Genomic DNA, 57,671 nt, shown 5'->3' with positions numbered 1-57,671 from the left:
ACCTCACTTCGCCGAGCAACTGGCCGAGCTGTGGGCCGGCAAGCTGCACCAGCAACGCGAGGTGGTGAACTACGCGCTCGACGGCGAGAAGCTGCACGTGGTCCTGCAGCTGTCGGTGCTGCCCGGGCATGAGCAGCGCTGGGACCAGGTGCTGGTGTCGCTCACCGACATCACCGCGCGCAAGAAGGCCGAGGCCTACCTCGAATACCTGGGCAAGCACGACGTGCTGACCGGCCTGCGCAACCGCGCCTTCTTCACCGAGGAGCTGAACCGCCTGGAGCGCAAGGGCCCGTGGCCGCTGAGCATCGTGATGATGGACCTCAACGGCCTGAAGGCGGCCAACGACGATGGCGGCCACCAGGCCGGCGATGCCTTGCTGCGCCGGGTTGGCGAGGTGCTCAACAAGCTGGTGGACCCGGGTGGCCGCGCCACCGCCAGCCGCATCGGCGGCGACGAGTTCGCCCTGCTGCTGCCCGGGCTGGACAGCCGGCAGGCCGAGCAGCAGGTGGAGCAGTTGCACGAGCTGCTGGCGCTGAACAACCAGTTCCACGGCGGCACGCCGGTGAGCCTGTCGATCGGCGTGGCCACGGCGCAGGAAGGCGATCGGCTCGAAAGCGTGGTCCATCGCGCCGATGAACGCATGTACGCCGACAAGCGGGCGTACTACGTGAGACAGGACAAGGACCGGCGCGCCACCAACGCGTAGCTAGCCGAGCCGCTGCGCTGCCGCGATGCGCCGGCCCACCGCGGTGCCGCTGCTGAACGCCTCCTCGAACACCGAGTAGCCGGCCAGGTCGGCATGGGCGAAGTGCAGCCGGCCGATCGGCTCGCGCAGCGCGGCCAGGGCCGGGCTGCCGCGCAGACCCGGCACCGGGATGCTCATCGCGTGGCCGTAGCGCATCAGGTCCGCGTGCCGCAGCTTGCCCGGCAGGTCGGGATGGGCGGTGGCAAGGTCGGCCACTACGCGCTCGGCCCAGAGGCGCCAGTCGCCTGACAGCAGCGCGCCGCGCTCGGCCTGCGGCAGGGCCCAGTAGGCGCTGAGCACGGTGGGGCCAGGGTGCGGCCGGGTGCTCTGGTGCATGGCATCCACATAACCGAGCGAGCGCGGGTCCGCGGCGTAGCAGACGTTGTCCCAGGATGGCGGCGCACCGCCCAGGCGGTCCAGCAGCGGCTCGGCCAGGTGCAGATTGGCCACCAGCCAGGGGGCATGCGGCTGCTGTTGCGCGGACTGCATCAGCGCCGCCGGCGGCGCGTTCAGCACACGAGCGGCGATGAACAGCGGCAGGGCCAGCACCACCTGGTGGGCGGTCCAGGCTTCGATGTGGCCCTGGGCTTCGTCATGGGCCCAGACCTGCACCGCGTGCCGGCCCTCGCTGACGCGCAGCACCGTGCGGCCGGTGTGCAGCCGCCCGGCCAGCGGCGCGGCCAGCCGGCGCGCCAGCCAGGCGTTGCCCTCCGGCCAGGTGAACACCGGGTCCCGTTCGGCGTCCTCGTCGCCCGGCGCATGGAAGCCGTGGCGGCTGGCGAAGTAGTGCAGGCCGGCCCAGGCCGACACGACTGCGCTGCCGGCGCCATAGTCGTCGCGGCAGCAGTAGTCGAGGTACCAGCGCAGGCGCGTATCGCGCAGGCCCTGCCCGTCCAGCCACTGGGCGAAGGTCTGCGCGTCCAGCGCAGCATGCCCAGCGGTCCAACCGGCGCGCTCCGTGGGCATCGCGAAGCCGAGCTCGCGCTGCGCCTGCGCGACCAGCGCGGCGAAGCGCCGGTACTGCGCCAGCGTGCCGGAGCCGGGCTCCGCGGGCGGCAGCAGCCCGTCCACCCAGGCGCCGTCGATGAACAGGCGCTCCTGCGGGCTGTGGCACAGGTGCATCTCGTCGGGCACCACGCGCCCGGCCTCCATGCGCAGCAGGCCGAGCTCGTGCAGCAGCTCGCCCACCTCATGGGCGTGCGGGCCGGGCAAGGGCAGGTAGTGCGCGCCCAGCGGGCAAGCCATGCCGGCCAGCACATGGCCGCGGCTGTTGCCACCGGCCACGTCCTCCAGCTCCAGCAGGTGCACGTCGTCGATGCCGCGTTGCGCCAAGGCCCGCGCCGCCGCCAGCCCCGCGATACCGGCGCCCAGCACCAGCACATGGGCCTTGCGTTGCACCGCGGGTGCAGGCAGGTTCCCACTCTTGGACAGGCTGCGAAGGCGGTGGCCGCGCGCGGCATCTGCGCCCACCCAGCCGCCGGTCCAGCCGGCGGGCTGGGCCTGGCCGCAAGCGCTGAGCGAGGCGGCGGCCAACATCACCGCCCGGCGCGTGAGTTTCACTGCTGCACCCGACCCCACTCGCGCTCGAACTCCTGCACCAGCACCTGGTTGGACAGGCGGTTGGCTTCAGCCGGCACCCGCGCCATGTCGGGCGGGAAGTCCAGCAGCGCGGGCAGGCCCTGCAGCGTGAGGAAACGCAAGCCGGCTGGAAAAGCGGCGGGCACATGCCAGGGCCGCCGGCTGGCGAGGATGAAGCCCCATTCGCCGAAGCTCGGCACATGCGCGTGGTACGGCGTGACGCTGAAACCCACCGCCTCCAGCGTGCTGGCCACGGTCCAGAAACTCTTGCGCGCCATCAGCGGCGAGGTGGTCTGCACCACCGCGTAACCGCCGGCCGCGAGGTGCTGGTCCACCAGCTGGTAGAAGCTGGTGGTGTAGAGCTTGCCCAGCGAGAAGTTGGTCGGGTCGGGGAAGTCGATCACGATGGCATCGAACACCTCGGCGGTCTGCTGCAGCCACTGGAAGGCGTCGGTGTTGATCACCGTCACCTTGGGCGAGCGCAGGGCGTCGGCATTCAAGCTGCGCAGCAAGGGCTGCTCGCTGAACAGGCGGGTGACCTCGGCGTCCAGGTCCACCAGGGTGACCCGCTCCACGCTGGGGTACTTGAGGATCTCGCGCAGCGCCAGGCCGTCGCCGCCGCCCAGCACCAGCACGCGCCGCGGCGCGCCCTGTGCGGCCAGCGCCGGGTGCACCAGGGCCTCGTGGTACCGGTATTCGTCGCGCGAGTGGAATTGCAGGTTGCCGTTGAGGAAGAGGCGCACCCCCGCAGGCCCGGAGGTGACCACCACGCGCTGGTAGGCGCTGGTCTCGCGCAGGATCACGCGGTCGCCATAGAAGCGGTCTTCCGACCAGGTGGTGAGCGGGTCGGCACCCACCATGGCGGCGGCCAGCACACCGATCACCGCCGCGCAGGCCAGCGCATGGCTGCGCCAGCGCCGCAGTTCGCCGCGGAACAGCCACAACGCCCACACCGCCACCACCGCGTTCATCAGGCCGAAGAACACCCCCGTGCGGATCAGCCCCAGGTGCGGCACCAGCAGCAGCGGGAACGCCAGCGCAACCACCAGCGCGCCCAGGTAGTCGAAGGTGAGCACCTGCGACACCAGCTCCTTGAGCGCATAACGCTCGCGGAAGTGGCGCTTGAGGATGCGCATCACCAGCGGGATCTCCAGGCCGACCAGCGCGCCCACCAGCAGCACCAGCGCATACAGCAGCACGCGGAACGGCAGCAGTGCACTGGCCGGCAGCAAGCTGTGCGCCACGAACAGCGCCGCCGGCAGCAGCCCGCCCACCAGCCCCACCAGCAGCTCGATGCGCAGGAACTGCGCGATCAGCTGGCGCTCGACGAATCGCGAGAGCCAGGAGCCCAGCCCCATGGCAAATAGGTAGGTGCCGATGACGGTGGAGAACTGCAGGATCGAATCGCCCAGCAGGTAGCTGGCGAGCGCACCGGCCGCGAGCTCGTAGACGAGGCCGCAGGCGGCGATAACAAACACCGAGGCCAGCAGCGCAAGCTCCGGCAACGAAATGCGAGACGCGGCCGGCAGGCCGCGAAGATCGTCATTCATGCTGGAACCCCCTTTCGGAGGGGGCCAGGGGGAGCCCCATGTCAGCGGCCAGCCGCAACGCGGCGAGGCAGCAATCCACGCCGTTCAGGCGTGGATTGCTGCTGACACGATCATCGCGATGCCCAGGCACATGGAGCCCACCACCACCGCCAGCGCGAGGTTCTTCTTCTCGATGATCTCGCCCCACAGGTCATAGGGCGTCAGCTTGTCGACGATGAGAAAGCAGATCCAGAACACCAGCACGCCGATCAGTGCGTACAGGATCGAGCCGAAGAAGATCGCCGGCTTCAGCCATTCGATGCCCATCATGGTGAGGACTCCTTGCTTGAGGTTGTGGGGATCACTTGTGGCCACCGCCACCGCTGCTGTAGCCGCCGAACGAGCCGCCGGTGGTGCGCCAGAAGCCGCCGCTGCCGTGGCTGCTGCGCCGGCACTGCTGGTATTCGTTGCTCGCCTCTCCGAAGGTGGCGCGCACCTGGTCGCAATCGTCCTGGCTGCAGCGGCTGATCAGCAGTAGCAGGACGAGCACGACCGCCACCACGATCGCCAGCTTCACCAGTGTGCTCATGCCGCCGCCGGCGGGCGTGGCGTCGCGCTGCATGGCCGCGCGCTTGTCCGGGGGCAGGCGGAAGGCCGCGGCCACGGTGGCGGCGTCCAGCGTCTCGCCGGCGGACCAGGTGACTTCGGTGCCCACCATCTCGCGGTTCAGCCGCTTGTGCTTGTTGGCGCCGGCGCCGTCGTAGTCGGTGTTGAAGCTGCGCTGCTCGCGCGCCACGCGCCAGTAGAACTCGCCCAGCACGTAGGTGGTCTTGGCGCTGTAGCTGTAGCGCTTGCGGTAGTCCACGCCCTGGTAGCTGGCCTTGTCGCCACGCACGGTGGGCGCGCCGGTGAGCGGCACCACCCAGCTCCAGCCGTCTTCCGATTCCACCAGGAAGGCGAATCCCGCCGTGCGGTGGTACAGCAGGTATTCGCGCCAGAAAGTCTGCTCCTCGTCGGCGTCTTCCGGAACGTCGCAGCGTTCCATGTAGCCCACCACCTGCCAGGGCAGCGCCCGGTCATCGGCGAGCTTCAGCGTGCCGATGGCGCCCAGCGGCAGCTGCGGCTCCAGGCCGCTGTCACCGACGTTGTTCTGCTTGTAGTGCGCCAGGTCGGCGCCCACGCCCTTGGAGATGTCCACCACCGCCTTGCACTGCGGGCAGACGATGGAATACGTGGTCGCGAGCTTGGCTTCGAGCGCATTGCCGCAGCTGGGGCATTCCACGCCGCGGGCCTTGAGCGTCTTTTCGGTCGCATCGGCCAGCCCGCTCATCGCCAGCTCGCTCAGGGCCACCGAGCGGCCGACGGACCACTGGGGCGCGGCCGGGTCGGCGTAGTCCAGCGTGCCGACCTCCGCCCGTTCGTTGCGCAGGTCGGCGACGGTGAACTCGCCTTGCAGCTGCGGCGGGCGCGGCAGTTCGCCTTCCGCGGCCAGCAGCTTGGCGCGGGTGACGGACGCGACGTTCCAGGCCCGGCCATCGACCAGCCGACGCTCGCCCGCGCTCAGCTCGTCGGCCGCCGGCACCTCGCCCGCGGCCGGCGCGTCGAAGGCAAAGACGTAGCGCCCGTTGTCCTCGCTCAGCCAGCCGGAGCGTCCGTTGTCGAACAGCGCATGCCATTCGTTCCAGGTGCCGCCTTCGTAGCCGTACTGCAGGCGGCCCACCAGCGTGAACGCCGTGCCCTGGTAGCGGCCGCCCGCGCCCAGGCGCAGCGGCGAGTGGTCGTCGAACAGCTCCGCGCTCTGGCCGATGCGGCGCAGCGCGTCGCCGTCGCGCACCAGCGTGCTGCGGCAGAAGCTGCAGACCGCGCTGGCCGATGCGGCCGAGCGGAAGTCAACGGGCGCGCCGCAGTTCGGACACAGCGCGCGATAGGCACGCTGTGACGGTGGATCGGTGGCCAAGGCCGCTTAGACGAGCTTCTTCAGCAGCTCGGCCTTCTTGGCCGCGAACTCCTCGTCGGTGAGGATGCCCTTGGCCTTCAGCTCGCCCAGCTTCTCCAGCGTCGCCATCACGTCCTCGGGCTTCACACCCTGCACGCCGGCCTGCGGCGCGCCGCCCTGCAGGCCCTGGCCCAGCTGCTGCGCCATCACCTGGCCCAGCGCCACACCGGCGCCCAGGCCCACCGCCTCGCCGGCGATGCCGCTGCCGCCGGAGCCCACGCCCGCGGCCAGCGCGGGAATCGCCTGGCCGGTCTGGTACTGCATGAATTTGCCCATGTCGCCACCGACCATGCCCATGCCGATCTTCTGGTCGAGGATCTTCTGCAGCTCCTCGGGCAGGGACACGTTCTGCACCGTCACGCCTTCGAGCTTCAGGCCCAGCGCGTCGAAGGCCGGCCCGTTCGCCTCGCGCAGCTGCTTGGCGAATTCCACCTGGTTGGCCGCCAGGTCGAGGAAGGGAATGCCGCTGCCGGCCACCGCGTCGGAGATGTGCTGCAGCATCAGCCCGCGCAACTGGCCGTCCAGGTCCTCCACCGTGTAGACGTCGCGCGTGCCGGAGATCTCGGTGTGGAACTTCTTCGGGTCGGTGATGCGGTAGGCGTAGTTGCCGAAGGCGCGCAGGCGCACGGCGCCGAAATCCTTGTCGCGGATGGTCACCGGCTGGGTGGTGCCCCAGCGCCGGTCCACCTGCTGGCGCGTGCTGAAGAAGTACACGTCGCTTTTGAAAGGAGACTGGAACAGCTTGTCCCAGTTGCGCAGGTAGGTCAGCACCGGCAAGGTCTGCGTGGTGAGCTTGTGCAGGCCAGGGCCGAACACGTCAGCCACCTGGCCTTCGTTGACGAACACCGCCATCTGCGATTCACGCACGGTGAGCATGCCGCCGTACTGGATCTCGCGGTCGGCGACGGGGAAGCGCCAGGCGAGCACGCCGTCGCGCTCCTCGGTCCACTCGATGATGTCGATGAACTGTTTCTTGACGAAATCCATCAGTCCCATGGCGGCGTGCTCCTCGTGTCCGACGGCTGTCGGGGTGCGGCGAATAATACGCGTGGGGACGCACCGCACGATCCCCAGGAAAGGGTGGCCGCATGAAACTCGCACGTTTGAATCTCGCCGTCGTCGGCGCCGGCCCGGTGGGGCTGGCCCTGGCCCTGCACGCCGCGCGCAGCCTGCCGCAGGCGCAGGTGACCGTGTTCGACGCCCGGCCGGCCGACAAGGACGTGGCCGGCGACCCGCGCACCCTGGCCTTGTCGCTGGGCAGCGTGCAGCTGCTCAAGCGCCTGAATGCCTGGGACGGCCGCCACGCGCAGCCGATCGCCGAGGTGCATGTGTCGCAGGCACCGCCGTCGCTGGCCACGCCGCTGGGCGAGCCGCAGGTGCGCATCCGCGCGATCGACGAGGCGGTACCCATGCTGGGCGCGGTGCTCACCTATGGCGCGGTGGTGGCGCCCCTTCAGAAGGCCTGGGAAGCGGAAGTGCAGCGTTTCCCGCAGCGGCTGCGCTCACGCTTCGGCACCGCGGTGCAAGGGCTGAAGCCGCTGGCTGGCGGCGTGGAGGTGGACGCCGGCATTGCGGAGCCTTTCGACCTGGCGGTGGTGGCCGAAGGCGGTGTGTTCTCCGAGCAGGCGCGCAAGGCGCTCGCCTCACCTTACGGCCAGACCGCCTGGGTGGGCCAGGTCACGCTATCGGGCGCGCAGCCGGGCGTGGCCTTCGAGCGCTTCACCCGCCACGGCCCGGCCGCCCTGCTGCCGCTGAAGCCCACCGACGACGGCCTGCTGCGCGCGGCGCTGGTGTGGTGCGTGCCCAGCGACGACGATCCGGTGCACGATTTGAGCGATACCCAGCGACTGGCGGTGCTGAACACCATCTTCCCCGCTGCTGCAGGCCGGCTGGTGGGCATCACACCGCTGAAGGCCTTTCCTCTGGGGTTGAACGCGGAGCGCACCCTGGTGTCCGGCCGCACGGTGCGCATCGGCAACGCGGCGCAGACGCTGCATCCGGTGGCCGGCCAGGGCCTGAACCTGGGCCTGCGCGATGCGTATGAACTGGTGGATGCGATACAGACCGCCGACACGCTGGAGGCCACGCTGAGGCGCCTGGAATGGCGCCGTGCACCGGACCGCTGGAGCATGATCGCGGCCACCGACTTCCTCGCCCGCAGCTTCACCTGGAAGGCGCCGGGGCTCGCCGCCGCGCGGGGGCTGGGCCTGACCGCCTTGCAACTCGCCGGGCCGGTGAAGTCCCTGCTCGCCCGCCAGATGATGTTCGGCCGGCGTTGAGCCCGCTCAGCAGCGGCGGTGCGACAGCGCCGGCAGCTGCTGCCGCACGGTGGTGATGCGCGCCTTGTTCAGCTCCGCGATCGCCAAACCTTCGCCTTCCTCGCACACCGCGAGCACCTCGCCCCAGGGATCGACCACCATGCTGTGGCCCCAGGTGCGGCGGCCGTTTTCATGCTGCCCACCCTGCGCCGCCGCGATCACGTAGCACTGGTTCTCCACCGCGCGGGCGCGCAGCAGCAGCTCCCAGTGCGCACGGCCGGTGGTGTAGGTGAAGGCGGCCGGCATGCTGATCAGGTCGCAAGGCGGTGTCATCAGCCCGCGGTAGAGCTCGGGGAAACGCAGGTCGTAGCAGATGCTGAGTGCGATGCGCCAGTCGTCGTCCGCGGCCCGCACCGTGGCCGCCACCGGCTTGTCGCCGGCCTGTAGCACACGGCCTTCGTCGTAGTCCTCGCCGGCGTCGTTGCGGTAGCGGAACAGGTGCAGCTTGTCGTAGCGTGCGGCCAGCTGCCCGTCCGGCCCGTAGACGCAGCAGCTGTTGCGCAGCTTGCGCTCATCGCCGCTGCGCAAGGGCACCGTGCCGCCGATCACCCACAGGCCGTGCATGCGGGCCTGCGAGCTGAGGAAGCTCTGGATCGGCCCGCGGCCGGCCTCTTCGGCGATGCCGAGCTTGTCGCGGTCCTGCGCGCCCATGAAGCAGAAGTATTCGGGCAGCACCACCAGCTGCGCACCGGCCACCGCCGCCTGGGTGATGAGCCGGTCGGCGGCCACCAGGTTGCGCTGCACGTCGGGCGTGGACACCATCTGAAGGGCAGCGACTTTCATGGGCGGCTCACGGTGGGTTGAAGGGCCAAGACTACTCCGGTACGGCCGTCGGCTCGTTGCGCGCCTGCGGCGAGGGCACCCTGGCTTCGGGCGCCGGGTCCATGTCCGGCAGCGGATCGGTGAGCTTGCGCTCCACCCGCACCACCTTCGGATCGTCCCACGGCCCGGTGACGTGGAATTCGCGCGTGCCCGCCTGCATCAGCGGCTTGCGCAGGAAGAGCTGGGCCACGAAGGTGCTCAGGCCGACCACCGGGTTGATGGCCGCATAGGCGAGCGATGCGGTGCCGGCGTTGATCTCCGGCACCACGATCACGCGCAGGTCCTGGGTCTCGCGCTGCAGGTCGGCCTCGCCTTCCATCAGCACCACCGCCTGCACGCCGCGCATGCGCAGGTTGTTGCTGCTGGCCACGCCGTCGTGGATGCGCACGTCGCCGCTCACGTTGTCGAAGGCGAAGCCTTCCTCGAAGAGGTCGCGGAAGTCCAGCACCAGGCGGCGCGGCAGCGACTGCAGGCTCAGCACGCCCAGCAGCCGCGCCGCCCCCGCGCCGGCCTTGAGGAACTGGCCCTGGTCCAGCGCCACCTTGAGCTGGCCATTCATGCTGCGGTAGTCCAGCGTGAACGGCGAGCCCTGCCATGACACCTGGCCCTGCAGTTGGCCCTTGCCCCCCTTGAGCGCGCCCGGTGTGCCCAGGCGCTGCAGCAGCGCCCCGCTGTCGGCCACGTCGAGCTTGAAATTGAGCACCATCACGCGGCGCCCGCCCGGCGTGGCGCTGGGGCTCCAGTGGCCGCTGGCCTGCAGCTGCGCCTCCGGCGTGCCGAGGTTGAGCTTGGCCAGGCGCCAGTCGCGCGCCCCGCCCTCGGCCCGGTTCACCGCCTCCACCTCCAGCTTGCCCAGGCGCTTGCCATTGAGCTCGAAGTCGTCCACCACGATGTCCAGCGCGGGCACGCTGGCCGGCGCCTGGTCGAGCAGGCTTTCCACCGATGCCACCTCGGATGGCGGCAGGGTCAGCCGCGTCAGCCGGGCATGCACCCGCCCGGCGCCCGCATTGCCGGAGGGCCGGTAGTCCAGCGTGCCAGCCAGCTGCTCGGCCACCAGCTGCGCGCGCCAGCCGGCGTCCCCTGGCAGCGCCGCCACATGGCCCACCAGCTGGGTGAGGCGGCGCCCACCCAGGCGCAGCTCCTGCGCCCGCACCGCCAGCTGGCGGGGCAGGTAGGCTGCCCAGGGCGCAGGGTCGCCGGCGGGCGCCTCGGTGCCGGTGCGCGGCCGGCTGCCGTCGTCGGTCCAGCGGTCGAGCAGCTGGCGCCATGCATCGGCGTCGAAGCTGCCGAGGTTGACGTTGGCCGCCACGCCGGCCACCGGCGCGGGCGCCGGCTCCATCACGCCGACGGCGCCGCTGGTGACCTGGGGCTGCTCATGCGCCAGGTCGCGCTGGTAGTTCGCCTGCAGCACCTGGCCGAGCTCGATGCGCAGGCTGTCGCGCGGCCGTGTGCTGTCCGCCCCCGGCTGCAGCTGGATGCGCAGCGGCAACGCCGCTTCAGCGCTCTTGCGCAGGGGCGCCGGCAGGTCCAGCGCCAGGCCGGTGAGCGGGCTGCTGAGGCTCAGCTCGGTGCGGCCCGTGTGGCTGCTCACGGTGAGCCGGTAGGCGGTCTGGCCGCTGAACGAGGCCGCCATGCGGGCGAGCACGGGCACCTCCGCCGTGCGGCGCAAGCCGTCGGCGCTGGCCGTGCCGTCCGCCTGGATGCGCAGCGCGCCATCCGCCTGGGTGCCGCCCTCCAGCACCAACTCCCCGCCCAGCGCCCGCGCGCTCACGTTGTGCAGGGTGAAGCCCTTGTGGCCGAACGCGATGCGCCCGCGCGCGCCGGCCAGCAGCGGGAGGTCCGCACGCATGCGCACGTCATTGCCCAGCAGGCTGAGCGTGCCCTTCACGGTGGAACGCGCCATGTCCTCCAGCGGCAGCGCCAGCGCCAGGCGCAGCTCGCTCATGCCGCTGCCCGTGGCGGTGCGCAAGGCCTGGTCGGTCCAGTCGGCGATCGGCGTGGCATTGACGAAACGCAGGGCATCGGCCAGCGCCCCGCGTCCCTGGCCCTCGATCACCAGCACCGGCTTGTGGCCCAGGCTGCGGATGCCGCCTTCCACCCGGCTGAGCTCATACCCGCCGACGCTGGCCTGGGCCTGGTGGATCTGCATCGAGTCGCGGTCGAACACCAGCTCGCCGGCGACCTTGCTGAACGCCGGCCAGGGCGGTGCTGTGCCTGCCGAGCCGGGCACGTAGGCGAAATCCACGTCCGACACATGGCCCGCGATGCGGAACTCGCCTTCGCGCGCATTCGCAAACGGAAACTGCTGGAGCTTGCCCTTGACGCGGAAGCTGGCCGCATCGATGCGGCCCCCGCGCACCGCGCTGGCCACGTACTGCCGGGTGGACGCGGGTATGCCCAGCGGCAGGTAGCGCGCCACGCTGGTGGCCGCGCCGCGGCTCAACTGCCCGCTCAGCTGCAACACGCCCGGGTAGCGGTCGGCCGCGCCCGCGCCGGTGCGCCAGGTGGCGTCGAACTCGCCGGCCGCCTCGGCGTTGGCGAAGCGCACGTTCTTGAGCTCCACGGTCAGCGCCGGCGGCGTGCCGGGCGGCGCCTTGCGGGGGCGGTCGAGTTGCCAGCTCACGCGGGCATCGAAGCGCTCCAGCGGCACCTCCTGCTGCTCGAACACACCCGGAAACACCATGGCGCCGTCGATCAGGCTGATGGTGGCGTCGCCACCCGACTCGGTGGCGCGCAGTTCGACATTGGCGTTGCGCCAGCCCGGCCGGCCGGCCGCATGCGGGTCGGCCGCCGGCAGCGCGGCGATGGACAGGCCCGCCAGGCGCGCCTTCACCTGGTAGTGCGCGGGGGCGTCCAGCGGCCCGTCCCAGCGTGCCGACAGGCCGTGCACCTGGCCGCGCGCGGCCAGCGGGTCGATGAGCTTGTGCACCGCCGTCCCCAGCGGCAGGCGCTCGGCCACCTCCGCCATCAGGTTGAGATCGAGCTGGTCCGCCGTGAACACGCCGCCGGTGACCGGCTGGTCCGGCGCGTCCTGGCGCTGCAGCCAGGCGAGCTTCATGTTGCCGCGCGGCCACGCCTGGCCTGCGGCGGTGACGAAGCTCAGGTTGTCGGCCGCCAGCTGCACGCCGGTCTTGTCGCGGCGCGCGCTGATGCGGCCGTGCACGCGGTCCAGCTCCAGCGGCTGCAGGTCGCGCCGCAGGCGCAGGTTCACCGCATTGAGCGCCAGGTCCACGGTGGCGGCCTGCGCCTGGCCGCGTTCCACGTCGATCCAGGCCCGCAGCGCACCCTCGCCTTCGGTCAACTCGAAGGGCAGCGCCACATGGCGGCGCAGCTGGCGCACGTCGGCCTGCGGCAGCTGCGCATGCAGCGTGCCGCTCCAACGCGACCAGTCGCCATGGCGTGCCAGCAGCGGCTGGGTGAAACGGCCGCGCAGCGAAAACCGGCTGCCCCACTCGGCCGGCGGCGTGGCGTCCAAGCGCATCGCATGGTGCTTCAGCCCGTTGCGTACCACCAGGTCCACGTCGGCCAGCTCCAACGCACCGGCACCCGCCTGCTCGTCCACCCAGCGCAGGCTGCCGTGGCGGATGACGAACTCATGCTGCTCGAAGAACCAGTCCGCCGCCACATCGCCGCCGTCGCCGGCCCCGCCCTTGACCTGCAGGCCCGCGACGAACAGGCGCCCCTGTGCGTCGCGCCGCACTTCCAGGCGGGCGCCTTCGATCAGCAGCTGCTCGAAGCGCAGGCTCAGGGTGAACAGCGAACGGGCCGACACCGCGGCCGCCACACGCGGCAGGCGCAGCGCCTCGCGGCCCTGGGGATCGAGCAGGGTCACGTCCTGCAGGCGCAGGGCCGGCACCCAGCCCTGGGACTGCACCTCGATGCGGCCGATGCGCACCGGCACGCCCAAGGCCGCGCTGGCGCGGGCTTCCACCTGGGGCCGCCATTCGTTGACGTGCGGCAAAATCCCCCAGTGCAGTGTCAGCCACGCGAGCAGCAATAAGCTCCAGGCGGCCAGCACCAGGGCCAGCCCGAAACGCGCCACTGCACGCCAGCCGAGCCAGCGGCGTGACTTATGCCGCGGCTCGAAGCGCTCTGAGGGAAGAGGGGCCGTGTCAGGCAAGGATGGAGGCATCAGGATGTTGGGACACCGGCCGAAACATCGTCAGCAGCCGGCCATCGCGCAGCAGGAGCTGGGCACCGAAGCGGTTTTTCCGCGGTGCGAGCGATGGGCATGACACGGTGAGCGGAATTATCCAGCAAGTGACCCAACCCGAGACCATGGGTTCCATCAGCAACGCACTGCCTTTTTCCACGGCCGACGCCCTGGCCGAGCACAGCCGCTTCGTGCAGCGCATCCGCCGGCGTTTTGCCGCTGAACTGGCGCTGCTGCCGTCCGGCCGGCCCGACGCCGCCGCGATCAACGCCCTCATCGACCGCCTGCAAGCCGATGGCCGCGCCCTGCCCTCGGCGCTGCGGGTGGCGCGCCAGGTGGTGCTCGAGCGCATCGCCGTGCTGGACCTGGAGCAGGCCGCCACCCTGGACGACGTGACGGCCACCATGACCACGCTGGCCGAAGTGACGCTGGAGCGCGCCCTGGCCGCCGCCCGCGCCGAGGAGGACGAACGCCATGGCACCCCGCTGACACCGGCCGGCGAACGCATCGACTTCTGGATCGTCGGCATGGGCAAGCTGGGCGCGCGCGAGCTCAACGTGTCCTCCGACATCGACCTCATCTACGTCTACGAGGAAGACGGGCAGACCACCGGGCCGGAGGTGATCAGTGCCCACGAGTACTTCACCAAGGTGGCGCGCAGGCTGTATGCGCTGATCGGCGACACCACCGACGATGGTTTCGTGTTCCGGGTGGACCTGGCCCTGCGGCCCAACGGCAACTCCGGCCCACCGGTGGTGAGCTTGCCCATGCTGGAGGAGTACTTCCAGGTCCAGGGCCGCGAATGGGAACGTTTTGCCTGGCTCAAGAGCCGGGTGGTGGCGCCGCGCAGCGCGGTCGACAGCGGACGCGCCCTGGCGCTGCGCTCGCTGGTCACGCCCTTCGTCTATCGCAAGTACCTGGACTACGGCGTGTTCGAGGGCCTGCGCCAGCTGCACCGCAAGATCCGCGAGGAAGCCCAGCGCCGCGCCGCCGGGCGGCCGGAGCGCGCCAACGACGTGAAGCTGTCGCGCGGCGGCATCCGCGAGATCGAATTCATCGTGCAGCTGCTGCTGGTGGTGCGCGGCGGGCAGTTCCCCGAGATCCGCACCCGGTCCACGCTCAAGGGCCTGCAGCGCCTTACCGACCACGGGCTGATGAAGGCGGGCACCGCCGAGCGGCTGGCGGCGGCCTACAGCTTCCTGCGCCAGGTGGAGCACCGCATCCAGTACCTGGACGACCAGCAGACCCACCTGCTGCCCACCGCCGACGCCGACCTCGGCTGGATCGCACGGAGCCTGCACCTGGCCTGCAATGCCGACGCCTGCGAGCTGCTGGACCGGCTGTGCGACATCCGCGAGTTCGTGGCCACCGAGTTCGACGCCCTGCTGCACGACGGCCAGGCGCCCACGCCGGGCGGTGGCAAGAGCGGCTGCCGCACCTGCGGCGGCCCGCCGCTGCCGATCGACAGCGAAACCTTCATCGAGCGCCTGCCGCCCGAACTGGGCACCCGGGTGCGCGCCTGGGCCCAGCAGCCGCGCATCCAGAACCTGCGCGACGAGAGCAAGCTGCGCCTGGCCAAGCTGATGAAACGTGTGGCCGAGAACGTGTCGGCGGGATGCTGCACGATGGACGCAGCCCTGCGATTCATCGACTGGGTGGAGCCGCTGCTGCGGCGCGAGAGCTACCTGGCGCTGCTGGCCGAGCGCAACGAGGTGCTGACCCGCCTGCTGCGCCTGTTGGGGCTGGCGCGCTGGCCGGTGCGCTACCTGATGCTGCACCCCGGCGTGATCGACGAGCTGGCCGACGAGCGCCTGGTGCACAGCCGCTTCGAGCGCGAGAGTTTCATCACCGACCTGGAAGCCCGCCACGCGGCCTGGCAGCGCGCCGGCGAGGCCGACGAAGAAGCCCTGCTGGACACCTTGCGCCGCGCCCACCATGCGGAGGTGTTCCGCACCCTGGTGCGCGACGTGGAAGGCCACATCACGGTGGAGCAGGCGGCCGACGACCTGTCCGCCCTGGCGGACGCGGTGCTGGACTGCACACTGCGCTGGTGCTGGCAGCGCCTGAAGACGCGCCACCGCGAGGAACCGTGTTTTGCCGTCATCGCCTACGGCAAGCTGGGCGGCAAGGAGCTGGGCTACGGCAGCGACCTGGACGTGGTGTTCCTCTACGACGACGAGGACGAGCGCGCGCCCGAGGTGTATGGCGCCTTCGTGCGCAAGCTGATTCCCTGGCTCACCCTGCGCACCGCGGCCGGCGAGCTGTTCGACATCGACACCGCCCTGCGGCCCAACGGCAACTCCGGCCTGCTGGTGACCTCGCTGGCCTCCTTCGAGAAGTACCAGGTCGGCCGGGGCAGCAACACGGCCTGGACCTGGGAGCACCAGGCCATCACACGGGCGCGCTTCTGCGCCGGCATGAGCAGCCTGGCCGAACGCTTCGAGCGTGTGCGCCGGGCCGTGCTGTGTGCACCGCGCGATCCCGCCGCGCTGCGCGACGAGGTGCGCGCCATGCGCGACAAGGTGCGCGGCTCGCATCGGGTGCCGAGTGCGCTGTTCGACGTGAAGCACAGCCCGGGCGGCATGATGGACGCCGAGTTCGCGGTGCAGCTGCTGGTGCTGTCGCATTCGGCCGCGCATGCCCAGCTGCAGGACAACGCCGGCAACATCGCCCTGCTGCTGCGCGCCGAACACGCGGGCCTGCTGCCGGCCGGCGTGGGCCAGGCGGCAGCCGATGCCTACCGCGAACTGCGCCGTGCCCAGCACCGCGCCCGCCTGGACGAACAGCCGACTCAGTTCCCGCCCGACACCCTGGCCACCCAGCGCGACGCCGTGCTGGCGCTGTGGCGGGCCGTCTTCGGTTGAGCGGCCGCGGCGGCGCCTGGCTGGCGCTGGCGCTGGTGCTGGTCACCGGCACGCTGGCCGCCTGGGGCGCCCCGCCGGCTGCGCTGGCCTGGCAGCCCGAGCTGGCCGTCGCCCAGCCCTGGCGCTGGTGGAGCGCCGCCTTCGTGCACTTCAGCCGCTGGCATGCGCTGGCCAACCTGGCCGGCCTGGCGCTCGTGGCGGCCTTGGGCGTGGTCGGCTCCCTACCCCCACGTGCGGCGGCGGCCTGGTGCCTCGCCTGGCCGTTGACCCACCTGGCGTTGCTGGCGCGGCCAGAGCTCGCGCTCTACGGCGGCCTGTCCGGTGTGCTGCATGCCGGCGTGGTGGTGGCTGGCTGGCACCTGCTGCGCCACCAGCGCGGCCGCTGCCGGGCCATCGGGGTGGCGCTGCTGCTGGGCGCCGCCCTCAAGGTGCTGCTGGAAGCACCCTGGGGCCCGGTGCTGCGCCATCCGGCCGACTGGGACATCGCGATCGCGCCGCTGTCGCATGCCACCGGCGCGCTGGCAGGCCTGGTGTGCGCCCTGCTGCTGGACCGGCGCCCGGCCTCGGTTCCAATCGACCCATGAACGAGCGCAAACACCATCTCGACGCTGTCGCTGTCAGCTCCCTGCTGCTGTGCTGCCTGCTCTGGGGCCTGAACCAGGTGGCCGCCAAGGTCGCGTTGGCGGAGATACCGCCGCTGCTGCAAGCCGGCATGCGCTCGCTGGTCGCGGGTGGGCTGGTGGCGGTGTGGGCACGGCTGCGCGGCATACCGCTGTTCAGCCGTGATGGCAGCGGCGTGGGCGGCTGGTGGGCCGGCTGCCTGTTCGCGGCCGAGTTCGCCTGCATCTTCATCGGGCTGCAGTTCACCACCGCCTCGCGCATGGTGGTGTTCATCTACCTCTCACCTTTCGTGGTGGCCTTGGGCATGCACTTCATCGCGCGGGCCGAGCGGCTGCGCGGGGGCCAGTGGGCCGGGCTGCTGGCCGCCTTTGCCGGCGTGGCGTGGGCCTTTGCCGAAGGGTTCACCCAACCCGCGGCCGGCCCGCGCCAGTGGCTGGGCGACGCGCTCGGCGTGCTGGCCGCGGTGCTGTGGGCCGCCACCACGCTGGTGATCCGCGCCACGCGCCTGAGCAGCGCGCCGGCCGAGAAGACGCTGCTGTACCAGTTGGCCATTTCGGGCGTGCTGCTGTCGCTGGCCGGGGCGGCCAGCGGCGAACACTGGCCCGCCAGCCTCAGCGGCACCGCCTGGGCCGCCTTCGGCTTCCAGACCGTGGTGATCACCTTCGCCAGCTACCTGGTGTGGTTCCGGCTGGTGCGCCACTACGCCGCCACCCGCCTGGCCGCCTTCACGCTGCTCACGCCGATCTTCGGCCTGCTGGCGGGGGTGCTGCTGCTGGGCGAGCCCGTGACCACCCGGCTGGTGGTGGCGCTGGCTGCGGTGGCGCTGGGCATTGCGATGGTGAATCGCCGCTAGCGTGTGTCGCATGGGTGGCAGCCAAACAAGCCGGCCCGCATAGACTGCGGTGTCCCCTGTCCGGAGAGAACCATGATCACCCTGTGCGGCTTTTCGCTGTCCAACTACTACAACAAGGTCAAGCTGGTGCTGCTGGAAAAGGGCATTCCGTTCACCGAGGAGCGGGTGGGCACCGGCCGCACCGACGAGGCCGTGCTCTCGGCATCGCCGCTGGGCAAGATCCCGTTCATCCGCACCGAGCACGGCACGCTGTGCGAAAGCCAGGCGATCGTGGACTACCTGGAGGCCCTTCAGCCTGAACCACGGCTGCTGCCCGCCGATCCGTGGGCGCAGGCCAAGGTGCGCGAGCTCACCGCCTTTGTGGAGCTGCACCTGGAGCTGGTGGCGCGTGAGCTGTACCCGCAGGCGTTTTTTGGCGGCACGGTGAGCGAAGCGAACCAGGCCCGCATCGCCAAGCTGCTCACGCGCAACATCACCGGCTTCAAGCGCCTGGCGAAGTTCTCTCCCTACCTGGCCGGCGACACCTTCACCCAGGCCGATTGCAGTGCCCACGTGAGCCTGCCGCTGGTGGGCATGGCCAGCAAGATCGTGCTGGGCGACGACCTGCTGCTGGCCCAGGGCGTGGACTGGAAGGCCTACACCCGCTTCATCGGCGAGCGGCCGAGCGCGCAGAAGGTGGCGGCGGACCGCAAGGCCGACACGGAAGCCAGCGCCAGGAAGCCCTGAGCGGCCTGTGTCGGTTTGCGCCCAACTCAAACCTGAAAACGGCCGCTCATCAACCACTTGGGGCTAGACGGGTCAGCAGACTTCGAACCCGTGTCTCACTCAAGTCGGAACTATCGGGTTTTCGTTTCACTCAATTTTGATCTATCGGCATCAGCGCCCCGACTATCGGCGCAGTAGAGCCAATGATTCAGCCCGTCACGCTCCAGCACGGCCGCCAGGGACCGTTCCAGCCGAACGCCCGCCAATAGATCCTGCTCAGTGGTCTCGTAGTTCATCCCGGCCAGTTGAAACGCAGCACTCGAGGCGCCGTGGAGCCGACTGACCTCGGTCGCAAGATCGGCGGTTTCCTGCGGCTTCAAGCGCGTGAACATGTGGCGCAAGTCCGGCAGCTGGGCGATGAAGGCGTCGGCATCCCAGCCACGCACGAGGCGGTCGAAGTGGCCCAGCAGCACGGGCAGGCGTAAAAGGAGCTCAGGGGCCGCAGCCATCAGGCCGTTGAGGAAGCGCACCGAGCTGGCCGAATCAGCCCCTGGCCCGAAGCGCTGCGACACCACTCCCGCCAGTTCCGCCTCGCCCCAACGCCCCGCCAGGAAGAGCAGCGCCGCTGACGCACCGCAGACACCAGGCGCCACATCGACCCGCGAGGCAAATCGCACAAGCTGGTCGTGCAGCGGCTCCAGGTCGACGACCGGAGCATCGGCATCCGACTTCTCCAGCATGTGGCCGAGTTCGCGCAGCAACAGCAGTTGCGCCACGGCTTCGGCCTCTGCGGCTGCATCGCAGCTCGCCATGTCGGGAAGCAGAAACAGCGCTGCAGGCCATACACGCTCCAGCAGCGCGCGCACTTGCGGATGTTGTTGCAGGCCCAAGGGTTCGCGCGCCCGCCACAGCGTCACCAACCGATGGCCGCAGTCCACCACCGAGGCGAGGTTGGCATCCTCGTCCAGGTGCGCGGCGAGCATCTGGAGCAGTTGCGGCAGACGCTGGTGCAGGCCGATCAGGCAGGCGCGCTGCAGCAGCATCACGGCGGCCTTGGCGCTGCGGGCGCGGCCTTGTTCAGCCAGCGCGCGTTCCTCCCGCTGCAGCTTGGCCAGGCACACCGCCTCGATGCTGGCGCCTTCGGTCGCCAGCTCGATCAGCTTGGCTTCGACCAGCGGCGACCACGCCACGCGCCATTCCTCGAACAACAGATGCAGGCGCGCGCCGCCAATGAAGTCCGGGCCGGACACCCAGGCAGCGACGCCGACGTCGAGATAGGACATGGCATGGAAGAAACGGCTGCGCTCACGGTGCGAGGGCTTGCGGTACAGGTCCAGCTGGGCACTGCGCGGCGTGCTGTCGTCCATGCGCACGCCAGCGGCGCGGGCGTGGCGGCGCGCGTCCTCGACCAGCGGCGGCGAGCCCGCCGACGGCGGCACATCGCCGATCCGCGCCCCACTCAGGAAGCGCCGCAGGTCGGCTGTGAAGCCTCGCGTGCCTTCGTCGATGGCGGTCTTGATGAAGCAGGAGCGGATGGCATCCAGCAGGTCCTGGCGCCCTGGCTCGATATTGCCGCGCAGCGCCGCCAGACGGACGACCTGCAGGGCGGCTGCCTGGACCAGCGCGGTGGAGGCTGCGTCGCCGCGGTCTTCCTCACGCAGCCGCCCCGCGAAAGCTGACAGTGCCTCGAGCGCCACCGCCGTGAACGGGTCAGGCTCCGCTCCAGTAAGCCGTTCCCAGACGCGCTGGTAGTAGCCCGGCGACGGCATCCCCGACGCATAGCCGTTTAAGGCGTCCAGCCGGTCGAAGCTGTAACGGATCAGCCAGGCGCCGTCTTCCGTGGAGGGCTTTGCCGCGACGGGTGTCGCCTCGGCGGTCTGCCAAGTGTCCAGCAACTCTGGCGTGTGGAACCCCCCCGTCACCACGACCAGCGGCCCCTCCACGCGTTCACGCCAGCGCCGCAAATGCGCCGCCATGTGGCGCTCGCGCGCGAGGCTGCCCTCGACCTCCAGCACCTCTGGCTCGTAGTCGAAACGGGCTGCGGCGCACCAGCCGAACACGTCGCCGAAGAAGCTGCGCCAGTCGTGGCGAGCCTGCGCCCCGCGCAGTTCAAAGAGCCGGTCCCAAAGCTCGTGGTGGTCGACGCAGCCGAGGCGCGACGCCATGGCGCCGAGGTAGCGGCTGTGCGCGAAATGGCGCTCCTCCATCAGGCTGCGCACAGCTTCGGCCGGACCCTCGGTCTCCGCGTCGCGACCGGCGTTCCAGGCCTTGTCGCGCCATGGCAGGTCGATGAAGGCCACTTGAGCGCCGATCGCTGCGCCGTCGCGAGCGGCGACCCACTCGGGGCTGTAGTCGCAGAACGGATAGAACGCCGAGCGAATCTCCGGCAGGGATTTCGTGTCAGCGTCTTCGTCCGGCCCGCGGGCAGCCTGGTGCTTGGACTGACACAGCAAGGCCACTGGGGCGCGCGTGTCGGCATGCTGCAGGAGCGGCAACAGGTGGTCGAGGTCGTCCGGCCCTTCGATCAGCACGGCTGCCGGGCGCAGCTCGCGCAGCATCTCGCGCAGCGCAAGCGCACACGCCGGGCTGTGATGGCGCACGGGCGCGAAGTACACGTCCTGCCCGCTGTCGAACAGGCGCGACCTCGCCTGCAGCAACCGCTCCTCAAGCCCCCCGGGGTCCGCTTCTATTCCCACAAACCGCGCGCCGAGTCGTGAAACGCCTTCCAAAGCGCGTCACGCTTGCCGCGCTCGCGCACCACGGTGTCGAAGTAATGGCGCACGCGGCGCGCGTCGTCCTGGCCATCCTTGAGCATCACGCCCTGCAACTGGCCGGCGATCTCGCGCACTGTGAGGCGGCCGCCGTTGAAGTGGCGTGCCTGCAGCGCCGCGGCATAGGCCACGTTGACGGCTTCCGCGGTGGACATCACCGCGTCCAGCCCCTTGATCGCCGCGCCATCCTGGGTCTGGCCGGCGCGCAGCTCCTGGAAGGTTGTCACGAGCAGGGCGACGACATCCCGCGGCACATCCACAGGCGCTTCATCGCCGGCGAGTTCCTGCTGCAACTGCCTGACCACCAGTTCGACCTCGAACTTGGGGTCGCGGATGGGACGCACCGTTTCGAAGTTGAAGCGCCGCTTCAACGCCGACGACATCTCGTGCACCCCGCGGTCACGCAGGTTGGCCGTGGCGATGATGTTGAAGCCTCGCCGCGCCTGCAACCGTCCGCCTTCGCCGCCATCTCGGCTGAGTTCCGGCACCATCAGCTGCTTCTCGCTCATCAGCGAGATCAGCACGTCCTGGATCTCGGGCGGGCAGCGGGTCACCTCCTCGAAGCGCACGATGCGCCCCGTCGCCATGGCCTGGTAGACCGGCGACGGAACAAGCGCGCGCGGGCTCGGCCCTTCGGCCAGCAGCAGCGCGTAGTTCCAGCTGTATTTCAGGTGGTCTTCGGTCGTGCCGGCAGTACCTTGCACGGTCAGGCCCGAATCGCCGCTGATCGCCGCCGCCAGGAGCTCGGACAGCATGGACTTGGCCGTGCCCGGTTCACCCACCAGCATGAGGCCCTGGTGGCCCATCAGAGTGACGATGGCGCGGTCCACCAGCGGGTCGTCGCCGTAGAACTTTCGTGACACCTGCAGCTTGTCGTCGCCCAGGATGAAGCTGCGCACCGCGCGCGGCGACAGCTGCCAGCCCGGGGGCTTCGCGTCCTTGTCGGCCGCGGCAAGGCGGGCCAGCTCGGCAGCATAGCGCTGCTCGGCCGGCAGGCGCACGGCCTGGTCGCGCGAGTTCGTCGGCACTCCGTTCATCGTGTTCACCATGGCATCTTCTTTTCCCACGCGGGGTCAAACCCGGCGCAGGCGTTGGCGACCGCCAGGTAGTCGGCATAGGCCTCGGCCAGCAGCACGGGCGGCACGTTGGCCAGCGGCAGCACGTTCTCGCCCCAGCCTCTCACGCGCGTATTCTCAAAGCTCAGCGTCTTCAAGGCCGCCGGCACGTTCTCCTCGGGAAGCGTATTGCCTGAGAATTCGAGCACCACGCGCACGCCGGCATTCGAGAACTCCTTGGTGTACTGCGAGAAGAATCCGCCGTCTTCCGCCTGCGAGCGCTGATAGCCCAGCTTCGTGAAGTGGCCGCGCAGCGTGAAGGTGTCGCTGATCCAGCCCTGACGGTCCGCGATGACGCTGACATCCCTGCCCGCGGCATCCTTGAACGCCACCGGGGGGGGCGTGCGGTTCATCTGCGGAAACAGCGGCGTCAGCTTGTAGTCCTTGAAGTGCTGCAGCCAAGCCGCCGCGGCGGCCGGCTCGGCCAGCGACGCGTGCGCCAACCTCAGCCGGCTGTCGGGTGCGAGGTCGACCTCCTCGTCCTGCACATCGAGCAGGCTGCCGTCCTCGGTGGGCCGGAAGCTGCGCAGAACAGAGCCTGCAGCGTCCACCTCCAGCCACACCAGGCGTTGTATCAGCCGGCCCACCACCGGATGGGCATGCAGGTACTCGCGCCACTCCGACTGCGGCCAGTGGCGGCCGGTGCACATGGCTTCGAAGAGCCGCGCCGTCTGCAGGTCGATCACCTGCTTGAGTTCCTTCTTGTGCGTCGCGAACTGCGACTTGGCTTCCTTTACCAGCGCCGGGTCGTCTGTCTGGCGCGGCTCGGGCAAGGACTTGACGACCTTGCCTTCCGGGTTGCGAAGCTCGGGTTTCATCGCGGCATCCAGCACCACGGTGAACACGCGGTCGCCGTACTGCAACGCGAGCGTGCCGGTGTCATCCAACCCCGCTGTCGGGATGGTGCGATCGGCCAGCTGGTCCTCAGTCCAGTCGTTGCGCTCGGCGATCTGCTGCACCAGGTCGCGCGCCTTCTGCTGCACGGAGGCAGTGCGGTAGCGGCGCGACAGGCCCAGAAGCAGCTGGATGACGATGGGATCGTTGCCGGTTGCAACGGCGTCGAGCATGGCCTCGATCTGCGATCGCCTCGGATAGTGGTCGCGCATGTACTGCTGCAGCAGCGTGACGGCCTCGTGGGCCGGCGCATACGCCGCCAGCGCCAGCACGCCCTTCTCGCCGATGGCACTGCCCAGGTACTCGGCCATCTTCTCGCGTCGGCATTCCTCGAACACCTGCTCCTGGGACTTGTTGTAGTCGGCCTCGTAGTAAGTCTTGTGCTCGGGCTTGGCCGATTGCCAACGCTTCTGGTTGCCCTGCCAGCGCTGCGGGGCCGTCGCCTGCGCATAGGCCGTGGCCGCCTCCAGCGACGGATGGGCAGTGTCGTGCGCGATGAATTGGCGCAGCACCGCGCTGCCAAGGGCCTTGCGGCTCGCGGCATCGAGCAGCCCGAGATAGCGCGTCAACAGCGCGTTGCCGCCCGGCTCCTTGAGCTTGCAGGCCAGCACCGTCCACCACTGGATGATCTCGGGCTCGACTGCCGTGCCGTCGGCCCAGCGGCAGGCCGGCAATGCGGCAAACGAGAACCATGCGAGACCGGCAGGCGGCTTGCCCTTGAGGCCCTTGCGCGCCTCTGCCAGCAAAATTGCAGGCGCCAGCCGCGGCGAGATGTCGTCGCCAAGGGCTTCGAGCGCGGTCAGGAAAGCCGCGCGTACCGTCTCGCGGCTCTCCTTGTCGAGCGCCTTGCCCAGCACAGTGATGGCTGGCTTATGCCGCAGGTCGGCGAGCCAGTTGGCCGCCTCGATCCGCACCTCGCTCTTGGAATGCGACAGGGACTCGATGACCCGGCTGCCGATATCCGGCAGCGCGGACAGCACCTTCTGGGCAGCCGCACGGTAGGTCTTGCCCTCGCCGAGCGCGATCTCCATCACGCGGGCCAGCCAGCGGGCCTGCACGACGGGGAAGGTGGCCAGCGTCTGCAGCGTTGCACCCAGCTCCAGTGCGGCGCGACGTCGGTCGTCGGACGGCGGTGCCGCAGCCACCAGCCCCAGGCCTTCGTCAATGTAATTCGGGTGCTCCGCGAAGAAGGGCCAGACGCGCTCGGCAGGCAGCACCGCCGCCGCAGTGGGCGTGGACCAGTAGTTGCAAAGTGCCGCACGGGCCACGTCGTCGATGAGCAGTCCAGCTCGCTGGAGCACGTCCGCCAATGCGCGCAGGTCGACGCTGCCGGTCGGCTGCCGGCCCAGCCATTTGTGGAAGCCATCGTCCTGCCAGAAGTTCTGCCAGGGGCGGGAGACGGCCAGCCAGCGCAACAGGTGCGTCGGCCCGAAGCCTGGGCTCACCTGAACGCGGTTGCCATGCACCACGCAGGCGCCCACCTCCCCGACCTGTGCGCGCTTGCGCTCCTTCTCGCTGGCCGTGCCGTTGAGCACCTTGAGCAAGACGCGCATGTCGTCTTCCGTCACGTCCCTCGCCCTCTCGTAGTGGGCTTGGCGCCACTTGTACTTGTTTTGGCCGGTCCTGTTCTCTTCGATCTCCAGTTGCGCGGCGGCGTAGGCACGATCCAGCAGCTCACGCCGGTTCGCGATGAGGACCTGCAGTGTGGCATCGCCGAGCGGCGTGTCCACGAAAGGCTCCCAGGCAGGTGGCGGCGGCAACTCCTGGGTCGCCGCAGAGTCTGCCGCGTCCAGGCGGGTCAGCGCAGCGCGGATGGCCTGCTGCACGGGCTTGCTGGTTTCTGTTTCCAGTGCGGCGTCCAGGGCGGCGCGCCCGGGCGTGTCCGGCAGCCGTGCCAGCAGGTCGGCGGCCTGCGCGCGCTGCGTGCCGTCACCTTCCTTCAGCAGTGCTACCAGCAAGGCGAGCCGCTGGTTCAGTTCGATGGCATCGAGATGCGGCACAGCTTCGGTCCGGACGCCCTTGCTGCCGTCGGCGGCCAGGGCCACCAGTTGCGGGGCGAAGTCAGCCAGCAGAGACTTGTCATGCCCGATACGCGAAGCGAGCTTGACACGGCCGGCCGCCGACAGCTGCGTCAGCAACGGCGCCACCGCATCGCGATGCGCCCGCATGAAAGCGGCAACCTGAGGCTCGCCAAGTAACGCTCCCAGTGGGTCGCCGCCGTAGGAGTCCGCTTCCTTGCGCTGGAACACCATCTGAAGCGCCAGGACGGGTTCAAGGCCGTCACGCTCGAGCAACTTGGCGATCAGATCAATGTTCCAGGCGGGGCGGCGCTTCAACACATCCTTGGGCGCGCTGTGCTGGTTGATCGAGGAACACATCGCATCGTTCACGATCATGTGCAGCCAAGCCGGCACCGGCGCGCCGAGTTGTTGCAGCTGGCGCCCGCCATCGGCAGCCACCAGCAACTGGCCCAGCCGGATCAACACATCGAGCGGCAGGGTGTCGGCCGAAATGCTGGCGTAGAACTTGTCGCGGCATGCCAGGCTCGCTTCGCCGAGGGCCAGCACCTCCTTGTCGTCCCAGTGATAGAACTTCCAGTGCAACCGACCCGGCTTGCCCAGCAGGATCTCGGGCGACTTGGTGCCCGCCTGCTGCAGTGTCAACAACACGGTCTCGTTGCTGCCCTCCAGCACATAAGTGAGCGCCTCCGCGGGCAGCGACGCAGCAATGCGTTCGAGCGGCTGCAGGCTTCGCGCGATGAGATTGGCCTGCTCGCGCGTGAGGCACGCGGCGCTGGCCGTCGCTGCGGCCACGCCGCCGGTCAACGCGCCCATGATCTTGTCCAGAACTCCCATGCCTTCTCCTCCTGTTGACTGTTGATGTCGGCGCTGCCCGCCTCACGCTTCCTGTGGCAATGCGTCCAGTTCCTCCACCAGCTCGCACAGCCGGTAGAGACGCAGCGCAGCACGCGGCGTTGGCTCCCGCCGATGCGCCTGCAGCGCACTCGCCAAGATCTCCAACCCGACTGACGTCACGCGCCGGTGCGCATCCTGCAGCCGCTCTTCCTGGTGCGGGGTCAGCGTCATCCGTCCAGTGGCGGCCTGCGTCTCCAGCACTTCCAGCACCGGCGCCGTCAGGCGCTCCGCCAAGCCGGACGGAGCGGCAGCGGGAGGCAGGTCGCGGCGTAGCTCGAACAACCGCATCAGCCGCGCAGTGAGCGACGTCCCCCGCGCCGGCGGCGTTTCGAAGTCGAGGGACAGCACCTGCAGCCGGTCGTCGGCCTCGCGAAGCCATACCGCCACGGGCACGAACTGCACCGCGGCACCGGTGCGTTCGATGCGCACGAGGATGCCGCGCAGGTCACCGCGTCGAGCGGCCAGCGCATCGATGTTGTCCATGCGTTGGTGCGTTTCGGGCGCGACAGGAACGACCAAAGTCAGCCAGCGGCCCGCGGCGTCGGCCACTGGCCAGGTCAACTGCTGTCGTGCTTCGTCCAGCACCGGCGCCCGGGTATCGGCAGGCCGCAGCAGCACGGCGTCGATGGGCTCGCCGGCCACGCCCGCGGCGGCGCGCAGCCGGGCTCTCAGTTCCGCCCAGTCCGCGCAGCCTATCCCGGCCATACGAGCATCGGTCACGCTCCACAGGGGCTGTGGCGTTGCGCGGGTCGCGCCGCCCAACGCCAGGCGTCCATCCTCCGACAGCTGCGGCTGCTCCAGCCGCCAGCTTGACGCTGCCACTGTGCTCACCGACCCGGTGCCGGGCCACAAGGCCTGCGTTGACCACGCCAGTTCGCGGGTGAAGCCGACATCGCTGCCGTCCGGCCGCGCCAACGTCGCCTGAAGCACCCGCGCACCCTCCACGTCCCAGAATGCCACGGTCAGGCCACGGGCGCCACCGCGCGTCTGCCACCAATAGGCGCCCAGCGGCAGCAGCGTGAGCGCAGTGGCTTCATCGAAGTCGCGCTTGACCTGGCCACGCAACGCCTGAAGGGCTTCGCCCTTTGCAGCAGCCAGCGCCTCGCACAGCGCCTGGATGCGCGACATGGCAGCCAGCGCGTCGCGCTCTTCCGCGCGATGATCGCGGCGGGCCAGCAGATCCACGGTGCCACCGAGGTTGCGCAGGAGCGCCGCCAGCCGGGGTAAGCCTTCGCCACGCGCCGACATGTTGAGCGCCAGCAGCCGTGCCGACGTAAGCCCGCTGACGTGGCTGATGCCGCCGCTCAGCAGCTCGTGCAGCAGGCCTTGCACTTGCGCGAGGAAGTCCTGCTCGCGCGGGCCGAGCCATTCGGCGGCACATTCCGCCGGCTTGGCCGGTGTCGTGCCGGCGGGCCACGCATCGACCAGGCCGTGCGCGCGCCGCAGCGCCATCAACGCGCTGAGGTGCACGGCCTTGCGTTCGGCGGGGGGCACATCCGAGACCATCCCCGCAAAGCCCGCTCCACCGACCCAGCGGCAGGACTGGCCAAGCGACGCCAGCGTCAACACCATCGCGCCACCCTGGACCCGCCACTCGACGTCGCTGACGCCTGCCGCCGCGGCCCGGCGCACCGCGGCCGCGCCTGCCGCCTTGAACAGCTCAGCCACGTCCAGCGCCAGCAGCTCGGCGAGCGGGTCGATCGCTGCGGTTTGAGGCTCCTCGGCTCCTGCCAACACCGACGAAGGCGCCCGGTCGCGCAGCCACAGGGCTGCGCCGAGGATGTGCTTGCACATGCCCCGCGCCGGGCAGTCGCAGCGCGCCTTTTGCGGGCCATGCGCATCGACGCGCACTCGTTGGCCATCGGCCGCCACCCAGCCACCCTCGACGTCCTGATCCACGAGCGCCACCTTGCCGGCCTCGACATCCTTGGCGGCGCGGCGCAGCAGGCCGGCGTTGGCCAGTGCCGTCAGCGTGTCGTCGTCATAGACGCGCCAGGCGGCGATCCAGCTCAATTCATCACCTCGGCCAACCATTGGGCAAAGTGAACGGGCGTGAGCGCTGCCACATGCATGCCAAGGTTGGCCAGCCGCTGCGCCATCTGCCTGTCGTACACCGGTGATGCCGATTCGTCGAGCGCCGCCAGCCCAAGCAGCGTCACCCGCGATTCCGCCATCCGTCGCACAGCGGCCAACAGCGGGCCCGGCGCCGCCCCTTCCTCGAAGTCACTGATCAGCGCGAACACGGTGCGGGCGGGATTGGTGACGAGCGACTCGCAGTAGTTGACGGCGCGACCGATGTCGGTGCCGCCCCCCAGCTGCACCGTCAGCAGCACCTCGACCGGGTCGCTGGCCAGGTGCGTGAGGTCGATAACGCTGGTATCGAAGACCACCAGCCTCACGCGCACGGCGGGTAGCGAGCTCATGATGCCGGCGATCACTGCGCTGTAGATCACCGAGTCCATCATCGAGCCGCTCTGGTCGACGCAGAGCACCACGTCCCACGGCAGGTTGCGCTTGACGCGTGCGTTGAAGCGCGGCTGCTCGATAACGAGCTGTCGCCGCTCGACGCTGTAGTGCCGCAGATTGGCGGCAACGGTGGCGCGTGCATCGAAGTTCTGTGCGCTCTTGACCTGCGACCGCCGCTGCCGGTTGCGCCGGCCTACCAGTGCATTGACGAATTCATTGCGCAGCCGCCGCGTGATGTCGTCCACCGTCTTGCGGATCACCTCGCGAACGGCGTCGCGCACCTGCGGCGACAACCGCCCGCGCATGCCGAGCAGCGCCTTCGCAAGCTCCGGCGTGGCGTCTAGCGAACGCAGCACCGCTGGGTCTTCCAGCAGCTCGGTGAGTTGGTAGCGCTCGATGGCCTGAGTCTGCATACGCTCGAACACGTCTTGCGGAAACAGCTTGCGGGTTCGCGCCAGCCAGTCGATGGCGCGCAACTGCGTAGGATCCAGCGAACCGCCACCACCCGTGGGCCGCGCCAGCCCGCGCCCTTCGTACTCTCGCCCGTACAGATAGTCGAGCGCTTGGTCGAGTCTCCAGTCCCCCGCGGTGAAAGCGCTCTGCTGCAGCGGACGCGCAGCATAGTGCCCCAGCATGAGTCGCCAACGGCGTAAGGCTTCAGCGTCGTTCAAGGCGGGATCGCGGAGAAAGGTGCAGCCAATTTATCCATCACGTGGGCGAGCTGATTGTCCCACCGGCTAAACGGTGGCCGCATTCTTACCTGCCGCAGCATGTGCCCATCTCGACCAACAGGCCGCACTGCATGTTCAGAGTTAAGTGCAAAAAGTTCAGCCTTGAGTGTCGGTTTGCGCTGAGCGTGAGATGGAAGCACGGCGTTGAATCAACGACATGGCTCCAAACAAGTCAGTGGGAATCGAACCGCTGTTTCGCTCAAGTTTGAACTGTTGGTCTTCCATCGCCGCAGCGCAGTGAAAACACTGGCCCGCTCAGCATGCCGGTCTCCACGGTGCTTACGCCTGCTGCCGCACCGTCTCCCACGTCAGCCCAAACTTCAGGAGGTACTTTCGCAGACGGTCTGCGTCGTTGATGACGGTGCGCTGTTTTCGCGACCGGTCGAACAGCCGTCGGCCCGCTTCCGACAGGGTCTGCGCCTCTCGGCATACACGAAGTACGGCTTCTAGCTGAAGGCGATCAAAAAGATCCAGCTCCTTGGCAGCTTTCTCAGGCAGCAGTTCGTCGAGCTCGATCTCAGGCTGCGAGGAGGCGCCGGCTGGCTGCCACAGCCATTGCAGGCGTTGAATCTCAGCGGCCACCAAGTTGGTCGAGATGCGTCCGCCGTCGGCAAGTGTCGCCATGCGCGTCACGCTTGCCAGCAGATCACGGAAGTTACCGCTCCAGAGTGCGTCCTTGGAGCGAGCGAACCGCAGGTACTCAGCCTTGGCTTCGGCGTTGAATCGTACCGCCCGGCCGGAGTCAGCGGTGTACCGGGCGAGCAGATGGTCCATATTCGGTTCGATGTCCTCGGGGCGCTGTGCCAAGCCGGGCAGCGTGTAAGCCCAAAGGTTGACGCGCGCGAAAAGGTCCTCCCGAAACCGGCCGTGTGCGACATCGACGCGAAGGTCCCGGTTCGTGCCGGCGATCAACTGGAAGTCGCTGCTGACCTCACGATCGCTACCCATGGGAAAGAAGCGCTTCTCCTCTACCGCCTTGAGAAGCATCGCCTGCTCGTCGAGGCCCAGCTCGCCAATCTCGTCCAGGAACAGCACGCCTTGATGCGCGGTGCGTAACAAGCCGGCGCGGTCCGCCGCAGCGCCGGTGAAAGCGCCCTTCTTGTGCCCGAAAAGGGTTGACGCGGCACCGTCGCCTCGCAGCGTGGCGCAGTTGACCTCGACGAAGTCGCCCCGCACCTGATGGCGCGACTTCTTGAGTTCGAACATTCGCCGTGCCAAGTGCGATTTGCCCGCACCCGTCGGGCCGGTCAGCAGGATGGGGGCCTGCGAGCGCACCGCGACGCGCTCGATCTCCTCGATGAGTGCATTGAAGCGCTGATTGCGTGTCGGGATGCCACTTTTCAAGAACTCCAATGCCTCGGCGTGCGCTTGGCTGAAGCGCTGCGCGAGCACGTCGTAGCGCGAGAGGTCCAGGTCGATCAGGGTGTAGCTGCCCGGGTTGCCGCGCTGCTGCTTCTTGGGCGGCGCAGTCTGCAATAGGACGCCGGGAATGAAGCGCGACTCCACCATCAGGAACATGCAGATCTGTGCGACGTGGGTGCCGGTGGTGATGTGCGCCCAGTACTGCTCACGGGCCGGATCGAAGCGGTAGCTCCGCGCCCAGTCATAGAGAGCGGCGTACATCTCACCGAAGTCCCAGGGATCGGCCACTTCCATGGGCACCAGATTGACGATCGTGTCGGGCGATACGTTGGCGATGTCGCCCTTGAGGATGTGAGCCAGTGCCTCGTGTTGCCTCGAATACAGAAGTTCCAGCCGGTGGATGAGGGTGTCCTCGTGCTGAACCAGCGAGATCGTCGGCCGCCACTTCTCCCAGCGACCCGCCCCTTGTCCCGAATCGAGCTGGGTGCCCATGAACCCGACGACAACGTTCTTCCTGCTCATATTCAAGCGGCTATTTATCTAGCTTAGATTCTAGTCTCCGCGAGATCTTGCCATCCCCTGGATAGGGCTCCATTTGCAGCAATTGGCAAGTTTATCTAACGAAATCAACGAGTTAAGGAACAGATTCCTCAAGCAGACCGAACTGGCACAGCTGTTGCGATAAGGAAGGCAACAGACAACAAGTTAAATGCCAAAGACGAGAACACCATGGTCAACACCCAGCTCTTCCAGACGATCAAAGGCGTCCTGCTGCCCTCTGCTTCGGCGCGCAATGCCGAGCAGGCCCCGGCTTACGCCTTCAGCCCACGTCATCAACTGGCGCAGCTGGCGGCCACGGGTTGCTTGAGCCGGACCTTCTACGCCAACGCCGAAGACCAACTCGACCAGGTCCTGTCGCTGACCCAACAGCTGGAGCCTTCATACATTGCCAAGGCCGCGCTCTATGGCCGTCAGTCGGGCTACATGAAGGACATGCCCGCCCTGCTGGCGGCCAGCCTGGCCGTGAGTGACGTTGCGCTGTTGAGCCAGGTGTTCTCCCGCGTCGTCGACAACGGCAAGATGCTGCGCAACTTCGTGCAGATCCTGCGCAGTGGTGCCGTGGGTCGCAAGTCGCTGGGTTCCCGCCCGAAGAAGCTGGTGCAGCACTGGCTGCTGACGGCTTCGGAGAAGCAGCTGCTGAACGCCGCCGTGGGCAACACGCCATCGCTGGCGGACGTGGTCAAGTTGGTTCACCCCAAGCCTGCGCAAGCGTGGCGTGCGGCGTGGTTTGCATGGTTGATCGGCAAGCCGGTCGATGAAGCGTCCCTGCCGCCCATCACCCAGGCATTCGAGCGCTTCAAGCGCGACATCGCCCAGGGTGTGGGCTCGGGAGTGCCGGATGTTCCGTTCCAGATGCTGACCGCGCTGGAACTCACCTCGGCGCAATGGGCGCAGATCGCTCGATCGGGCTCGTGGCAGATGGTGCGTCAGAACCTGAACACCTTCGCCCGGCATGGCGTGTTCAACCTCCCCGGCATGGCTGAGGCGGTGGCCGCCAAGCTGAGCGATGCGCAAGCCGTGGCCAAGGCGCGGGTGATGCCCTACCAGCTGATGTCCGCCTGCAAGGCGGCTGGCGAGTCGGTGCCTGCCCAGGTTCGCGATGCGCTGCAGGATGCGATGGAGCTGGCGCTGGGCAACGTGCCCAGCCTGGCGGGCCGTGTCGTGGTGTGCCCTGACGCGTCAGGCTCGATGAGCTCGTCGGTGACCGGTCATCGCGGCTGCGCGACCTCCAGCGTGCGTTGCATCGACGTGGCAGCCCTGGTGGCGGCGGCGGTGCTGCGGAAGAACCCGCAGGCCCGTGTGCTGCCATTCGAGCAGGATGTCGTGAAGTTGCAGCTGAATGCCCGTGACTCGGTGATGACCAACGCGCAAGCGCTGGCCAACATCGGTGGCGGCGGCACGAACTGCAGCGCCCCGCTCGCCCTGCTGAACCGGGAGCGGGCTTCGGTTGACGTGGTGATCCTGGTCTCGGACAACGAGTCCTGGGTCGACGCCAACCGGCGCGGTGCGACGCAGACCCTGCGCGAGTGGGAAGTGCTGAAGCAGCGCAACCCGCAAGCGCGCCTGGTGTGCATCGACATCCAGCCGACGGCGACCACGCAGGCGGCGGAGCGGCAGGACATCCTGAATGTCGGCGGCTTCTCGGATGCGGTGTTCACCATGGTGGCGAACTTCGCGACCGGGAAGATGGACGCCGAGCACTGGGTCGGTGAGATCGAAAAGGTGTCGTTGGCCGCCCAGTAGGGCCATCGCACCGCTGGTTGGAAGGTGTCCCCAGGCGAATGCCTGCAGGAGTACAGCGCAACTTGGCCGCGCGGGCCCGCAAGCCCGCAACGGAGAACCCGTAGGCCGCTCTTGCAACTCTTGTCGCCCGGGGCACCAACCTTTCAACAGAACACGCGTCGTCGCGTGGCGAATGCAGGTGGGATGACATCCAAAACGTGTCTCACCGATTGTTTGTCGCCACGCGGGAAGGCGGTCGAGTTTTGCGCGAATGCTGGCAGGACTACATCGGTACGCCGGGGGTTCGAGTCCTCAGCTGGGAAACCAGTGTGGCATTGTCTTGCCGCCTCTTGTCGCGCTCTTTTGAGATGTCCTGCTGCGAATGCAAGTGGAACTACAGATCACCAATCTCGTGGTCGCGGGTTCGAATCCCGCCGGTCCCAAATCAAGGGGACCGTAGCTCAGTGGTAGAGCACGACGTTTCACCGACTCTTGTCGCAGCAGGGCATCACCCGTTTCTGAAAGAAGACCATGAACGATCAAAACTACAACCTCGAAGAAGTCGCCGGCGGCGTGCCGGTGAAGATGTGGACGAAGGGTGTACCCGTGGAGGCGGAAGCCCGAGCTCAGCTGGCCAACGCTGCTCGCCTGCCCATCGTCTTCAAGCACATCGCGGCCATGCCGGACGTGCACCTGGGCATCGGTGCGACCGTTGGCTCGGTGATCCCGACACTGAAGGCCATCATCCCGGCAGCGGTCGGCGTGGACATCGGCTGCGGCATGATGGCAGCGAAGACCACGCTGCGCGCGGAGGACCTGCCGGACAACCTCGGCCCCTTGCGATCTGCCATCGAGAAGGCCGTGCCGCACGGCTCGGCGCCCAGGCACCGTGGCCGCGACCCCGGCAGCTGGGAGAACCCGCCCGAAACGGTGGACCGGGTCTGGGCCACGCTGGTCGACGAGTTCGACGCGCTGTGCGAGCTGCACCCGCGCCTGAAGAACACCAACAACCGCAAGCACCTGGGCACACTGGGCACGGGCAACCACTTCATCGAGGTGTGCCTCGACGAGGCCGGCTTTGTCTGGTTCATGCTGCACTCGGGTTCGCGCGGCGTGGGCAATGCCATCGGCACGCACTTCATCGAGCTGGCCAAGAAGGACGCGGAACGCAACATGCGCAACCTGCCGGACAAGGACCTGGCCTACTTCGAGGAAGGCGCGCAGTACTTCGGCGACTATGTGCGCGGCGTGTCCTGGGCCCAGAAGTTCGCGATGAAGAACCGCGAAGTGATGATGGCCAATCTGGTTGCGACCGTGCGCTCGGTCGTCACCAAGCCATTCCAGGCGCATGTGGAAGCGGTGAACTGCCACCACAACTATGTGCAGCAGGAACGCCACTTCGGCCAGGATGTGTTCGTGACCCGCAAGGGTGCAGTGAGCGCCAAGTGCGGCGAGATGGGCATCATTCCGGGCAGCATGGGTGCGCGCAGCTACATCGTTCGCGGCCTGGGCAACCCCGAGAGCTTCGAGAGCTGCAGCCACGGCGCAGGCCGCGTCATGAGCCGCACCAAGGCCAAGAAGATGTTCACTGTCGAGGACCACGCCAAAGCCACCGAAGGCGTCGAGTGCCGCAAGGATGCGGACGTGATCGACGAGATCCCGATGGCCTACAAGGACATCGACGCCGTCATGGCCGCGCAGAGCGACCTGGTGGAGGTGGTGCACACCTTGAAGCAGGTCGTGTGCGTGAAGGGATGAGCGGGTGAGAGCTTCGTGCTCTCACCCGCATCGAAACGAGAGGAGGGGGTCAGAAGCAATGAACAATGAACCCGTGCTGAGCGCGCATCCCGTGTCGGATGAATGCGCGCCACCGTCATCGACAACCTGGCGGCGCTCGAACGGCAGCACCAGGTGAAGGTGCTGTTCGCCTGCGAGTCCGGCAGCCGCGGCTGGGGCTTCGCGTCGCCGGACAGCGACTACGACGTGCGGTTCATCTACGTGAACCGGATGGCCTGGTACCTGACGGTGGAGCCGGGCCGCGACGTCATCGAGCAGCCCATCAGCGGCGAGCTGGACATCAACGGCTGGGACCTGCGCAAGGCGCTGCAGTTGCTGCGGTCGTCCAACCCGACGCTTCTGGAGTGGCTGCGCTCGCCCATCGTCTACCAGCAGGAGACTGATTGGGTCGTTCGGCTGCGCGCGCTGGTGGAACAGGAGTTCTCGCCGCTGCGCGGGTACCACCACTACGTGTCGATGGCCAGGAAGAACCTGCGGGAGCATCTGTACGGCCAGGTCGTTCGCTACAAGAAATACCTCTACGTGCTGCGCCCCTTGCTGGCGGCGAGATGGATACGGGAAGGACGTGGCGTGCCGCCAATGCGCTTCGCCGAACTGGCCAGCCAGGCGCTGACCGACCGGACGGTGCTCAAATGAGGTCAACGCCTTGCTGACAATCAAGATGCGGGCCGGCGAGTCCGCCACCAGTGCGCGCTGGGCGGGTATCCATGACTTCATCGAAGCCGAGCTGGCCGACGCCGTGGGCCACATGCCTGACAAAGGTCCGAAGACGGATGGACGGCAGCTGGATCGGTACCTCCACGACGCCGTCGTGCACTTCGGCGCGCAACCTTAGAACAACAAGAGAAGAACATGATCGAAATTGACGGCTCCGTCGGTGAAGGCGGAGGACAAATCCTGCGAACCTCGCTGGCCCTGTCCATGTGCACGGGCCAGCCGTTCGCGCTGAGCAAGGTCCGCGCGGGCCGCGCCAAGCCCGGCCTGATGCGCCAGCACCTGACTTGCGTGAATGCCGCGGCTGAGGTCTGCGGCGCCGAGGTCCAGGGTGCGGAGCTCAACTCGCAAGAGCTGACCTTCGCGCCGGGCGTTGTGCGCGCAGGGGACTACACCTTCAATGTCGGTACGGCGGGCAGCTGCACATTGGTGCTCCAGACGGTCTGGCCGGGGTTGATGATGGCCGACCGCCCGAGCCGGGTGAAGTTGTGCGGCGGCACCCACAACCCGATGGCGCCGCCGTTTCACTTCCTGGAACGCAGCTACGCTCCGCTGCTGCGCAGGCTGGGCGCGAAGGCAGAACTTCAACTGCGCCGCCTGGGGTTCTACCCGGCTGGCGGCGGAGAGATCGAAGCCATGATCTGGCCCGCCATGGATCCGATGCAGCCTTTTGACTTGAACGAACGCGGCGCCAGGGTGGAGGGCTATGCCGAATGTTTCGCGCCGGCATTGCCGCGCTCAGTGGCGCGCCGTGAGCTCGAGCAACTCGGCGCCGGCCTGGGCTGGAGCGCCGAGCAGCTGCGTGAAACGCCCGGCCGGCAGAACGAAGGCCCTGGCAACGCGCTGTTGGTCACGCTGGTGTACGACCACCTCACAGAGGTGTTCACGGCGTTTGGCGAGAAGGGCGTGAGCGCCGAGCAGGTGGCGCGCGAGGTCGTGCGCGAAGTACGGGCTTTCCAGGTGAGCAACGCCGCGCTGGGGCCCCACTTGGCTGACCAGTGGGCACTGCCGCTGGCGCTGGCCCTGACGCAGTGCGGGGGCTCAGCGTCCTACACCTGCACGGAGCTGACGCCGCATGCGACAACGAACTTCGATGTGATTGGACGGTTCTTGCCGGTGAAGTTCGCGACAGCACCCGTGGCGGGCGGCTTTTCGGTCACTGTCGCCGCGCTCTAGGGTCCTTTCGGCGTATGGATGACCTTATGTCGCGGCGCACGGAGGTGCGGCAGGAACGCTTGGCTCTTGGCGAGCCTTCTGTGGTGGTCGGCTTGCGCTGAATCCAAAACTGAAAGCCGGCGCTGATCATCCACTTAGCTTTGGACGGGTCAGCAGGCTTTGAACCTCTGTCTCACTAATTCTGAACTATCGGTCCTTTGTTTCACTCAACCTTGAACTTTTGGCAACGGCAACGCCTGCCACTGCAGTGACAGGCTCCAGCCAGCATCCCGCCGTCAGCCGCGCATGTAGCGATGGCACGCTGCAGCTTTATTTCGGGTATGGGCCTATCGTGCCCCTACTCAGGCTCACCAGATGAGCTGCTCAGATATTCGCGCTACCTTGGAGGAAGCATGGGTGCTCGCCGAGCACGGGCGAGCAAAATCAGTTCCACTGTGACTCGAGAGAAGCGCGAAGAAGATCACCTGCCTGAGCCTGCCTCAGGCGCCATCGCGCTGGCATCTCGCCTGCGTTCAGCGCCGCCATGTACTTCAACAGCGCGTCATAGCCAACGCATTCCACATCGACACGTGCCGTTCCAATATTGGCCGACACCTCCAGCGCGGTCACCTTTACGCCTTCGACCCTCGCCGCCTCAACTGCGGCAAACACCTTATCTAGTGGAAACGCCGATACATGCGCCAGCGCTGCAGCGTCCTTGGCATACGCCGGTTCCACCGAGCGATCCTCTGCAGCGGCTCTTTGAGCTTGTCGCGCCAATTCGATTCGCGCGCTCAACCCCGCCATTTCCGACTGCAGGGTGCTCCACCGCTCCTGGAGCCGCCAAGCCAACAATCCCTGCTGAATGGCGATCAGAGCAAGCACGGCCGCGGCGACATATCCCAGCCATACGGGTCCCCGGCGTTTCGCAGCGAAGTCGACATCCAAGGCCTTCACCGTGTCCACTCCAGCAACGGCGACAAGGCAACGGCTCCCTGTACCGACGAAACGCCGTCTAACCTAAGTCGCGCGGTGGGTACCTGAGATGTCGCCGCGTCGGCCGACAGGAGCACACGAGCCAGGGCGGCGTCGGCTGCCGTTTCGTCCACCACTGGGAACACGTTCACCACGCGCTCGATGGCAGCGCCCGCACCGAGTAGCACGGTAAGCGAATCGCAGTCACATACGGCGAGGCCGGTTGGAACTGGCGCAGCGTCTGCGCTAGCCCTTAGCAGCTCGTTCCACCAGGGTCGAATTGCGATCGTGACCGGTTTCGGGCGAATCTTTGCCAAAGCGCCATGCCACTGAGCCAGCACGTCCGATTGCACAGCGACTGCCACGCACGAAGCTGTGAGCGCCGCATTTTCCAGCCACACGGTGCAGCCACCGTCCAGCCCCGTGTGCAGCGGCGCCATGGCTGTCGCCATCTGCACCAGTTCTTCCTTGGACCGCACGCCGGGTACCGGCGGCAGCACGAAAGGTCGGCACAGCCCCCCGCTCAACCACAGCTTCACGCGAGAACGCGCAGGTGCTTCTCCCAGCCAGCCGGCCAGCCGCTCGATCCCCTGTTCCGTACCGCTGACCGGCTCGGCTAGCAGCACCTCGTTCCCCCGGCACACCGCAATGGCCCGGGTGCCCAAGTACATGTCGAGCGCTTTACTGCCAGCCCACCACACGCTTGATTTCCTCCGCGGTTGTCACGCCGGCTGTCACCATATCGACCGCTTGCTCCGACAACGATCGCGCCCCGGACGCGGCCACGTGTTCTCGCAACGCGGACACCGGGCTGTTGCCGGTCACCATGTCGCGCAAGCGGTCATCCACGGCGTGCACTTCCGCGATGACCAGGCGCCCGTGGTAACCCGTGCCATGACAAGCGCTGCAGCCAGTGGCACTGGGGACTCGCGCCGCATTTCGGCCCAGGCTATCAAGCCAACGCCGTTCGCGCTCGCTCGCGTCTCGCACACCCGCGCAATGAGGACACAAGCGGCGCACCAGCCGCTGAACGATCACGCCGTTCAAAGACGACATGAAGCCAAACATGTCCAGCCCGAAGTGGCGGAACCGCCCCGTCACATCGAACACGCTGTTCGCGTGAACGGTCGTGAACACCTGGTGGCCGGTGAGCGCGGACTGCACTGCGATCTCCGCGGTTTCCGCATCCCGGATCTCGCCCACCAAGATGCGATCGGGGTCGTGCCGCAGGATGGACCGCAGCCCCTTGGCGAAGGTCAAGCCCTTGCGCTCGTTGACCGGAATCTGCAGCACCCCAGGCAGTTCGTATTCCACCGGGTCTTCGATCGTGATGATCTTTTCCAGCCCGGTGTTGATCTCCGACAGCACCGCATAGACGGTCGTCGTCTTGCCGCTGCCCGTGGGCCCGGTGACCAGCAGCATGCCGTGCGGCAGCTCGGCCAGCTCGCGGATGCGCTGGGCGTTGTCCGCACTGAACCCCAGCAGGTCGAGCGACACGGCGTCTTCACGCGAGCGCAGCTGTGCCTTGTCCAGCAGGCGCAGCACCGCGTCCTCGCCATGCACGCTCGGCATGATGGACACCCGCAGGTCGATGCTGCCGCTGCCGACATCAAAGCGGAACCGCCCGTCCTGCGGCGTGCGCCGTTCGGTGATGTCCAGTTGCGCCAGCACCTTGATCCGCGAAATCACCTCTTCGGCGCGCCGCATGTCCGCCATGCGCGCAAAGCGGGACATCACACCATCCTGGCGCAGCTTCACCTCCACGCCGCTTCGGCTGCACTCGAAGTGGATGTCGCTGGCGCCGGAAGAGAACGCAGCGCGGATCGCACCATCGACGAATTCGACGACAGGACCCGTTGCTTGTCCGGCGGGCGAGGTATCGCCCCCGCTGGCAGGCGACCCTCCGGTCAAGCCGGCCGTGGGAGCGCCCAGCCACTGGTCCAGCAATGCCGATGGCACGGCCACCAGATGCGGCACGGCGCCCAGCACTCGGCTCGCCTTGCGCACCAGCTCGTCGTTCCACGGGTCCGCCATGGCCAGCCGCAGGGCTGCTTCGCCAGGCAGGCGCACCGCCACGCAGCCGAGCGCTCGCGCGCCCGCCAAGTCGAGCACCGCCCAGTCGGGCACCGCGCCCTCGCCGTTCATCAAGGCGGCAACCCCGGCATGGCGGCTGAGTTGGTCGGCCAACTCAGCCGGGCTCAACGACGTCGACCGCAGCAACGCGTCCAGCACGCTGCCGGCGCCCGACTGGTGAAGCCGGCGCGCGGACTGAATGGCGGCACGAAGGTCCGGCACGGGGCTCATCGGATGCTGCTCGCCATGTCGAACACCGGCATGTACATCATGACCACGATGCCACCCACCACCAGGGCCACCAGGAGCAGCAGCAGCGGCTCCACGATGCGGGTGGCCCGCTCGATGAAGGTGCTGAAGTGGCCGGAGTGGCGCTCGGCGATGGTCTGCAGCACTTTGTCGAAGTTGCCCGTGCGCTCGCCCACGGCTAGCAGGCGCTGCGTCACTGCGTCGGTGAGGCCGGCATCGGCAAACGCCGTCGATACCCGCTGGCCGCGGTTCAGCGCCTGCTGCGCCGAGCCGATGCCCGCACGCAGACGCTCGCCCAGCCCCAGCCCCGCGCACTGGCCAAGTGCGTCGTCCAGCGCGTAGCCGCCCCTGAACATCAGGGCCAGCGAGTGGTACAGCTTCGCCAGCCGGAACTCATCGAGCTGGCGCTGCAGCGGGGCAATACGCTCCAGCGCTGTCTGGACTACTCGTGCCCAGAAGCCACTGCGCCACAACGCCAGCACCAGCAGCGCTACGCCGGCCAGCGCGAGCGCAACCCACCCGCCATGGCCATTGAGCGCCTTGCTGAGCCCGATCAGCAAGGCGGTGGCCCCGCTCACCGAACCGCGAAGGTCCGAGTACATCGCGGAAAACCGCGGCATGACAAAGAGCAACAAGAAGAGCGTGATGACGCCACCCAGGGCCACCACCACCGCGGGGTAGATCGCCGCGCTGACCACCTGCTTGCGCAACCGCTCCAGCATCTCGTCATAGCGCAGGTAGTCGTCCAAGGCTTCCACCAGGGAACTGGTGCGTTCGCTGGCCTTTACGCCCGCCACCAGCACAGCCGGAAAGCAGGCAGCGGCCTGCATGGCTGCAGACAAGGGCCGGCCCTGCCGCAGTTGAGCCACCAGCGTGCCATGCACCTGTGCACGTGCTCGGCCGAGTGATTGGGCATTCAGCGTTTCCAGCGCTTCAACCACCGTCATGCCCGCACCGAGCAGCGTACGAAGTTCCCTGCACCACCACGCCACATCCAGCTTGGCGGTGGCATGTGAGGCCGTCGCAACCTCAGCCACCGACAGCACCACCATCCCGCCCCGCTGGAGTCGCTCAGTGACCGCGGCCGCCGAATCACCTTCGGCGCGCTCCTCACGCACGGCCGCTGCCGCCGCGTCGAACAGACGAACCTGGAATTCCACCGCTCGCTCAATTCGTGATGTCGGCGTCGTCGCCCGATCCACCCGGCGCACGGTCATGGCCGTAGCTGAGCAGGTCGTAGTCCTTGCCCATCGTGCTGGGGTAGCGGTATTGATACGGGCTGCCCCAGGGATCCAGCGGCACCTTGTCCTTCAGATAGGGGCCGCGCCAGCGTGGCAAGTTGGCCGGCGCGCTCTGCAAGGCGTCCAGCCCTTCACCGCCACTCGGGTACCGGCCGGTGTCGATGCGATAAGCCTGCAGCGCCTTGTCGAAGGCATCGATCTGCGCCTTGGCGGCAGTCGCCTCCGAGCGCGAGATCTGGTTCAGGAAGCGTGGTGCCACGATGCCGGTGAGCAGGCCAATGATCAGGATGACCACCAGCAGCTCCAGCAGGGTGAAGCCGGCGGCAGAGCGCCGGCGCAAGGAAGCGGTCATGTCTTGTTCACCTTGGCGATGAATTTCCAGTCGGAATAGTGTTTTGCGGGCGCCAGCTCGACGCCGCCGGCCTCGAGCCGCCCTTCCGCCAACGGGGGTTGCTCGCTGAGGCTGTGCACGCCCACGATGCGCTGTTGTGCATCGAGCACCAGGCCCCAAGGCTGTCCGGGGCTCACCGGGTCGGGATAGAGCGCCCTTAAGTGCCGGCGCACGCCGACGAAGCGCGTGTCGTTCAGCAACTGGTCCAGCCGCTGAGGAAACTGCTTTTCGCTGCCCGGGCTGGCTTGGTAGTAAGACGCGATCGCCTGCGCATATAGGCCACCGACGCGCAGCAGTTCCTGCTCGCGTTCGCGCCGCACCTGCTGGGACCACACGGGACCGGCCACCGCCAGGCTCAACATGCACAGCGCCAGCAACAGCAGCACGCCCACGAAGGTGTAGCCGCGCGACTTACCAGCTGGCATACGCGCTCCCATCGCGGGCTTGCCCGGGTGCGCCGCTGCGGACGTCGTACACCGCACCGGACGAGGCGTGCGGTGGTGGCACCAGCACCCAGGTGTCGGTGCGTTGGGTCACGGGATCCTCCGGCACGGCGCGCAAGTAACGCCGCGTGGCAAGCTCTTCCAAAGCAGCCGGATACCGACCCTGGTCGCCGTGGAACTTGTCGATGGCATCGCGCATGGCGCGCAGGTCCTGGCGCAGTGCGGTCTCGCGGGCGGCATCCAGGTGGGCGACATAGCGTGGCGCCGCAATGCTGAGCAGCAGCGCAATGGCAGCCAGCACCACCAGCAATTCGATGACGGTAAAGCCGCGACCAACGCGATATGAGCTTTGATGCTGCATGACTACCACTGCCGCATGGGCACGCCGTTCAGGCCAACGCCGTCAGAAGACGAGCTGACGTCGAACACATCCGCGCCTGGGCGCGGGTTGTCCGCTTCGGATGCGTAGCTGCGCAAGCGCCAGGTGCGTTCTGCCGGCAAGGCGCCATCGGCAAAAGGATCGCGCGGCACCCTACGCAGGAACACCAGCCGCCCGCCTGCCGCCCGCGCATCGGGCACCCCGTCCACCAGCGTCTGCAGTGAGGCCGGATAGCCCGAATCGGCCATGCCTTTGGCGATGTTGCCGCTGTCCACTGCGCGCTTGTAGGCGTCGATCGCATCGCGGATCTCCCACAGGGAGCGCTTGAGCTCACGCTCCTTTTCGCGCTGCAGGGTCACTTCTGCCAAGGGCATCACCATGGTCGCCAGCAAGCCGAGCACGCCCAGCACCACCAGCAGTTCGATGAGGGTGTAGCCCCGGCCTCTGCAACGCATGCTGTCGTCTCAGCGGATCTGGAGGGTCCACGGCGCGGGCAGCTGCGGTGCGGGACCCGGGGCGCCCAGCGCGATGGGCTGAACTCCCTGCAGTCGCACCTCCCCCGTTCCGGGCGCCAGCGTCTTGAAACGCAGGCGCAGGACCGTGCCGTCTCCTGAGGCGCCAGTGGCCTGGTTGCGCAGCACGCCGGCATTCACTTTGCCCCCTTGGCCCTCCCCGCTCTTGGAGAAGCTGGTCGGCGAACCGTCACGCTTGAAGTAGTCGCCTTCGGTCACGTCCAGCAGTTGCAGCTTGTCGACCGAAAAGCCGAGTTCCACCGGCAGGCCGCGCAAGGCAGCCGTGCTGTTCAACAAGAGTTGCAGTTCAACGTCCTGCCCTACTTTGGCATCGGCCGGACCAGACCAAGCGAGCCGCACAGCAGCGGCAGGCGCCTCCTGCTTCGGCGGTTCTGCGGAAAGCTGAGCCGCCGTAGCCGGCACGGCTGGCGCCGTGCCAGCCGCAGGCGCAGCGGCACCGGTCTCGGCCACCGCGCGCAGTCCACCGACAGGCCGCAGCTTTGGCACCGCCTCCGTACCCACCCACAGTTCACTTTCGTTGGCGTCGGGGCGGCGGATATTGCGCAGGATGCGCGGCGTGATTGCCAGCACCAATTCGGTACGTTGGGAGTTGTCTTGCTGGCTGGAGAACAACCGCCCCAGCACTGGAAGATCCCCCACGCCCGGCACGCGGCTAGAGCTGGTGCGGTCATCCCGGCTGATCAGGCCCGCCAGCAGCTGGGTCTCTCCATCGTGCAGCCGCAGCAGCGTGCTCGCGTTGCGGGTGCCGATCTGGTAGGCCAAAGTGCCCGATGAGGTTTTCACCGCGGTGCCCAGCGAGCTCACCTCCAAGGCGATCTTGATCGCCACCTCGTCGTCGGCATACACCGTGGGCTCCACGTCGAGCTTGATGCCGACGTCGAGGTAGTTGACGCTGTCGGAAACGAAACCTGCCTGCGCGGTGGTGGTGGTGATCACCGGGATCTTGTCGCCGATCATCACCTTCGCTTTTTCCTTGTTGCGCGCGCGGATCTTTGGATTGGCCAAGGTCTTGAAGTCGCCCACCTCGCGCTTTAGGTTGATGAGCAGGCCGGACACGCCCACGCCCACGCGGTCCCAGCCCAGGTGGTTGAGGTTGCTCACGGTGAGGCCGGAAGCGCCAGAGGGCGCCAACGGGGTGAGCGAGAACGAATCCGGGTACTTCACGCCCAGCTCGGTGAGGCGGGTGGCGCTGACTTCCATCACCTCCACCTCCAGCAGCACCTCCGGCTCGCCAGCGTCATACAGCGCGATCAGCCGTTCGGCCAATTGGATGTTCTCGGGCGACTCGCGCAGCGCGAGCATGTTGCTGCGCTCGTCGACGAACGGCTCGCGCAGCTTCAGCATGGACTTCAGGAATGTGGCCGCACCCTTGGCCTCGGCGCTGGCGAGGTAAAACACACGGACGATCTGCTCCTGGTATTCGCGCTGTTTCTCCGGCGTGTTGGGGTAGACCACGATGGTGTGCGCGTCCATCACCTTTTTGGCCAGCTGGTTGGTGCTGACGATGAGGTCCAGCGCGTCCTCCACCCGGGCCTGGCGCAGGTACACGGTGATGCGCGTGTCGGGCCGGATGTCCTTGTCCAGCACGAAGTTCACGCCGCTGTTGCGCGACACCACGTCCAGCACGGTGCGCAGGCTGGCATCGCGGAAGTCCAGCGAGATGGGGCGAGTCTCTGCAAGAGCCGCTTGCGAGGTCTTCAGCACCGACTGGCGCTGGTCGAGTTCCAGCCGGCGCTGCAGTGCGAGCAGGCCGCCGTGGCGGGGGTTGTCCTTGAGTGCCTGTTCCACGGTACGCAGCGCAACGTCTGGGCGCTTCTTGGCCAGCCACTGCTCGGCCTCCGCCAGTGCACCAGATTGGCGACGCTCGGTGTCCAGGTCGCGCAGCAGGGCGTCCAGCCGCTCGTTCTGCGGGTCCAGGCCTTGCGCTCGCTGAAGCAGCTTCTGCGCCTCATCGAGCTTGCCGGCAGAGCGCTGCTCTGCGGCGACGGACACGATGCGGGCCACCGCCTCGGCACGCGCCTGAATAAGGCCGCCGCGAAGCAGCGGGCTTTCGGGTGCATCCTTCAGGCCCGCCTCCAACACGCGAACGGCGCGTTCATAGTCGCCCGCGGCAATGAGCTGGCGCGATTCGTCACGCACCCGCTGCTCCGCGCAGCCAAACAGCAGGCCGACAAGAGCCATGACTACAGCAGCACGCGCCGCACCGGCGAAACGAGGTGCATGCACCGCGGCAGAAGCGTTCATGGAGCGGAAGAAGGAACCAGAGGCGGGGCGTTGCCGGAGGGCGGCACAGGCACGGTCACTTGCGCGTGGAGCGGAGGATAGTTCAGGCGCACGCCATCCGGCGTGATCGCTTCGACGACATACCCCTCATCCAGGCGGGTGCCGACGGAGACCGCGACATCGTGGTCGCCGCGCGAAAGGTAAACCACCTGCTTACCGGACGGATCCACCATCTGGCCGAGGTAGCGGTAGCTCACGGCGGGCGGGCTCAGTGGCGCTTCGTACACGGGGCCTACCAGTGGCTTCGGCGCAGGAGGCGCCGGTGGGGGCGGCGGCACGACGCCAACGAACGGATCAAAAGCGGCTGGGTCGAGCATCAACCGAACCGGATTCGAAGCGGGCAATGCAGGGGCTAGAGAAGCGGAAGCGCCTGATGTTGCAGCCGCAACACTTACCGGTGAAGTCCGACCAGCAGCCGCCACTACCGATCCTGGCTCGGGCCAAACCAGGGCGACCACGCACAAGAGCACGGTGATGGCCAGCGCCCAGCGCATCGACGTTCGCATGGCGTTCTCAACGAAGCGGCTCAGCGCTGTCGCCGGCCGGAGGTGATAGCAGTTGCACGCCGACTTGCGCTTGAAGCTCAGTCGGTGCATTGAGCTTGCGGAACACCAGGTGCCGCACCACTACGGCGGGGTATCGCGCGAGCACCTCAGCCAGCACTTGGCGCATGCCGGCGTAGCTGCCTGCAAGCGTGACGTCAACGTCCACCCGACCCAGCGAAGCCGCGGTGGCCGGCGTTGCAGTGGACGCCAGACCCAACACCTGCACATTAGCCGCTGGGCCTGCACGCTCAAATTCCGCAACCAGCGATTCCAAGCCTGGAGAATTCGCGGTGAGCCGTCGAAGCTGGGCCGCATGGGGAGCAGGTGAGATGTTGTTGCTGACGCGCGCGAGTGACTGGGCTTGCACGTTCAGTGATTGAATCATGCGGTTTGCTTCGATCAACCGCTGGTCGAGAGTCCAGCGCCACCATGCGGCCAACGTTGCCAACAGGCATGCCGCAGCCAGCAGTGCAGCAGGTAGCACTCCTGGCCGAGCAAACAGCCGCAGCGCAGGCGCCTTGCCTAGTTCAACCCGCAACGGCTTCATGAGGGCGAACCGCACGCGGTACGGTGGCGTAGTGCGCGCCGAAGGCAAACGCAATGTCGGCCAAGGTATAGGCGCCGCTCGCTAAGCTTCCGCCACGGCGGTACCCCCTTAGCTGCAGAAGAACCGGTTGAACCGCTCGCCTGCGTGCGCTGGCACCGTTCCGTGATCCCGACTTGTGTAGCGCGGTCAACGCCGTAGATTGTCTATTAGATGTAAACAGCATTCGGATGCCGCGCGCCAGTCACGGGTTTCCCGGCGTCCCGGCTGGAAGTGATTGCTCACCGGCAGGCGTAACACATAAGTCGAACGTGCTGGCACGTGGTCGCCAGCACCTACCAGTCCGTGTCATCAGCAAAGGTCCTCTCCGCGCGGTCAGGTGGTACGGCGTCCCTATGAATAGCCTTCCTAGTGGAGCCCTTCTCGTTTACCTAAGTACACCTCAACGTCTCGAGCGAACTTCAAGAATGGTTCATCATCTTCGTCAAAGCCGAGGCTCTCTATCGCTTTTACGCGCTTCTCAAGGTACACGCGAAGCTCAGCTACTAATCCGTTCAGGTAAAGCAGCGCACTTACAACATAATCTACACGTATTGCGTAGGCGCCAAACCCGTCTGGATTTTTGTTGAAGAAATCAAGAATCTTTTGCGGACTGTCAAGTAGATGCTTAGCCGCCTTCAAAACAGCTAAGGCGTCCTCTACGATCTTACATCCCCAGCCATAAAAGTCGGGCTCTTCAGGATATGGTCCGCCCCCATTTGGTAGCGTAATTTCAAGCATACCTTGGGCATTCTGTACGGGGAAAATAAGCGTTGCCAGGGGGTGCGGCGATGGGCATGCGCGCAGAGCCGCAATCCATGCTTCAGCGGCGTCCCAAAACAAGAGGACATGCGCACCAGCATGCGTCGATGGCTTTTTCGCAACGGTTACTGCAAACGCAAACCGAATTTCAACTGCGTCTCGTATTACGAACTGGCCAGGAACCTCCTGCGAAAAGCTAACTTCCCGTTCCAGCAGCGCCTCGGAAATCCCTTGCAGAAGGCTACGTTCAACTCGGTTCATTGCCGATCTCCGGAAGCACGCATTCTGTAGTAATTTTGCCAGAAAATTGTATTCGCGCTGAGCGCTTTTGGGTTCTGCAAAATTCGTGACCCAAAGTACCCTTGCACTCGTACGCCTAGCCACTTGTCCGCGGGGATTCCACCGCGCAACTGCGTCGGGTCTAAACCAAGCTTGCGAGCGGTGCTAGCGTGCTCGAACCGCCATTTGCCCTGTGCGAACTCCTGAATACCAAGATTCTGCTTCCTCGTGAAGCGACTATACAGCCCGCTCTTGGTTTCGTCGCCCATCCAATAACCGTCCTTGAATGAGTTCATAAAGTCGGGTCTAAACAATACTCCGCTATTTGTCCGCACCCAGATCTCTTCGTTTACCGTCTGCACGCCGAGTGCGCGGTTAGCGGCGATATCCATAGCACGGGATGCTTCAATTTGCGCGGACAGGAATTCACTGGCCGCGTTCGTAACTCCCTCTAAGACACCCTGGTCAAATCCTTCTTCGAAGCGTCCCCCAGCGGCGACCGCCCCCGCGCCACCCGCAATACCTCTGGTAAGAATCATCCAGGGGCTGTTGGCCGTTCCGAGGGCCTCATCAAGCGCAGGGCCAAGTGCGGACGCGGTGAACTGTGCAGCAGCGGCTTGCTTACAGCTCCCACCAAGCGCCGACGCAGTCGCGCATCCCTGCACGGCATGCGCCGAGGCATTGGTGAGGAGTGTCTGCCAACCTTGAAATTCTCCGTTCTGGAAGACCGGAAACTGTTGGCCTATTTCATAGGAAATGAGACCGTTGACGGCCCCGATCGCCGCGCCCGTGCCATCGTGCCTTTGCTGGTACCCGTTGTAAGCGCCCGCCAAGGCGGCTCCGCAGTATCCGCCGCAGAGGTAGTCCCCCACGACATAAAGGGCCACGACCTTTATCCCTTCTCGGACGTGCACCCATGGTGACAGCCCGGTCGGGTCAGTGAGCGTCAGCGGCGAATTCAATACGTAGCTGTAGCGATTGAAGGCCTGCGGATTCATCATCTGATCGATGAGCGGATCCGCGCTGATGAAGCGCCCAAGCAGCGGGTCGTAGATGCGCCCGTTCATGTGCACCAGGCCGATGTTGTCCAACATCTCGTGGCCGGTGTACCCGCGGTCGGTGCGCGCGACGGGCGTCGCGCCGAGGTCGGTTGCGTCGATGTTCCGACGCTTCCCCCAAGCGTCGTAGCTCATCCTCTCAGTGACGTTGCCGTTGTAGTCGCTCACCGCCACCACGCTGCCGAGCCGGTCCTGATGCAGGAAGCGCCACTCGTTGGTACCGTTGCTGCGATCAATCCACACGGCAATCGTGCGGCCACCTGCAGCGATGTAGTGCTTGTACTCAGTGATACCAGTCGCCGTGTTGATCTCCTTCTCGAAGTTCGACAGGTAGAAGGTGGTCAGCGAGCCACTTGCTGAGCCTGGTGCGGGAGACGATATCTGCTTTACGCGCTGGTGTTCCGCCCCGTACTTAAAGGTGTCCGATGTGCTGCCCCTGGTCATCACAGTGGGCATGTCGAAGCTGGTCCACGACGCGGTCAGGCCGGCTCCCGCATTGATCGCGCCACTTGGCTCGTAAGAGAACGACGGATTCGTGACACCATTCACCGTCCCAGTGATGGATGCCAGCCGGTGAGTGCCCGGGGTGTAGTTGTAGGTTCCAACCTCGGGTTTTGACACCAGGTTGCCTTGCAGGTCGAACGTGTAGCTCTTGTTCGAGGCACCGCTGACGCTCACCAAGCGGTTCAGTTCGTCGTGCACCAAGGTTTCCGTCCGGGCCACTCCCCCAATGGTCCAGGTCCGGGTGCGTGGGATGCCTGCATAGTTGTAGGTATAGCCCTCGTTCTGAATTGCGCCGCCGGAACCGGCTGTGATCTGCGAGGGCCGGCCAAGAAGGTCGTACTCGCGCACGATGGTCGCTCCACCGGCGCCCAGCGTCTCTCCCGTGACCAAGCCGTAGGCGTTCTGCCCGGTCAATTGCCAGATGGGCGCTGAGGAAGCGCTGTTCTGCAGGTGAGTCAGATAGCCCTGCGGGTTGTAGACGTGCTTGATCTGAAGCCCGGATGGAAAGCTGGGACTGGCTGGGTAAGTTGCGAGCAACTGGCGGCCGGCACCGTCGAACGACACGCCCGTCGTGAAGAGATTGCCGTCGATGTCAACCACTTGCTTGTTGAGGCGGCCCATGTCGTCATGGCACAGGTAGCGGTTGTACCCGTAGCCGGACGCGGTAAGCACCTGGGTAAGCTGGCCCTTCGCACGATTGGCAGGCGTTGAGCAGTTGGTGGCGTTTGGAGTGTCGTACACCCATGTCGCGACCATCTCCGGCTCGCTGCGCTTTGTCATGCGGCCCAGCTTGTCGTACTCCAAGCTTGTGCTTTGAGTCTTCGGGTTCGTTTGGCGCGTGAGCTCTCCGGCGACGTTGTAGAGGTACTGCCAATTGCCAGCGTCCGGATCGACAGTGTTTTTCTTTCGGCCGCGCCCGTCATAGCTGGCGGTAGATAGCACGCCTTGCGCGTCCGTGGCGGCGAGCTGCCCGAATGCGGTGTAGTCGTATCGGACCCGACCTCCCTTCGCGTCGTAGACGACGCTGACCTGTCCGGCCGCGTTCACATCCTGCACTGTCACCTGCTTAGGGTCGTCATACGACGGGTAGAAGGTGGTGACAGTTCGCGTGCCCTCATACGAGATCTGTTTGCGACTGTGTGCGTCGAGGAAAAGTTGCTCCTTCACACCGGTGACACGCCCGAGCACGTCATACGAATACGCCGTGAGCGGATCATTAAGACCGGCCATTCGACTCCGCATGTACGGTTTGTACTCGTATGCGACGCGCCCCATGTTGTCGAACCAAGTCAGGCCTTCGTCTATCCAATCGCTCCCGTCCAGTGATATGCGTGAACTCACCACCTTGCGGTCCAGACGGTCGAAGTACTCCCAGATTCCGGGATGGACTGCAGTTCCTTGGCTGTCGAAGTCCTTGCGTACGTTGGCGTAGCAGATGTACGGCTGCGCTCGGAAGCCAAAGTCATACCCTTCTGTGCATCCCGGGATGCCGGTCGGCGTCCACCCGTACGTCCATGTTGTCGACGTGCCGTCGGACCTGAGTTCCGCGATGCGACGACCGAACGCATCGTTGGTATACGCAGTGGTCAGCCCGTTGATTTCGGAGAAGATCTCCAGCGCACCGGTCTTGTGCCCATGGGCCTCGCTGCTGAGCTGTCCCAAAGCGTTCATCCTTCCGCTTGGAAACTGCCCTCGTCCGTCGTAGAAAACAGTCGTGGTTCTTGCCGCGGGCAGCGCGTTCGCTGCAGCCGTGGTCGTTTCAGGATAGCCACCAGGCACCTTTATCACCGTGGCCGAGCTGCAGTTGCGAACCGTGACTGTCTTGCGATTGCCCCAGTTGTCGTACCCGTAGTCAGTCGCTACACAAAGGTCGGCCGACCCCGGTTCGATAACCTCTTTGATCAACAGTCCTGTGGTCGTGTCGTAGTCGAACACGGAGGTGCGGGTCTCGCTCAGCGAAACGGCAGGGAAAGTTGACGCCGCGTTCACGATGGCTTGCGAACTGCCGGAGCTTCCAACGCCACCTCGAGCGTTGTACGCGCGGGCTTGAAGGGAGTATTGGCCAGCTGCGACTCCAACCCAGCGGAACTGGTAAGGAGCCTCGGTCACGGTCCCAATGATGCTGCCGTTGGCCCAGAACTCGACACGGGTGATGGTGCTCGACGAGTCCGTGGCTGTCGCGGAGAGCTGAATGGTCGCTGGGGCCAACGCCGAGTTGCTCACTGGCCCGAGGGAAACGCTCGGAATCGATGCGCTTGTCACAGTGACGGCAACACTCGCCGATGTAGATGTGCGAGCCGGAAGAGTGGTGGGACTCTTGCACTTGTGAGTGACCTTGGCCTTCAACGCATAGGAACCTGCGGTGCCGGCGTTCCAAGTTGCGCTCCACGGCGAAGCGGTCGACTGTGCGATCACCGTGGTGCCATCCAAATAGTCGACTCGGCTGATGATCTCGTTTGCGGTGTTCGTCAAGGAGACTTGAAGGTTCACCGCTGCGGGCGCTATGAAGTTGCTCCCGTTTGCGGGCGACGTCACGGACACGCCGATGCCCGAGTCCGGGAACCAGGCATTGACTTCCGAGTCGAATGAGCATGACGCTCGAGCTTGTCCACTGAGAAGCAGTCCGATCAAGACAGGCCAAATGAAAGCCACCACTGCGCGACGCCAGACGATGCTCGTCATTCCGTTTCTCCCGATATTCGTGTGCGATGAATGGTCGGAGCTCGTCCGCTTCAGTTGGCGGGGCGCTCTTTGGTCACCGTCGTTTTCTTTGCCCGCCCGATGAACCAGTTCGGTTCGTCGTTCCAGTACTCGCTGGTCGTTGTGGTCTTGTACCCGGTTGCCGCACCGTCCGGAGCGTTGCCGGTCGAGTCTGTGTAGTTGGTGCCGTTCCGGATCACGCTGTTGACCACCAGGGCGTTGCCAAAGCAGTCGTACGTCATGGTTGTCTCGGTCTGGGGAAGCAGCGCGCCGTTGAGTTCCCAAGCCTTCACCTTGTTCGTTCCCTGATTCACCACGCAGGCGCGTCCTGCGGTGCAGGTTTGCGTACACGCGCCATAAGGGCCGTCGAACGCCGCATAGGTCATGTCTGTTCTCGAGACGGGCTGAAGAGACGCCGTCTGAAGCAAGGTGGCCGCAGGCCGGCCGATCAATGGCCACGCGGAGTTGAACCAGGTGGTCTGCGTGTTGCCGGTGATGCCCTCGACGGTGCGCACGTAGTTGAAGCCGGCAAAGCCTCGCCCATCCAGGTGGCCGATGGCGGCGCCATAGAAGTAGTCGCTGGTGTTGCGCCCACCGAATGCGTTGTCGGCAGTGACTGTTTTCACTACGGTGGCGGGAGGCACGGCGGTGGTCCTTGGGTACGCCACCGACACGTCCTTGGTGAACCGGCCAGCCGCTTGTGTGGAGCCGAGCTGCATGTAGCTTAGGCTTGTGCGCAGACCAAGACTGGTGATGTATGCCGACAGTCGATCGCCTTGATAGGCGCCGTCACCTTGATAAAACCGCCAGCCGCTGCTGCCTGTGATCGCTAGGACGTCCGCCTTGCCGTCGCCGTCGAAATCCCCGACATAGATGCGCTCCCGCTTGGTGGGGTCGCCACCGTTCGGCGCCCAGGTTGGCTTGAAGACGCCGGTTGAACTTCCATACCAGAGCTGCCAGCCGCTTTCATCGTTCGGCATGACCAGGATGTCGGCCAATCCGTCGCCATTGAAATCACCGACGGCGAAGTTCTCCAGATTGGATGGCCAAGGGCCAGCCGAGCCATCCACAAAAGCCTTGCCGGTGCTCAGAAGCACCTTGTATCCGCCGTTGAGGGCGATGACAAAGAGATCGCTTTTGCCATCTCCGTTGTAGTCGCCGACAAAGATCTTGCCGCGCTCTCCGGTGGAGGGCCAAGACCCCGACCAATCGGCCGTTGCCGAGATGCTCCCCGCTTTTGTACCGAAGAACAACTTCCAGCCGCCTTCGTTGGCAATGGCAAAGACGTCGGTTCGCCCATCTCCATTGAAGTCGCCCAGGTACACCGTCTCTAGGGTGGATGGCCACGAGCCGCTACCCGTCTGGGCGAAGGTAGAGCCGTTCCATTTCCAGATGCCCCAGCCGCCGTTGTTGTTGATGACGTACAAGTCGGTCTTGCCATCACCATCGAAGTCACCCGGGTAGATGCGCTCCAGCTTCGACGGATACGGACCACTGGCGTCGGCCGCCGTGCCAATGCCATTGCCCTTGTTGAGAAACATCTTCCAGCCGCCGTTCAACGCGATGACGAAGATGTCGGGTTTCCCGTCTCCGTCAAAGTCTCCGACGGTGATCTTGTCCTTCTCCCCATCAGCGGGCCACGAGCCGGTCGAAATGGTTGACTCCAACCCAGCGGGACCGCCTTTAAACAATGTCCAGCCACCTTGCCAAGCCTGAACGTGAGCGTCGGTTCGTCCATCCCCATTGAAGTCCGCGAGGTAGTAAACCTCGCCACCCGACGGCCAACTGCCGGAGCCCTTGAGCCTCAGGGTTGGCACAGCCGGGTTTTCGTATTCGAATCGCACGGGATTCAGGCACGATGGAGTCGTGTCGTTCTCGAACCCGCACTCGGTGACGCTCGCGAGAAGTGAACGACCGGTGGCCGTACTTTGCGCACCGTAGGTCAGCCGATACTCGGTAGCGATGTTTGAGGTTGTTTTGCCTGAAGCGGTCGCTCTGGTACGAATCGTCTTCAGGCGCTTGGTGCCAGAAACCTTTTGGCCTGCGATGTACCCCGCGCTGATGTCCGGCCTGTCCTCGTAGACGAAGTCGACGAAGTTGTACGGTTGCGTGGGGCCGGCCGTGTCGTTCAGCGTGTAGCTGATCGTCTGGGGGAGAAACTCGCCATTCGCCTCGTCGTGGGTGTAGCTTACCGCCCAGTAGTTGCCCTTGGCATCGCTCACCCGCCACGCGAGCCACAGCCTTTGGCGATAGAACCCATCGCTTGACGAGGGGCCAACTTCGGCAGGCACATACTCGATAGTCTCGCCGCCCTTCGTGTAGACAACGAAGGTCGACGAACTGCTCGGTGTCACGGACTGAATGGTCGCTATGCCTGTGCCTGATCCAGGGTTGTATCCGAGCCGCTTACTTGTGCCTACGGTGGGACCAGCGTATGCCGCAGTCAGAACGTTTGTGTTGGAGGACGGTGCCCCGCTCAGTTGAACGACCTTCGAGCCGTTGAACACCTCGGTGACGTACGCCGCCCCCGGAGTGCCGTAACCTCCGCCCCCAGATTGGTAGATCAACCGCTGGCCATCTAGGCAGAGACGATCGTCCCCATCAAGGTTCACCCCACCAGAAAAGCCATCGATCGCCCTGATCGCCGGACAGCGGGTGATCATCGAAAGGCCGGTCACTGTCCACCCCATGCCCGCCACTCCATTGCCTGACTGGCTGTTGTAGGACAAAGCGATACCAGGTTGAGCACCAGCGGCGCCAGGCGGGACCCGAAGCGGAATCGACAAAGTGAATGCGCCAGTTGGACCGACCGACGACGACACTTTCGTTGCGGTCTGCGCGTTAGCCGAAGACGCGGCGGCAACGCCAACTGCCATTGCGATCACTGAGCAGAGTCGGGCTGGATCGTTGCTACGCTTTACATCGACCACAAGCCGATGGGCGAGCGCAGCCAGACGAGAAGTGACACTCCTGAGCATCTTGATCTCCAGATCTCGGAAACGTGAGAGAGCGCCCTAGCGCACGCGGGCGCTAGCGACCAAACCAATGGCGGGATTTAGGAGGGAAACCGGTCAGCCTGAAGGCGTCGAAGTTCGACGCGTCCGCAGAGCGCGCAGAGCGGCCCGCAGATGGGGCAAGACCGAGGCAGACGCGACGATGCGCTGGACCAGCATTGGAGACTCCCCTGATTTTGGAGTGATCGCGCATTGCGGGCGCCACTCACTTTGATGGGCAAATCTACAAAGCGGCGCTATTTACGGTCAAGCCCTTGTTTGAGGGGCTGCACAGTGTTTGACCGGGGCGCTTTAAGTCGTGTCATCTGTACATTCGCCTCCAAGGTGTCTAACGCGCGAAGCCCCGTCAGTCGTCCGGGGTCAGAAGGCGGTGGACCGGGACGTTCAAGGCGTATGCAAGGCGTTCCAGGTTGTCCAATGAGATGTTCCTGGCCTGTCGCTCAACGTGCGCAACGAAGGTCCGGTGCAGTCCGCTCTCAAAGGCAAGCGCTTCCTGAGTGAGGCCGTTTGCTTGACGAAGACGGATCAGATTCAACGCCAGGATTTCCCTGGCAGACGCTGCTCTTGGACTCGACTTGGCCGCCGACGACATCGCCGGCAGTCTCTGGGTGTGCCGCTTTTGCGTCAGCCGCGTTTACGTCACAATCAGCCGCTGCTTGAATTGAACGGGGGCCTCCTTGCTTCAACATTGGCTTTGGGCATCGCTCGCCAGCGCGCTTTTGCTGTCTGCATCCCCCGCGTTGGGGGCGTCACGTTTCGGGGAGGCCACGGACGACTCGGTTTGCGATGTGGGCAGCACAGATCGCCGAATACAGGGCATCGCTGACCTGCTCGGCTTTTTCGAGCCACTCATTCCTGTAAGACGGCTCGGTTGGGGTGAACGGGATTGTGCTGCTTGAACTCGTGCGGCGTCATGTAATCCAGGCTGCTGTGCGGTCGCACGGTGTTGTAGTGGCGCCGCCAAGCCTCGATGACCACGGCGGCCTCGCGGCGCGAGCGGAACCATTCCAGCGACAGGCATTCGTCGCGGAACTTGCCGTTGAAGCTTTCGTCGGCGCCGTTCTGCCAGGGCTTGCCGGGGTCGTTCAGCGCTGTGGCGATGCCCGACTGGCTGATCCACTCCAGCAGGGCACGGCTGACGAATTCGGGCCCGTTGTCCGAGCGCAGGAACAGCGGCGCTCCATGCAGGCTGACCAGGCGCGAGAGTACGTTCACTACGCGCTTGGAACGGATCGACCCGGCGACGTCGATGGCCAGGCACTCTCTTGTGTACTCGTCGATCACGGTCAGGCACTTGATCTGTTGACCTTCGGCGGTGGTATCGAAGACGAAGTCGTAGGCCCAGACGGTGTTGGCCTTGAAGGGTGTGAACGGACGCGGCCTTGCGCTGGCAATGCGCCGGCGTGGCCGCTTCTTGGGCAGCAGCAGGCCGGCCTTGCGCCACAGGCGGTGCGTGCGCGACCAGCTCAGCTCGAAGCCTTGACGCCGCAAGAAGATGCGGATGCGCCGGTAGCCGTAGCGCGGGTACTGCGCCGACAGCGCCCTCATGGCCTCGATGACCGGCGCATCCCAACCTGGAAGCTTCCAGAAGATCCAAAGGAGGCGCTGGAGTCCAAGCTTCTCTTTGCCAGGCTCGACCGCGCCAACTATCCGAGCGTCATGGACCCCGACACGGGCATCGAAGCGACACCTTTCGTCTGCCCTGAGGGACTAGTCGCTGAGGTGCACTCGTGGCAAGCCGAAAGCGCTCCATCCATCCAGCATGTTCTGGTTCCGAATCAGTGCGAACAATTGCTTCGACGCGGAACGCAGCTGGCCGACGGGGAAGCCGCCTACCTCTTCCAGCTGCTTCAAGGGGTGCGACGCTGAAACTGACGATGATGACAAGAGCGCAAAGCTGAGATGCCGCTTCGCTACGGCTGGCACCCTCGTCGCCCTTGGAAGCGATTGGCTGACCGGCAACCCAGAGGCTCAGAAGCGCGCCTACGAAGTCGTACGGGCTGGGATAGCAGAGGTCGCGTCCACGGCGAAAGCTCTTCGCGAGCGGCGAAATGGGATTCGTTATGACGAACTGAAATTCGTGACACACGCGGTCATGCGCCTGTGGCTTGCGAATGGTGATGGTTCCGGGGCCGAAGAATGGGAAAGCGCCGTCCTGCGGCTACTGACGAGCGGTGACCTGTACGCGGCCACCGTCGTCGTTGATATCGCCTACGCCCATCGGGAGCAGCTTGGCACCGCGTGGTGGAGACTGCTGCGCGTGGGTTTGCTCTGGGCAGGCTTGAGCATGCTTACTCCAAAGCATGGCGATGACGAACGTGATGAGCGGATTTGGTCGCGATGGTTGGCGAGACTGCGGCGGCTACCTCTCCGAGACTCCTGTACGAACCCGGAGCAACTCGATCTCGACCGCGTCGTCGCTGGCCTCAAACGGCTGGACTATCGAAGCAGGGTGCGCAAGTACAAGGCCGGAGATCGTAAGTGGCTCGGGAAGCCGAAGCGTGATCGAGGGCTACCACTTGACAGTCAAATCCTCGACATCCTCTTCAACTGGCTCATCGCGGGCGCTGGCACCGGCGACCTCAAGCTGGATGCGCGCCTGACGACCCGCATCTGGAACTACGACGCCACACGCGCCAAGGCGCGCCGAGAAGACCGCGGCGAATACGACTTGCCCAGCCAGAACCTCGGATACAACGTCCTCCAAAAACTCGCGGCGTTGTCCACCACGGCCTCGGCCACTGACAACCGCGAGGTCTGGGAGCCAGTTCTCAATCACGGGCCAGCCGCGCACTACGCGCTGCGCCACTTCATAAGTAGCTTCTTTTTGCTCCTGGGACAAGGCTCAGATCCGACTCGCTTTGAGACTGTGTGGCGCGGCATGGCGGAATATGGGCTTGCAGCCAACTGGTCTCTACCTCGCCTCTGGTTCCACGGCGAGCGCCTGATTGGTGACTTGCTTGGCTTTGGAAACGAAGAGACTCTCTGCAAGCTTGATGCAGGTGCAGCTCTGCGGATGAAGGACGTCTACAAACGCTGGGCCGAAGCGCACCTGACTCGCGACGACGAGAACCTCACCAGGTTCTCCTACTTCCTGGCATCAAATTTCGGCGCCCCAATCCGACTCGACGGCATTGCTTGGATCGCCGCCATGCTCACGACGGGCGAACGGGAAGGTGGCTGGCGTCGAGATGACACGGGGGACGCGCTATTGGAGCTGGTCGCGGTTGCGCTAGGTGCGGACGCACAGGCGCTGTCGCGAGAACCAGTTG

The 57,671-nt window shown here is 66.5% G+C and carries 38 protein-coding genes and 2 pseudogenes (2 of these 40 only partly in view); 11 read left to right on the top strand and 29 right to left on the bottom strand.

Annotation, left to right across the window (positions count from 1 at the left end):
- Positions 1-706: the 3' portion of a sensor domain-containing diguanylate cyclase gene (locus tag VPH43_RS20015; RefSeq protein ID WP_328579590.1), read on the top strand. The gene continues 731 nt to the left of window position 1, outside the view; only the last 706 of its 1,437 coding nucleotides appear in the window; the start codon falls outside the window, past its left edge; the stop codon is at positions 704-706.
- Here the strand turns inward: VPH43_RS20015 and VPH43_RS20010 are convergent, their stop codons facing one another.
- The 5 genes from VPH43_RS20010 to VPH43_RS19990 all read right to left on the bottom strand — a co-directional run bounded on the left by VPH43_RS20010 (position 707) and on the right by VPH43_RS19990 (position 6,844).
- The gene (locus VPH43_RS20010; protein ID WP_328579511.1) at positions 707-2,305 is read right to left on the bottom strand and encodes an FAD-dependent oxidoreductase; all 1,599 of its coding nucleotides are present in this window, start codon (positions 2,303-2,305) and stop codon (positions 707-709) included. It lies immediately after the preceding gene.
- Positions 2,302-3,873: a polyamine aminopropyltransferase gene (locus tag VPH43_RS20005; RefSeq protein ID WP_328579510.1), complete on the bottom strand. Its 1,572-nt coding sequence runs from the start codon at positions 3,871-3,873 to the stop codon at positions 2,302-2,304. Before VPH43_RS20005 ends, VPH43_RS20010 begins: the two co-directional genes overlap by 4 nt.
- Positions 3,874-3,957: 84 nt before the next feature.
- Entirely contained in the window at positions 3,958-4,179 is a 222-nt protein-coding gene (locus VPH43_RS20000; RefSeq protein WP_328579589.1) for a DUF350 domain-containing protein, read from the bottom strand.
- A gap of 34 nt (positions 4,180-4,213) precedes the next feature.
- Positions 4,214-5,809 (bottom strand): DUF4178 domain-containing protein, encoded by a 1,596-nt coding sequence (locus tag VPH43_RS19995; protein WP_328579509.1) that lies wholly within the window; start codon positions 5,807-5,809, stop codon positions 4,214-4,216.
- A gap of 6 nt (positions 5,810-5,815) precedes the next feature.
- Positions 5,816-6,844: an SPFH domain-containing protein gene (locus VPH43_RS19990; protein ID WP_328579508.1), complete on the bottom strand. Its 1,029-nt coding sequence runs from the start codon at positions 6,842-6,844 to the stop codon at positions 5,816-5,818.
- Between the two features lie 92 nt (positions 6,845-6,936).
- Between VPH43_RS19990 and VPH43_RS19985 the strand changes: the two genes are divergently transcribed.
- Positions 6,937-8,127, top strand: a complete 1,191-nt coding sequence (locus tag VPH43_RS19985) for an FAD-dependent monooxygenase (RefSeq protein ID WP_328579507.1) — start codon at positions 6,937-6,939, stop codon at positions 8,125-8,127.
- Positions 8,128-8,133: 6 nt separating this feature from the next.
- Here the strand turns inward: VPH43_RS19985 and VPH43_RS19980 are convergent, their stop codons facing one another.
- Positions 8,134-8,949, bottom strand: coding sequence for a carbon-nitrogen hydrolase family protein (locus VPH43_RS19980; RefSeq protein WP_328579506.1), 816 nt, complete (start codon positions 8,947-8,949; stop codon positions 8,134-8,136).
- A gap of 31 nt (positions 8,950-8,980) precedes the next feature.
- Positions 8,981-13,120 carry a YhdP family protein gene (locus VPH43_RS19975; protein WP_328579505.1) on the bottom strand — a complete coding sequence of 1,380 codons (4,140 nt, stop codon included), beginning with the start codon at positions 13,118-13,120 and terminating at the stop codon, positions 8,981-8,983.
- A gap of 146 nt (positions 13,121-13,266) precedes the next feature.
- On the opposite strand from VPH43_RS19975, the gene glnE reads away from it, so the two are divergent.
- From glnE to VPH43_RS19955, 4 genes are all read left to right on the top strand, one after another.
- Positions 13,267-16,005 carry a bifunctional [glutamate--ammonia ligase]-adenylyl-L-tyrosine phosphorylase/[glutamate--ammonia-ligase] adenylyltransferase gene (gene glnE / locus VPH43_RS19970; RefSeq protein WP_328579504.1) on the top strand — a complete coding sequence of 913 codons (2,739 nt, stop codon included), beginning with the start codon at positions 13,267-13,269 and terminating at the stop codon, positions 16,003-16,005.
- Positions 16,002-16,589 (top strand): rhombosortase, encoded by a 588-nt coding sequence (gene rrtA, locus VPH43_RS19965; RefSeq protein WP_328579503.1) that lies wholly within the window; start codon positions 16,002-16,004, stop codon positions 16,587-16,589. Before glnE ends, rrtA begins: the two co-directional genes overlap by 4 nt.
- Positions 16,586-17,479 carry a DMT family transporter gene (locus VPH43_RS19960; RefSeq protein ID WP_328579502.1) on the top strand — a complete coding sequence of 298 codons (894 nt, stop codon included), beginning with the start codon at positions 16,586-16,588 and terminating at the stop codon, positions 17,477-17,479. The genes rrtA and VPH43_RS19960 overlap by 4 nt, the downstream gene beginning before the upstream one ends.
- 72 nt (positions 17,480-17,551) lie before the next feature.
- Positions 17,552-18,205: a glutathione S-transferase family protein gene (locus VPH43_RS19955; RefSeq protein ID WP_328579501.1), complete on the top strand. Its 654-nt coding sequence runs from the start codon at positions 17,552-17,554 to the stop codon at positions 18,203-18,205.
- Positions 18,206-18,315: 110 nt separating this feature from the next.
- Here the strand turns inward: VPH43_RS19955 and VPH43_RS19950 are convergent, their stop codons facing one another.
- From VPH43_RS19950 to rtcR, 6 genes are all read right to left on the bottom strand, one after another.
- The gene (locus VPH43_RS19950) at positions 18,316-20,841 is read right to left on the bottom strand and encodes a DUF5682 family protein (protein WP_328579500.1); all 2,526 of its coding nucleotides are present in this window, start codon (positions 20,839-20,841) and stop codon (positions 18,316-18,318) included.
- 29 nt (positions 20,842-20,870) lie between these two features.
- Positions 20,871-21,992 carry an ATP-binding protein gene (locus VPH43_RS19945; protein WP_442909318.1) on the bottom strand — a complete coding sequence of 374 codons (1,122 nt, stop codon included), beginning with the start codon at positions 21,990-21,992 and terminating at the stop codon, positions 20,871-20,873.
- 5 nt (positions 21,993-21,997) lie between these two features.
- Positions 21,998-25,819 carry a DUF4132 domain-containing protein gene (locus tag VPH43_RS19940; protein WP_328579498.1) on the bottom strand — a complete coding sequence of 1,274 codons (3,822 nt, stop codon included), beginning with the start codon at positions 25,817-25,819 and terminating at the stop codon, positions 21,998-22,000.
- Positions 25,820-25,861: 42 nt separating this feature from the next.
- A complete protein-coding gene (locus VPH43_RS19935; protein WP_328579497.1) occupies positions 25,862-27,892 on the bottom strand; it encodes an SWIM zinc finger family protein in 2,031 nt (676 codons plus the stop codon).
- Positions 27,889-29,016: a VWA domain-containing protein gene (locus tag VPH43_RS19930; RefSeq protein ID WP_328579496.1), complete on the bottom strand. Its 1,128-nt coding sequence runs from the start codon at positions 29,014-29,016 to the stop codon at positions 27,889-27,891. The genes VPH43_RS19935 and VPH43_RS19930 overlap by 4 nt, the downstream gene beginning before the upstream one ends.
- Positions 29,017-29,355: 339 nt before the next feature.
- Positions 29,356-30,960, bottom strand: coding sequence for an RNA repair transcriptional activator RtcR (rtcR, locus tag VPH43_RS19925; RefSeq protein ID WP_328579495.1), 1,605 nt, complete (start codon positions 30,958-30,960; stop codon positions 29,356-29,358).
- 207 nt (positions 30,961-31,167) lie between these two features.
- Between rtcR and VPH43_RS19920 the strand changes: the two genes are divergently transcribed.
- The 4 genes and pseudogenes from VPH43_RS19920 to rtcA all read left to right on the top strand — a co-directional run bounded on the left by VPH43_RS19920 (position 31,168) and on the right by rtcA (position 36,408).
- Positions 31,168-32,742, top strand: coding sequence for a vWA domain-containing protein (locus VPH43_RS19920; RefSeq protein ID WP_328579494.1), 1,575 nt, complete (start codon positions 31,168-31,170; stop codon positions 32,740-32,742).
- A gap of 510 nt (positions 32,743-33,252) precedes the next feature.
- Positions 33,253-34,479 carry an RtcB family protein gene (locus VPH43_RS19915; protein ID WP_328579493.1) on the top strand — a complete coding sequence of 409 codons (1,227 nt, stop codon included), beginning with the start codon at positions 33,253-33,255 and terminating at the stop codon, positions 34,477-34,479.
- Positions 34,480-34,537: 58 nt separating this feature from the next.
- Positions 34,538-35,353: pseudogene (locus VPH43_RS19910) on the top strand (nucleotidyltransferase domain-containing protein).
- Positions 35,354-35,370: 17 nt separating this feature from the next.
- Entirely contained in the window at positions 35,371-36,408 is a 1,038-nt protein-coding gene (gene rtcA, locus VPH43_RS19905; RefSeq protein ID WP_328579492.1) for an RNA 3'-terminal phosphate cyclase, read from the top strand.
- A 423-nt stretch (positions 36,409-36,831) separates the two neighbouring features.
- Here the strand turns inward: rtcA and VPH43_RS19900 are convergent, their stop codons facing one another.
- The 16 genes and pseudogenes from VPH43_RS19900 to VPH43_RS19825 all read right to left on the bottom strand — a co-directional run.
- On the bottom strand, positions 36,832-37,344 hold the full coding sequence (locus VPH43_RS19900) for a hypothetical protein (RefSeq protein WP_328579491.1): 513 nt from the start codon (positions 37,342-37,344) through the stop codon (positions 36,832-36,834).
- Entirely contained in the window at positions 37,341-38,033 is a 693-nt protein-coding gene (locus VPH43_RS19895; protein ID WP_328579490.1) for a hypothetical protein, read from the bottom strand. Before VPH43_RS19895 ends, VPH43_RS19900 begins: the two co-directional genes overlap by 4 nt.
- A 10-nt stretch (positions 38,034-38,043) precedes the next feature.
- Positions 38,044-39,666, bottom strand: coding sequence for a GspE/PulE family protein (locus tag VPH43_RS19890; protein ID WP_328579489.1), 1,623 nt, complete (start codon positions 39,664-39,666; stop codon positions 38,044-38,046).
- Positions 39,663-40,901: a type II secretion system F family protein gene (locus tag VPH43_RS19885; RefSeq protein ID WP_328579488.1), complete on the bottom strand. Its 1,239-nt coding sequence runs from the start codon at positions 40,899-40,901 to the stop codon at positions 39,663-39,665. Before VPH43_RS19885 ends, VPH43_RS19890 begins: the two co-directional genes overlap by 4 nt.
- Positions 40,852-41,277, bottom strand: coding sequence for a type II secretion system major pseudopilin GspG (gene gspG, locus VPH43_RS19880; RefSeq protein ID WP_328579487.1), 426 nt, complete (start codon positions 41,275-41,277; stop codon positions 40,852-40,854). Before gspG ends, VPH43_RS19885 begins: the two co-directional genes overlap by 50 nt.
- On the bottom strand, positions 41,274-41,741 hold the full coding sequence (locus tag VPH43_RS19875) for a type II secretion system protein (protein ID WP_328579486.1): 468 nt from the start codon (positions 41,739-41,741) through the stop codon (positions 41,274-41,276). The genes gspG and VPH43_RS19875 overlap by 4 nt, the downstream gene beginning before the upstream one ends.
- The gene (locus tag VPH43_RS19870; protein ID WP_328579485.1) at positions 41,728-42,120 is read right to left on the bottom strand and encodes a type II secretion system protein; all 393 of its coding nucleotides are present in this window, start codon (positions 42,118-42,120) and stop codon (positions 41,728-41,730) included. Before VPH43_RS19870 ends, VPH43_RS19875 begins: the two co-directional genes overlap by 14 nt.
- Before the next feature lie 2 nt (positions 42,121-42,122).
- Positions 42,123-42,593, bottom strand: coding sequence for a type II secretion system protein (locus VPH43_RS19865; RefSeq protein WP_328579484.1), 471 nt, complete (start codon positions 42,591-42,593; stop codon positions 42,123-42,125).
- 9 nt (positions 42,594-42,602) lie between these two features.
- Positions 42,603-44,915 carry a secretin N-terminal domain-containing protein gene (locus VPH43_RS19860; RefSeq protein ID WP_328579483.1) on the bottom strand — a complete coding sequence of 771 codons (2,313 nt, stop codon included), beginning with the start codon at positions 44,913-44,915 and terminating at the stop codon, positions 42,603-42,605.
- On the bottom strand, positions 44,912-45,151 hold the full coding sequence (locus VPH43_RS19855) for a hypothetical protein (protein ID WP_328579482.1): 240 nt from the start codon (positions 45,149-45,151) through the stop codon (positions 44,912-44,914). The genes VPH43_RS19860 and VPH43_RS19855 overlap by 4 nt, the downstream gene beginning before the upstream one ends.
- Before the next feature lie 316 nt (positions 45,152-45,467).
- A complete protein-coding gene (locus VPH43_RS19850) occupies positions 45,468-46,046 on the bottom strand; it encodes a GspMb/PilO family protein (RefSeq protein ID WP_328579481.1) in 579 nt (192 codons plus the stop codon).
- 405 nt (positions 46,047-46,451) lie between these two features.
- Complete coding sequence (locus tag VPH43_RS19845; RefSeq protein WP_328579480.1) at positions 46,452-47,105, bottom strand: hypothetical protein; 654 nt, start codon at positions 47,103-47,105, stop codon at positions 46,452-46,454.
- Positions 47,102-51,367, bottom strand: coding sequence for an RHS repeat domain-containing protein (locus tag VPH43_RS19840; RefSeq protein WP_328579479.1), 4,266 nt, complete (start codon positions 51,365-51,367; stop codon positions 47,102-47,104). Before VPH43_RS19840 ends, VPH43_RS19845 begins: the two co-directional genes overlap by 4 nt.
- Positions 51,368-51,417: 50 nt before the next feature.
- Positions 51,418-54,261: an FG-GAP-like repeat-containing protein gene (locus VPH43_RS19835; protein ID WP_328579588.1), complete on the bottom strand. Its 2,844-nt coding sequence runs from the start codon at positions 54,259-54,261 to the stop codon at positions 51,418-51,420.
- Positions 54,262-54,745: 484 nt separating this feature from the next.
- Positions 54,746-54,991: a helix-turn-helix domain-containing protein gene (locus VPH43_RS19830; protein WP_328579478.1), complete on the bottom strand. Its 246-nt coding sequence runs from the start codon at positions 54,989-54,991 to the stop codon at positions 54,746-54,748.
- A gap of 257 nt (positions 54,992-55,248) precedes the next feature.
- A pseudogene (locus VPH43_RS19825) lies at positions 55,249-55,968 on the bottom strand (IS3 family transposase); the annotation flags it as partial.
- A gap of 193 nt (positions 55,969-56,161) precedes the next feature.
- On the opposite strand from VPH43_RS19825, the gene VPH43_RS19820 reads away from it, so the two are divergent.
- A protein-coding gene (locus VPH43_RS19820) for a hypothetical protein (RefSeq protein WP_328579477.1) crosses the window boundary here: on the top strand, positions 56,162-57,671 show its 5' portion. The gene runs 95 nt beyond the window's last position; 1,510 of the gene's 1,605 nt are visible here — the first part of the coding sequence; its start codon is at positions 56,162-56,164; the stop codon falls past the right edge of the window.

This window comes from Ideonella sp. BN130291 (assembly GCF_036231905.1).
Taxonomy (GTDB): Bacteria; Pseudomonadota; Gammaproteobacteria; order Burkholderiales; family Burkholderiaceae_C; genus CAMLIZ01.
Note: the sequence above shows the minus strand (reverse complement) of the source record. Positions and strands in the feature narration are given on the sequence as shown.

What these genes read in the sequence shown, in the direction of transcription:
- VPH43_RS19960 (WP_328579502.1), top strand. Translation starts at nt 16,586, where the DNA reads ATGAACGAGCGCAAACACCATCTCGACGCTGTCGCTGTCAGCTCCCTG.
- VPH43_RS19885 (WP_328579488.1), bottom strand. Translation starts at nt 40,901, where the DNA reads ATGACCGTGCGCCGGGTGGATCGGGCGACGACGCCGACATCACGAATT.
- VPH43_RS19975 (WP_328579505.1), bottom strand. Translation starts at nt 13,120, where the DNA reads ATGCCTCCATCCTTGCCTGACACGGCCCCTCTTCCCTCAGAGCGCTTC.
- VPH43_RS20000 (WP_328579589.1), bottom strand. Translation starts at nt 4,179, where the DNA reads ATGGGCATCGAATGGCTGAAGCCGGCGATCTTCTTCGGCTCGATCCTG.
- VPH43_RS19940 (WP_328579498.1), bottom strand. Translation starts at nt 25,819, where the DNA reads ATGGGAGTTCTGGACAAGATCATGGGCGCGTTGACCGGCGGCGTGGCC.
- VPH43_RS19895 (WP_328579490.1), bottom strand. Translation starts at nt 38,033, where the DNA reads ATGTACTTGGGCACCCGGGCCATTGCGGTGTGCCGGGGGAACGAGGTG.
- VPH43_RS19835 (WP_328579588.1), bottom strand. Translation starts at nt 54,261, where the DNA reads ATGGCAGTTGGCGTTGCCGCCGCGTCTTCGGCTAACGCGCAGACCGCA.
- VPH43_RS19845 (WP_328579480.1), bottom strand. Translation starts at nt 47,105, where the DNA reads ATGAACCGAGTTGAACGTAGCCTTCTGCAAGGGATTTCCGAGGCGCTG.
- VPH43_RS20005 (WP_328579510.1), bottom strand. Translation starts at nt 3,873, where the DNA reads ATGAATGACGATCTTCGCGGCCTGCCGGCCGCGTCTCGCATTTCGTTG.
- VPH43_RS19990 (WP_328579508.1), bottom strand. Translation starts at nt 6,844, where the DNA reads ATGGGACTGATGGATTTCGTCAAGAAACAGTTCATCGACATCATCGAG.
- VPH43_RS19830 (WP_328579478.1), bottom strand. Translation starts at nt 54,991, where the DNA reads ATGTCGTCGGCGGCCAAGTCGAGTCCAAGAGCAGCGTCTGCCAGGGAA.
- VPH43_RS19860 (WP_328579483.1), bottom strand. Translation starts at nt 44,915, where the DNA reads ATGAACGCTTCTGCCGCGGTGCATGCACCTCGTTTCGCCGGTGCGGCG.
- VPH43_RS19920 (WP_328579494.1), top strand. Translation starts at nt 31,168, where the DNA reads ATGGTCAACACCCAGCTCTTCCAGACGATCAAAGGCGTCCTGCTGCCC.
- gspG (WP_328579487.1), bottom strand. Translation starts at nt 41,277, where the DNA reads ATGACCGCTTCCTTGCGCCGGCGCTCTGCCGCCGGCTTCACCCTGCTG.
- VPH43_RS19985 (WP_328579507.1), top strand. Translation starts at nt 6,937, where the DNA reads ATGAAACTCGCACGTTTGAATCTCGCCGTCGTCGGCGCCGGCCCGGTG.
- rtcA (WP_328579492.1), top strand. Translation starts at nt 35,371, where the DNA reads ATGATCGAAATTGACGGCTCCGTCGGTGAAGGCGGAGGACAAATCCTG.
- VPH43_RS19890 (WP_328579489.1), bottom strand. Translation starts at nt 39,666, where the DNA reads ATGAGCCCCGTGCCGGACCTTCGTGCCGCCATTCAGTCCGCGCGCCGG.
- VPH43_RS19945 (WP_442909318.1), bottom strand. Translation starts at nt 21,992, where the DNA reads ATGAACGGAGTGCCGACGAACTCGCGCGACCAGGCCGTGCGCCTGCCG.
- VPH43_RS19955 (WP_328579501.1), top strand. Translation starts at nt 17,552, where the DNA reads ATGATCACCCTGTGCGGCTTTTCGCTGTCCAACTACTACAACAAGGTC.
- VPH43_RS19870 (WP_328579485.1), bottom strand. Translation starts at nt 42,120, where the DNA reads ATGCAGCATCAAAGCTCATATCGCGTTGGTCGCGGCTTTACCGTCATC.
- VPH43_RS19850 (WP_328579481.1), bottom strand. Translation starts at nt 46,046, where the DNA reads ATGAAGCCGTTGCGGGTTGAACTAGGCAAGGCGCCTGCGCTGCGGCTG.
- VPH43_RS19840 (WP_328579479.1), bottom strand. Translation starts at nt 51,367, where the DNA reads ATGACGAGCATCGTCTGGCGTCGCGCAGTGGTGGCTTTCATTTGGCCT.
- rtcR (WP_328579495.1), bottom strand. Translation starts at nt 30,960, where the DNA reads ATGAGCAGGAAGAACGTTGTCGTCGGGTTCATGGGCACCCAGCTCGAT.
- VPH43_RS19980 (WP_328579506.1), bottom strand. Translation starts at nt 8,949, where the DNA reads ATGAAAGTCGCTGCCCTTCAGATGGTGTCCACGCCCGACGTGCAGCGC.
- VPH43_RS19865 (WP_328579484.1), bottom strand. Translation starts at nt 42,593, where the DNA reads ATGCGTTGCAGAGGCCGGGGCTACACCCTCATCGAACTGCTGGTGGTG.
- VPH43_RS19875 (WP_328579486.1), bottom strand. Translation starts at nt 41,741, where the DNA reads ATGCCAGCTGGTAAGTCGCGCGGCTACACCTTCGTGGGCGTGCTGCTG.
- VPH43_RS19915 (WP_328579493.1), top strand. Translation starts at nt 33,253, where the DNA reads ATGAACGATCAAAACTACAACCTCGAAGAAGTCGCCGGCGGCGTGCCG.
- glnE (WP_328579504.1), top strand. Translation starts at nt 13,267, where the DNA reads ATGGGTTCCATCAGCAACGCACTGCCTTTTTCCACGGCCGACGCCCTG.